The following is a 40,581-nucleotide window of genomic DNA, read 5'->3' on the forward strand; positions in this document are numbered from 1 at the left end:
TGAAATTCAGGGTCGATGACGTGGTCAGCTCGCTGCTGCTCAATTCGGTCATTTTCTACGCACTGATGGCGCTGATCGAGGGGCCATGGAAGGACAGTTTCAGCGGCTACCCGATCTCGCCGCCGATCGAGGATTCAGCGAATTTCCCGGTACTCATCGAAGGCACGCGGCTGCATCTCGGCGTCGTCGCGGCGCTGGTCGCGGCACCCCTGATCTGGTTCGTGGTCGCGCGTACAACGCTCGGCTTTCGCATCAGGGTCACCGGCGAGAACCCGGAAGCCGCGCGCTATGGCGGCATCAATGTCGAGCGGGTGCTGATTTCGACGGCGCTGCTGTCCGGCGCATTGGCCGGCCTTGCAGGCGTCGGCGAGGTCGGCGGCGTGCATTTCCAGGTGATGAGCGACATCTCGCCGGGCTATGGCTATTCCGGCATCGTCGTCGCCATGCTGGCGAGGCTCAATCCGCTCGGCGTGGTGCCGGCGGCGATCTTCCTTGCCGCCGTCATGACCGGCGCCGAGGCGATGTCGCGGGCGACCGGCGTTCCGGCCTTCCTCAGCGAAGTCATCCAGGGAACTGCGCTGCTCGCCATGCTGGTGGCGCTGCTGTTCACCGCCTATCGCATCCGCCGCGTCGGAGCCGCCAGATGAGCGTGGTGCTGGAACAGATCTTCCAGGTCGGTTTCCTGGCCGCGATCATCCGCATCGCCACGCCGCTTGCCTTCGCAACGCTGGGCGAAATGTTTTCCGAGCGCGCCGGTGTGCTCAATCTCGGCATCGAAGGCATCATGCTTTTGTCGGCAATGACCGGCTTCACCGCGGCGAGCCTCAGCGGCAGCCTGTGGCTCGGCGTGCTTGCGGCGGTGCTGACCGGGGCGCTGATGGGTGCCGTGCATGCGCTGTTCACGGTAGCGCTCGGCCTCAGCCAGCATGTCTGCGGCATCGGCGTGACGCTGTTCTCGTCGGGCCTTGCCTATTTCCTCTACCGGCTGATCTTCGGCCAGCAATCGGTGCCACCGAACATCAAGGGGTTCGAGACGCTGCCGATCCCAATCCTGTCCGACGTACCGGTGCTTGGGCCGGCGGTGTTCAACCAGTTTTCGCTGGTCTACATGGCGATGCTGTCTATTCCCCTGGCCGCCTTCGTGCTCTACCGCACGCCATGGGGCCTGTCTGTTCGCATGGTCGGTGAAAACCCGCGGGCCGCCGATTCGGCCGGCGTCAGCGTCATCGCAACGCGCTTCCAGGCGGTGATCCTCGGCGGTGCCTTGATGGGGCTCGCAGGCGCCTTCCTGTCGATGGCGCAGTTCAACGCGTTCACCTTCGGCGTCGTTTCGGGGCGTGGCTGGGTGGCGATCGCGCTCGTCGTCTTCGGCCGCTGGGACCCTTGGCGCACGGCAGGCGCGGCATTGCTGTTTGCCTTCGTCGACGCCTTGCAGTTGCGCATGCAGGCGAGCGGGCTTGGCCATATCCCCTACGAGGCGTTCCTGATGCTGCCGTTCATCTTCACCATCGTCGCTATGGCGGTGATGTCGCGCAATGCGGTGGCGCCCTCGGCGCTGCTCAAGCCGTTCCGGCGCGAAGAGCGGTAACGGCGCTTCGCCTTTCACATCGCGGTGAAGCCGTTGTCGACGAACAGATGCGCGCCGTTGACGAAGCTGGCCTCGTCGCTGGCCAGGAACAGGGCTGCCTTCGCCACCTCTTCCGGCTCGCCGATCCGCCCCTGCTGCGCCGCCATTGCCGCGTCGGAGACATCGATGCCGAGTTTGTCGAGATCGGCGACCTCGCGCAGGCCATGCGGTGTCCTGATGAAGCCTGGACAGACCGCATTGCAGCGGATGTTGCGGTCGCGGAACTCGATGGCGATGGCACGCGCGAACATATGGCAGGCGCCCTTGGTGGTATCGTAGAGCACCTCCATCGGCGTCGCCGCCACCGCCGAGATCGACGAGGTGCAGACGATGGAACCGCCGCCGGCGGCGATCATGCCGGGTAGCACGGCGCGCGTCATCAGGAACATCGAGCGCACATTTACGGCATGCAGCCATTCCCATTCCTGCAGCGTGGTCTCCAGGAAGGGTTTTATGACGATGGTGCCGGCGTGATTGAACAGAACCGTGACCCGGCCGAATTGTTCCATCACGCCCTTCACCGCCGCTTCGACCTGCGCCTCGTCCGATACGTCGGCGACCCAGTGCTCGGCGACATGGCCGCGTTGCCTGATTGCCGCTGCGGTAGCGGCGGCAGCTTCGCCGTTGCGGTCGATGATCGCCACCTTGGCGCCCTCGGCCGCGAAAAGCTCCGAGGCCGCACCGCCCATGCCCGTCGCGCCACCCGAAATGATGGCGACCTTGCCGGCCAGTCTTGTGCCCATGGTTTTGCTCCCTGCTGCCTTGCCGTGACGTCGCGGCTTTCCACTGAGGCAGCGATGCTATCCCTCATCCAATGGCTGGCCAAGGAGCCACAGACACGTGGACCTGCCATTTTCTACCGTCACCCCGCCTGCCTCAAAAGGCAGCGCGCTAAGCAGTAAAAGCACTAATTTGTCCGCCGTTTGGAGAAAATTGTTCTAAGGATCGCGCGAAAATAGCACTCGACAAAGTCTACTGATTTTATAGATTAAGCGTCGAGACGGAGGTCGATATGTCCTATAGCCAGAACACTCAGACTGCTCGCAGAGGTCAAAGGCTGGGTTCCGACCAGGTATGGCGGCCGGCCTACGCCGGCGCTTTCGCCTATCTCGTCTTTGCCCTTGCGTTTGTATTCACCGGGGCAGTGGTCCTCGGGCTGATTCCCTGACTATTGAGGCCTTGATCGTCGAGGCTTCCTCGGGATAGCGGCCTGCCGTTTGCAGAAATTCCGGAGTTGATGAACTGAATGCCGGTGCGCTTCTGCGCGCCCTGATTCCAACGTGATGGAGGAGATGGCAATGCCGATCGAGTTCACGCATGTTCCCGGTAAGATCCACGCTGCCGAAGCCAGATTTTTCTATGACTTTGTCGAGACCGCGACGAAACTGTCACTGATCGAGGATGCCGGATTCCAGAGGATCGTCATCGACGACCAGGCCGGCCTGCTGACCAATATGGACCTTGCCGCCCAGACGCTGGACCGTACCTCCTCCCTGGAGGTCGTGCTCACGCATTGGGCGGGCGTGATCGAACCAATCGTGGCGGCGCGGCAGCTCGCCGCCCTCGACGCGAGAAGCGGTGGCCGGCTGTCGCTCAGGATGCTCAGCGAGCCGTTCGGCGACGACGATGCCGAGGCACGTCCAGCCGGCCATACGGTGGTCTGGCAACGCATCGACGAATATCTAGTGCTGCTGAAGCGGTTGTGGTCGAACGACAGACCGTTCGACCATGAAGGCGCTTTCTACAGCATCAAAGGCGGCTATGTGCCGCGCAAGGGGCCGCATGGCGCCGACGTAAACATCCGCATGGGCGCACGGTCCGGCACGGCGCTCAGGGTCGCGGGCAGGCATGCGGACGTGTTCGAGCTGGCGCCGGGCCCGCTTGCAGAAATCCGTCAGTCTATGGAGCGTGTACGCAGCGCCGCCGCCGAACACGGCCGGGCCGGCAAGCTGCGTTTCGCGCTTCCCGTCCAAATCCGTTCGGAAGACAAACCGGCCACTTCCTGCCAGAAGGCGGTCGAACTGGCCGGGCCGCCGGCGCAGGTCGCGCTGTCGCTGCTTTCCTACGTCGCTTTGGGGATCAAGGAGTTCATGATCGTCGGCGTCGACAGGCCACGCGAGATTGCGACGGCCGGCCGCGAGGCGATCGCACTGCTGCGCAATTCGCTGGCACGGCGCGAGGCCGATATCCCTCAGCCGGGGGCGTTTGCGTCACGCGCGACACAGGGCGCGAGAGCCGGCTGCTGAAGAGCCGCCGTCGTCACGCACCTCGCTGACGGCGCTACTGCCATTCCGGGAAAGTCGCGTGAGCGGCCTTGGCCAAGGTCGGGATTTCCTCATCGGGAACGGAGCTGTAGGGCCAGAGCAATCGCGGCCCGAGCGGCGCCCAGCCGCCGGCCGCCGCCATCGCCTTGTCGAGTGCTGCATCGCCGACATCGTAACGGGTGCGAAACGGTAGAACATGTGCGGCGAGGAAGGCCCGTATGCGGGCCTCAACCTCGGCAGCTGCGACCCTGTCGGTGCGGATCATGTGCCACCACTGCACCGCGCCCTTCGGGTTGAGGCAGGCAATGTTGGAATAGCTGCCGTGAGCCCCTCCGGCATACCCTGTCGCCAGCGTGTGGCCGGGAACGAAGACCGAGAATCCGTGAAGTTTGTGGCGCATATCGGCATACCAGCCGGCGTCGCCGCCCGGCAGCTTGGCGCCGACCAGCGATGGCACGGCCGCACGCAGCCTGGCGATGCCGTCGAGCGTCAGGCGGCGCTTAGCGTGCGGCGGGTTGTAGAGCACCAGCGGCGTTTCGGGCGCGGCCTCGCAGAGGCCGCCGACAAAACGCATGATCTCGTCGTCACTGGGCGGCCACCAGTCGGGCAAGGTGAATTGAGCCGCCGTCGGGCGAAGTGCGGCGACCCGCGTCAGCCGCTCCAGCGCGACGCGCGGATTGGACTGGCTGATACCGATCTGGAAAGGAAGGCGCGCGCGGCCGGCTGTTTCGGCAACCAGCTCACAAAGCCGGTCGAATTCGGGCTCGGTCTGGCAATGGAATTCGCAGGCTGTGCCATTGGAATAGACGCCGTCGACACCCGATGCGCAGAGCCGGGCGATCGTCTCTTTCGTCGCCTGCCAGTCGATCGCTCCGCGATCATCAATGGCCAGCATCACGGCGCCCCAGACGCCGCGCGGCGCGTGTGCGGGCAAGCGGGCCAGGTGGTCGTTAAGATCAGCGTCCACCGGCGATCTCGTGTTCGCGGAGGGTTTCGTTCGAGGCAAAGGCGGCCTCGATGATGGCGATCATCTTGCGCCCATAGGCGCCGTCGACCGGCACCGGCGTGTCGTCGGCAATGGCATCGCGCATCGCGCGCCATTCGCGCACCAGCGCGTTATGCATCCAGTTCGGCTCAAAGGAACCGGGCAGCTCGGTCGAGACCGTATCGCGGCCAAGCATCGTGCCGCGGTCCATGTCGATGCGCAGCGTTCCCTGCTCGCAGATAAGGTCCATGGCGTAGGTCGTAGCGCCGGTGCGGTACCCGACGCTCTGCACCTGGCCGATGCCGCCGCCGGCGAAGCGCAGTCCGAGCAAGGCGGTGTCGTCTGCTTCCTGGTCATGGAACTTGGCGCCGAGCATGCCGCTTACCGACACGACATCGTCATCCATCAGCCAGACGAGGCGGTCGAGCGCGTGGATGCCGGCAGTCAATAGCATGCCGCCGCCGCTCGCCTTGCGCAGATGCCAGTCGCGGCGATTGTGCTCCATCCAGAGCTTGATGATCCAGCTCGATCCGATGAGCGGCCGGCCGAGCACTCCTTCCTCCAGCACCTGCTTGGCCGCCATGCAGGGCAGGGCGAAATGCATGAGGTGGGCGACCATCAGCTTGACGCCGCTCTCGGCCACGGCGGCATTGATCGCATCGCAGGCGGCCGCCGTCGGCGCCATCGGCTTTTCGAGCAGGATGTGCTTGCCGGCCTCTGCCGCGCCGATGGCCATTTCGGCGTGGAGGTGATGCGGGCTGGCAATGAGGACCGCGTCGACCTCCTTGTCGTCCAGCAGCCGACGCCAGTCGGTGTAGCCGCTGCCGCCATATTCGGCGGTGAATTGCTGCAGTGCATCGGCGTTTCCACGAGAGGCGGCGGCGAGGCGAATGCCTCCAACCTCGCGGATTGCCCGCGCATGGGCTGCGCCGAAATCGCCGGCGCCGATAATTCCTATTCCAATCATGGTCCTGCCTTTTCATAAGCGGCGTCGATCAGCGACATCGCCGCAACATAATCCTCGATGGACACCGACGGAGGCGCCTTTCTGGCCAGCCGGTCAAGCGTGTCGCGCATGCACAGACGGTAGCGGGTTGCCGGCAATTCGACCGGCAGATCGACGATTGCCGCATCGTCGAGCGTGGCGCAGTTGGCACGATCACCGTGGTCGACCAGGGTCGCATTGGCAGCGACGATGCGCCATTCGAAGTCGCCACCGGGGCGCATCGAGGCAAAGGTGTAGCCAGCCTCGACGATGAACAGCGCGCCGGCCTCGTCTTCCAGCACCAGCAGCGCATGATCCTCGACCGGGCCCGGATGGATGCGGTTCGCGATCGAAACGGTCTTCAGGCCAAGCCTGCCGGTTGCGAGGCTGAGTGCAGCATCCACGCCGTGTATGCCGAGATTCCGCAACGCACCTCCACCACCAACCGCCGGGTCGACGACCCAGGCGACACCGTCGGCGATGTAGCGCCCAGGCGGGCCATTGACCAGCCGGAACTGGCAATGCGCCACCACACCGGCACGGCCCTGCCGGTGCAGCCGCTCAAAGGCGGCAACGGCCGGCCCGAAACGATTGGGCAGGGGCACAGCGACAAAGGCCTGGTGCTGTCGGGCGAGGTCGCGCAGCGCCATCAGTTCCCTCGTATGGCTGGCCGCCGGCTTCTCCAGGATCAGCGGTATCCCTGCCCCGATGATCGCACGTACCCGCGCCGGCACCGTCGAAGGGTGCCCCATCAACAGGATCACGTCCGGCGGGCTGGAGAGTATCTCCGTGAAATCTTCAATAAACGGCAGGTCGTGGTGCGCGGCGAACGCATGCGCTTGGCCAGGATTCTCATCCCAGATACCGGCGATCTCCGCACCGTAAAAGCGTGCGGCGTCGAGGTGCATTTCGGCGTGCCAGTGGCTCGAGCCGGCGAGGATTATCTTCATTCGGGAGCAACATGTTTGCTATGGGCTTGCAGGATATCCTACAAGTAGCTATACGACAAGCAGCGGGCAGGGTAGTCCAGCGGATGATGAAAGCAGTGGGATGGCGGAACTGAAGTCGATCGAACCGTTGAGCAGGCCGCCGCTCCTTCACGTCACCGTGCAGGAAAGCCTCAGGGCCTATATCGAAAGCAACCAGCTCAAGGCCGGCGATCCCTTGCCGCCGGAGACGTTCCTGGCGCAGCGGCTCGGCGTCGGCCGCAACTCCGTGCGGGAGGCCATCAAGGCGCTGGAATCGATCGGCATCCTGGAGACGCGACGCGGCATCGGCGTGTTCGTCAAGGAGTTCTCGTTCAAGCCGCTGCTGGACAACCTGGCCTACGGTTTGCAGGATTCGCTCCGCGACGTCGAAGAGCTGCGCGAAATCCGTCGCGTGCTGGAAACCGGCCTCATCGCCAAGACAATCGAGATGATCAGCGCCGACGACATCGAGGCGCTGCGCCAGTTGACCGAGCGCATGCGGCAACGTGCCCAGCGCCATGAGAGCTTCGCCGAAGAGGACCAGCAATTCCATCAGCTGCTGTTCCGCTGCCAGAACAATCGCATGCTGAGCGCGCTGATCGACATCTTCTGGATGGCGTTCAACAAGGCCTCGAATTTCGCCAATCTCGATAATCCGACGCCGCTAGCGACATGGCGCGACCATCACGAGATCGTCGAGGCCGTCGCCGCCAAGGATGTCGACCAGGCGCGTCGGCGGCTCGACGACCATTACCGGGGAATCCAGCAGGTTATCGCCAAAAACCGAACACCCTGAACATGCCAAGGGAGGAAACCATGCGCATCAGGACCACCGCATTCTCGATCGCAGGGCTGCTGCTCGCCAGCATTGCCCCAGTGACCAGCGTCCAGGCACAAAACGCCAAAACCATCGCCGGCGGCTTCGACGTCGGTCCCGGCGGCTTTCCCAAGAACTTCAACCCGCTGGTCGCGACCGGCGGCTACACCTGGCTCAGCACCTATTTTGAACCGCTGGTCATCTACAATGCCGGGCTGACCGAGATCGAAGGCGACCTCGCCAAGGACTACAAGATCAGCGACGACCAGCTGAGCTATACGTTCAACCTGGTCAACGAGACTTGGCACGACGGCAAGCCGTTCACCTCGAAGGACGTCAAGTTCACGCTCGAGCTTGCCAAGAACAAGGCCTCCGGCAGCCTGTTTGCCGCCCGCCTCGCCGACATCGCCTCGGTCGATGCCCCGGATGACCACACCGCAGTGGTGAAGCTATCGAAACCGAACGGATCGTTTCTATCGATCCTCTCGCAGCTGATGATCCTGCCGGAGCATGCCCTGGCCACCCTGTCGCCGGAAGCGCTGGCTACCAGCACCTGGTGGTCGACCTCTCCGGTCGGCACCGGCCCGTTCAAGTTCAAACGCTACGTGAGCGACCAATATGTCGAGCTGGCAGCCGACGACGACTATCGCAGCGGCAAGCCGAAGGTAGACGTGCTCATCAACCGCTATTTCGAGTCACCGGCGGCGGCCGTCGCCGCGCTCCGTGCCGGCGAAATCCAGTTCACCTATGTCGAGCCCGACGATGCGGCCTCCTTCAAAAGCGACAGCAATTTCAAGGTGATCGAAGGTGCCTCCTACGTGGTCAACTATATCGGCCTGAATCAGAAGGTCGACCTGTTCAGGGATATCCGTGTCCGCCAGGCGATCATGTACGCGATCGACCGTAACGCCATCATAGACAGCCTCTATGGCGGTGCCGCCAAGCCGGCCAATTGCGGCTATGTCGCGCCGCATCTCGTTCCCCAGGGTCTCGAACCATATGCCTACGATCCGGCCAAGGCCAAGGCGCTGCTGACCGAGGCGGGCTGGGACAAGATCAACGGCGACAAACCGATCACCCTGCTGACCTATTACGGCTCGCCGCAGGCGGCCAACGTGATGGCCGCCATCCAGTCGATGCTGGCCGAAGTCGGCATTAACGTGGTGCCGCGCGTCGTCGATACGCCGACCTATAACGGCATCGTCTACAAACAAGGCACGCCGGACTGGAATGCCTTTCCGATGGTCTATGCCGGCCTGCAGAACGGCCCCAATCCGGCCAGCCTCAACCCCGGCCTTAACAAGTCGCAGATCCCGCCGGCAGGCTTCAACACCATGCGCATCGAATTCGACGATCTGAGCGCTGCATTGGACGCCGCCCTCGGCCAGACCGATCCGGCCAAGATCGACCAATCCTGGCAGGAGGTCTGCAAGGTGATGAACAAGGACCTGCCCTGGGCAACGCTGTGGGTGGCCAACCGCTATGGCGTGGCCTCCAACAAGCTGCGTGACTTCGTCTGGACGCCGGCGCCGGGCGGCGGCCCCTACGCAGCTCACCCGGAGCGCTGGGATATCCAGTAAGAACCCCGCAACGAAGCGAGCAGGCGGACCACTTTGGCGCCGCCTGCCACCGCCACGGATAGCCCATGTTGAGCTTCATTGCTCGCCGCAGCGCTACAGGATTGCTGATGCTGGTCGCGCTCAGCGTCCTCATCTTCATCCTGTTGCGGCTGGCGCCGGGCGATCCGATCGACGCCTATATCAACCCGTCGGTGCCGATGTCCGCCTCCGATCTCGAGGGGCTGCGCGAACGGCTTGGGCTCGACCGGCCGCTTCCCGTGCAATATCTGGCCTGGCTGCGCGCGGCGCTGGGCGGCGACTTCGGCTTTTCGATCCAGCGCAGCGGCGTCGCCGTGCTGCCGCTGGTCATGGAACGCATCGGCCCGACCGCGCTGCTGATGGGCACGGGCCTGGCGATCGCCATCGTGCTCGGCATTTCCGCAGGCATTTTCAGCGCGGTGCGCCGTAACGAACCGTCCGACATCGCGCTGTCGGTGCTGTCGTTTATCGGTATCTCCAGCCCGGCTTTTCTGACGGCGCTGCTTGGCCTCTATTTTTTCTCGGTGCTGCTGCGCTGGGCGCCGTCCGGCGGCATGCAGACCGCGGGTGCGTCGTTCTCGATGACCGACGTGCTTGCGCACCTCATCCTGCCCGCTTGCCTGCTGTCCATCGGCCATGCCGCGCTGATCATGCGCTACATGCGCGCTTCGCTGCTGGAAGTGCTCAACCAGGATTACGTGCGGACGGCGCGTGCCAAGGGCGTGCGCGAGTTCTGGATTATCATCAAGCACGCGACCCGCAACGCGCTCTTGCCGGTCATCACGCTGATCGGCTCGACGGTCGGCATCGCCATCGGCGGCGCCATCTTCCTGGAAAGCGTGTTCAATTGGCCGGGCATGGGACTGCTTCTGGTCAATGCCGTTGGCACCCGCGATTACCCGGTGATCATGGGCGCCACGCTGGTGATCGGCGTTTGCGTCATCCTGGTCAACCTGTTGACCGACGTCGTCTATGCCGTCGTCGACCCGCGCATTCAGGTGGCGTGATGGCAATCACTGCGCCGGACCCAACGGTCGACCCGACAGCCTTACCGCACACCAAGGGGCCGCTCCGCCGCGCGTTCGACCGCTTTTTCGAAAACCGCGCGGCGCGTGCCGGGCTTTTGATCGTCATCCCGATCCTGCTGGCGGTTTCGACCTATTCTTTGTGGTGGCCGTTCGGCCCGAACGCCATCGACCTCAGGGCGATGAACAAGGCGCCGTCGGCCATTCATTGGCTGGGTAGCGACGGCGTCGGGCGCGACGTCATGGCCCGGTTGCTGCAAGGTGGGCGGATCTCATTGCTGGTCGCCGTCTGCTCGGTCGCCATATCGACCGTCATCGGCTTCCTGGTCGGCGCCGTCGCCAGCTTTGGCGGGCGCCTCGTCGACGGCACGGTGATGCGCTTGGTCGATCTGGCGATGACGCTGCCGCCGGTGATCTTCCTGCTGGTGCTGGCTTCGATAGCCGGCACCGGCATCGCGCCCACCATACTGGTGATCTCGCTGCTCTCCTGGCCGGTGCTGTCGCGCATGGTGCGCGCCCGGCTGCTCGAACTGCGCGAGCGCGATTTCGTCGTTGCCGCCCGCGGCATGGGCGCGGGGCTGCCGCATCTGCTGTTCCGGCACGGCCTGCCCAATTGCATCGATATCCTGGTCGTCTATGCCACCTTGCAGATCGCCAACGCCATCCTGCTCGAGGCTGGCCTGTCCTTCCTCGGCCTCGGCATCGCGCCGCCCGAAGCCAGCTGGGGCAACATGCTCAATCTCGCCCGCTCCACCGTCGTGCTTGAAAATTATCCGTGGCAATGGATGTTCCCAGGCGCCGCGCTGGTGCTCACGGTGCTCGCCATCAACTTCATCGGCGACGGCCTGCGCGATGCATTCGATCCCCGCTCCGATCTCAACTGACCTCGAAGGTTCATCAAAATGCCCCTGTTTACCGGCGTCGTCCCACCTGTCGTCACCCCGCTCAATGCCGATTTCAGCGTCGATTTCCCGTCGTTCACGCGCACCATCGAGAATCTGCTCGACGGCGGCGTCCACGGGTTGTTCGTGCTGGGCTCGACCAGCGAGGTGGTCTTCCACGACGAGGCAGGCCGCAGGGCCATCCTCGAGCACGCGGTCAAGGTCAATAACGGCCGGGTTCCGATCTTCGCCGGTGTTATCGACCCGACGACCGACCGCGTCATCAACCACGCCCGCATCGCCAGATCGGCCGGTGCCGACGCCATCGTCGTTACCGCGCCGTTTTATACCCGCACCAGCCAGCCCGAGATCGGCGATCACTTCCGCTACATCAAAGATGCGCTCGACATTCCGGTCATCGCCTACGACATCCCGGTCTGCGTGCACGTCAAGCTGGAGCGCAAGACCACGGTCGGTCTCGCCAGGGAAGGAGCCATTGCGGGTATCAAGGATTCCAGCGGCGATGACGGCAATCTGCGTTACGTGCTCAAGGACATGGCCGACGATCCCAGTTTTTTCGGCATGACCGGTTCCGAGATCCTGGTCGACAGCGTGCTGGCGATGGGCGCGCATGGCGTCGTGCCGGGCCTCGCCAATGTCGACCCGCATGGTTATGTCAGGCTATGGAAGCTGACGCAGGCGGGCCAGCTTGCCGAAGCCCGCCTCGAGCAGGAGCGGTTGTTGAAACTGTTCGAGATCGTCTGGATCTCGCTCGGCAGGACCAGCGCCGGCTCGGCCGGCGTCGGCGCCTTCAAGGCGGCGATGAAGAGCCTCGGCATCATCGCCTCGAACACCATGGCGCGGCCGCAGCGCAGCCTGAACGAGCTGGAAACCGCAAAGATCGACATGATCCTTCGCGATGTGGGGCTGCTCCGCTGAGCGCCACGCCGATCCTCTCGATTTCCGGCCTGTGCGCGGTGTTCCGCATTGCGGGGCGCGACATCGCGGCGGTAAGGGATGTCGACCTGACGATCGGCTCCGGCGAGACCGTGGCGCTCGTTGGCGAATCCGGATCGGGCAAGTCCGTCACCAGCCTGTCGATCATCGGATTGCTGCCGAAAAGGGTCGGACATATCGCCGAGGGGTCGATCGCGCTGCGGCGCAAGAACGGCACGCTCACCGAACTGACCAACCTCGATGCCGAGTCGCTGCGCAAGATACGCGGCAACGAGATCGGCATGGTGTTCCAGGAGCCGATGACCAGCCTCAACCCGGTCTACACGATCGGCGAGCAGATCGCCGAACCGATCCGCATCCATCTCGGCAAATCGCACCGCGAGGCAGAAGCAGACGCGGTGCGGCTGCTGGAACAGGTCGGCATTCCCGATCCGAAGCGGCGGGCGCGGCAGTATCCGCACGAACTGTCGGGCGGGATGCGCCAGCGCGCCACCATCGCCATGGCCCTGTCCTGCGATCCGGGCTTGCTGATCGCCGACGAGCCGACGACCGCGCTGGACGTCACTATCCAGGCCCAGATTCTCGATCTTTTGGCCGAGCTGCAGGCGCAGCGCGGCATGGGCATCCTGTTCGTCACCCACAATCTCGGCGTCGTCGCCGAAATCGCCGATCGGGTAGCGGTGATGTATGCCGGGCGTATCGTCGAAACAGGTCCGGTGAGCGAAGTGTTCACCCGTCCGCGTCATCCCTACACCGCCGGGTTGATGCGCTCGGTGCCGCGGCTCGGCCAGGCCACGGCACTGAAGCTGGCGGGCACGCCGCTGCCGACCATTGCCGGAAATGTTCCGTCGCTCGCGCTGCTGCCCAAAGGCTGTTCCTTCGCGCCGCGCTGCCCGATGGCTATCGCTGCGTGCCGCGCCGCAGTCCCGCCCCTGTTTGCGGCGACGCCGACCCAGCAAAGCCGCTGCCTGCGTTGGGAGGATCTCTGATGGCCGACGTTCCCTTCCTCTCGGTCAAAAACCTGACCAAGCATTTTGCGCCGACAGCATTCTCGCGTGCCCCGGTGGTCAGGGCGCTGGAGGACATTTCCTTCGATGTCAGGCGTGGCGAGGTGGTCGGCCTGGTCGGCGAGTCCGGCTCCGGCAAGACCACGATCGGCCGCTCGGTGCTGCGTCTGATCGAGCCGACATCCGGCCAAATCACCTATGACGGCACCGATATCACCGGGCTGGGTGCCGCCCAGTTGCGCCGCCAGCGTCGCAAGATGCAATATATTTTCCAGGATCCCTTCGCCAGCCTGTCGCCGCGCATGACGATAGGGCAGATCCTCACCGAAGGCCTGGACATTCAAGCCATTGGCAACAGGTCCGAGCGGCGGGCGAAGGCCGCGAAGGCGCTTGCCGCGGTCGAGTTGCCGTTCGACGCCTATGACCGCTACGCCCATGAATTCTCGGGCGGCCAGCGCCAGCGCATCGGCATCGCCCGGGCGCTGACGCTCGAGCCGGAATTCATCGTCGCCGACGAGCCGGTCTCGGCACTCGACGTCTCGATCCAGGCGCAAATCATCAATTTGTTGCGCGACCTGCAGCTCCGGCTCGGCCTGACCATGCTGTTCATTTCGCACGATCTGGCCGTCGTCGAGTACATCTGCGACACGGTCATCGTGCTCTATCTCGGGCGCATCATGGAGGTTGCGCCGGCGGCCGAGCTTTATGCCCGGCCGCAGCATCCCTACACGCGTGCGCTGCTGTCAGCCATTCCATCGCTCGATCCGCTGGCAAGGCACGGCCGGCAGGTGCTCAAAGGCGATATTCCCAGTCCGGCGAACCCGCCGTCGGGCTGTGTTTTCCGAACCCGTTGCCCGTTCGCGCTGGAGGCTTGCGCCGCGGCCGTGCCGCCACTGAGGGCGACAGCCGACGGCCATCTGAAGGCCTGCATTCGCGACAACATCGCTTAGGAATAATTGCCCAGACAACGGTCAAACAGGTCCCCAATCCCAGGCGTTCATCGACATCCACCGCCCGGTTTCACGAAGCTGTTATTGTCGTTCCCGTCATTGAAACGTCAGCGATGCCGACCCATATGCACGCTGCGCCGGATGTTTCCTCCCATTCGTCCGGCGCGTTCCCCTCTGAAGGTTTTCGACCTTCACATCTGGCCGGGCTTTGCAGCCCGGCCTTTTTTCTACGGGGTTGGTGAGCGAGCCGAGATCATGGCGCAGGCGTGCCCAGCTTATCGATGCGTTTCGCCAGCGCCGCGGGATCGCCAAGCACACGGACCGTCTTCAGCCGAGCGGTGCCGCCGGCGACGATCGAGACGGCCGAAGCGGCCACGCCAAGCGCCTTGGCGACCAGCCTTTCCAGCGCTCGATTAGCGGCGCCGTTTTCCGGCACGGCGCGGACGCGAGCCTTCAGATGGCTTCGCCCATCCGCGGTCGTTTCGGGCCCCTCGAGCCCGTCCATCGCTGATTTCGGCGTCAGCCGGACGAACAGGTCGATGCCGTCGGCGCGCGTGCGGAACGCGCGCGCGGGGGACGCCTGCACTCAGACGACCAGCGAAAGCACAGTGGTGAGCAGGAACTGCCGGATGAAGAACAGGATCAGCAGCAGGATGATCGGCGAGATGTCGATGCCGCCGAGATCGGGCATGAAGCGGCGGATCGGCCGCAGCGCCGGTTCGGTCAGCCGATAGAGCATGTTGCTGATGGTATCGACGAACTGGTTGCGGGAGTTGACGACGTTGAAGGCGTAGAGCCAGGAAAATATCGCCGAGGCGATGATGATCCACCAGTAAAGGTCAAGCGCCATGACAATGGTCTGAATGAGGGCGATCATGCCGGTCTCCGATTGTTGCCGACATGTAGCCACTGTAGCTGAAAGCGGCAAGAGCCGCGTTCCGACGCGTAGGCGAGGCGCACGAACGGCCGACCGGCATTTCGGCAGCAAGCGCAGCTTGACAGGAAACCGCAGCGGCCGATAAAAGCCCCATCCGCTGGACGGGGCTGTAGCTCAGCTGGGAGAGCGCGTCGTTCGCAATGACGAGGTCAGGAGTTCGATCCTCCTCAGCTCCACCAGCGGATTTTTCGAACCCCCCCGTGAATGCTGAGGAAACCTTTCTCGGATTCCATGGGTTTTCAGATCAAGCAACCGAATGCATCGCGGGCCTCTGCCGGCTTGGCACTGTCGTCGCCGGGTGGATTCACATCGGCGACGTAAAGGCCCTCTACACCAATAGCATATGCGGCCTATTGCCACTGCGCCTCCTCCTTGCCAGACTTGGCCCGTCTTCAAAACCGAGGGGAAATTCACCATGACCGGCACGACAAGACGTGATTTTGTAGGTCTTACAGGAGTGGCAGCGACTGCCCTGGCCGGTGCTGTTGCAACACGAGCTACCGCTGCCGAAAGTGACGTATCGCCATCGTTCGATGAGGTTCTTCAAGAGTACAATCTAAACAACACAGAAAGGACTAGATCAAAGCTGGCGATCTATGTCGTCCTTTCTCATCTGCACGCCAGCCTCGAGAAGGAATTTAGTGACCTTGGGCTAGAGCTGCCTCTAGGAAAAAAGGCGGTGCCATCGAATCTGCCGGCCAATTTCGAAGACGCGCAGGTTGCACCCCTTCCGTGGCTCTTCAAGCCCTCGGAAGTTACCGACCACGAACGAAACGGCTATGCGACGATTGCAATGCGAATGAACGCAGTGATGGCAAGACACACCGCTGACGTGAGTGTCGGGGTTTCGCATATCATGTCGCACAAGGGATAACCGCGACCTTGCCGGCGAGCACGGCACGTCAGGCGAGCACAACGCCGGCCGGCGATTTGTTGTTGCGGGCGAACCGATTACCTGTTTTCGCGAGGCGACTGCGCTGCGAGAGTCCTCACAATGGATAAATCCTTCCGGGACGCGCCGCGCGAGATAGCAAAGCTCTCGGCACCCCGGCCAGTGGGAATTGTCAGCCGTCCGCGCGTAGTGGCGCTGCTTTCGCAGGCCCTCGACAGCGGTGCATGCTGGCTGGCTGCGCCTGGTGGATACGGCAAGACCACCGCGGTGATCGACTTTCTGGAACACGGCGGGCTGGAACAAGGCGGGCTGAAGCAAGGCGAATCGGCGTACAACTGGTATCGGGTCGACACCGAGGACCAGGACGTTGCGCGGCTTTTCCATTATCTGACGCTGTCGCTCGACGGCAGGCATGCCGGCATGCCGGTCTTTGGTCCGGAATATGCCGACAATTCCGACGATTTCGCGCGGCTGTTCTTCCGCACCTATTTCTCGCGGCTTGATCCGGGCACGATCCTGGTCCTCGACGATCTGCATCGTGCCGATGCACCAGGCTTTCGCCGGACGCTGGCGATCCTGTTGCGCGAACGCCCCAATACCGTCCGCTGCATCTGCACATCGCGGATGCTGCCCGAGGGCGATGTCGCCGACCTTGTGCTGTCCGGACAGTTGCCGGTCCTCAACCAAACGCTGCTGGAGTTTTCGCCTGCGGAGGCTCGCAACCTCGTCACCGCCCGCTCGCAATCGCCGTCCGAGGTCGGCGACATTTCGGAGGCGCGCGGCTGGGCGGTGGGGCTTCTCCTGCTGGCCAATGCTGGAATGTACTACCCGCTTTCGCAGACCGGCCTTGCCGGAGGCGCCGGCCTTCGGGAGATTGTCGGACGTTATTTCCTGCGCGACATCGCGCCGGAGGACCAGGATCTGCTGATCAGGCTCAACCTTCTGCCGGAGATCAGCACGGACCTTGCCGATGCGTTCCTGGGTTCGCCGCAGGCTGCCCGCCTGCTGGTGCGGCTGCAGCATCGCCAGCTGCTGATCACGCGCGACGGTCCGGGCGGCGCCGCCTTCCAGCTGCATGACTTGTTGCGCGAATACCTTGCCGGCCTACTGGACCGGCGCGTGACGGACGCGGACCGTTCCAGGCTGCGCGAGCAGGCAGCAAAGGTCTTGCACGAGGCCGGCAAAACCGACGCGGCAATCGTGCTGGCGTTGCAGGCGGGCGCTTGGCCGCTGGCACGCCAGCTCATTCTGGAGTGCGCTAACGGCGTTCTCTCGCAAGGGCGCAGGGCCAGCTTCGTCGAATGGTGCAACAGGCTGCCCGCCGACGAGATGGACGGGTGGGTCCATTATTGGCTGGGGGTCGCCTTCGCGTCGGACGATGCGAAGGCCGAGCCGCACTTCTCCAAGGCATGGCAAGCATTCGAGAACACCGACATGCGCGGCCAATGCCTGACGGTCGCGCGGGCGGTCGTAGTCAAGACGGCCAGCTGGCGTACCCATGAGGGGCTGGCGGATTGGACGCGCCGAGCCTCACAGGTTCTTGCCAAGGGGTTGCCGGAATTGGATCCGGAGGAACTCATGATGGTCAGGCTCGGCATCCTGCGGGCCGTCGATTTCGCCGAACCTGGCGAATTCGACGCCCATGACGCGAAGCGCCTCGTGAATGATATCCAGCAGCGCCTGACACATTTGCCGATCGAGGATTCGGTCGAGTTGCGCCTGCTGGCAAGCGAAGCGCTCATCGACTACGCGACCTCGTCGGGGCAGCGCGACATTTTTGCCAATGCCGTGGACAGCGTTGCCGCCGACCTCGAACATCCGGATATCCCACCGCTGGTGCTCGGCATGTGGCTGGTGTCCTTTGGCTCGGCCAGCGGCCGTTACTTCCCCTATTCGCGGCGCGGTTTTGTCTATGCCTCGGCCGAGGATGCGTTGCGACGCGCAACGGCGATAGGCGAGCAGCACGCCCTACGGGGCGTCGAGTTCAGCGCCCTCTACCAGCTCCAATTGCTGATGAAGCTTCACAACAGGTTCTCGGAGTTCAATGCGCTGGTCTCCCGACTGGGCGAGATCGCGGACAGCAGGTTCACCACCCAGGTCGCGGTCGTCGCCGACTGCCATGCGGCGATGCACACGCGCAACGGCGACTTCGCCAAGGCCTATCTCGACTGCGATGTCTTCATGGATGCGATCGAGCGGGCGAACGAGCCGATGATCGAGCGCTGGCCGCATTACGTCACCAAATACCAGGTCCTGCTGGCCGACCGGCGTCCGGCGGAGGCGATTGCGCTACTTCAGGGGATCGCCGAAAGGCTGAGCGGCGGCCCTCGCCAGCGTGTCGAACTCAGCATTCTAGCCGCCCGGGCCTTGGAGCAGAAGTGGAACGGCGGCGCGTCCTATGGCACTCGTCTGGCTGAATTCATGGCGGCATTGCGCGAGGTCAATCCCTCGGCGATCTTGCTCAACCTGCCGGACTTGCTAGCCGAGCTGATCGCCGATGCGCTGGAGCGAAAGATCGATGTCGATCTCTGCCGCCGCGTCGTTCGGGCGCGATATCTGGTCCCGCCCGCTGGCCGCCCCGCCCAGTGGCCTTGGCCGCTCAGGATACACTTGATGGGAGGCTTCCGCCTCGAGATCGATGGCGCCGAGGTCGCGCCCGGTGCCAAACCTACCCGCGCTCTCGACATATTGCGCATTATCTGCCTCTCGAGGGATCAGGTCTGTTCGGTGGAAACCCTGCAGGATTGGCTCTGGCCCGACCTCGACGGCGACCAGGCCAAAGCGGCCTTGGAGCAGGCGCTGCATCGTCTGCGCAAATTGCTCGGGCAAGGCGAACTCGTAACCCTGAGAGAAGGCCGTTTGCGGCTCGCTGCCGACAAGGTCTGGATCGATCTGCAGGATTGGGAAGACCGGCTGAAACCCGTTCTGTCGGGCCAAAGAGACAGCGCAATCGAGGAGCAGGAGATGCTGCTGGAAGGCTTTGTCGGCCCGCTTTTCTCGAATGGCCCGACGCCCGCCTGGTCGAACGCCGCGGCCGACCGGGTGCGGGACGGGTTGGTGGAGCTTGCCGTGCGGATCGCCAAACACTGGCAGAGCCGAGGCAACGCAGATCGGGCACGCCAGGCGTGCCGGCGTGCGCTCGATTTCTACCCGGAATCGGCCAAACTCCATCGCACGCTCATCCAGGAGAGCCTCTCCAGAAACGACCACGCCGGCGCCATCGAGGATTACCGGCGCTATGAACGCGCGCTCGCTTCGACCGGCGATGACGAGCCCTCGCCTTTGCTGCGTTCGCTCGTGCGCCCGTTTCTCTAGACCGGTTCATCGTCTCACGGAAACGCCGAACCGCTCTATCTCTTTATTTTTGCGCAGTTCCGGACGGAAAACCGTTCCACACGTTTCCTGGAATTGCTCTGGCGCAGCTCGGAACTCTGTAAGCCGTCCGTAAGTCGCGGTCTGGGAACCTCGGCTCGTCGATCAAAACCGATCGCCGGAGGCCTGAAGCCCCCGATACCAACACTCACAGGAAGGAAAAGGTCATGCCGTATACTGCCAGAGCAACTTCAAGAGTGCGTGCCGGCACCATCCGCGCTGGAGCCACAAGACTTTCCGACCAGCTCAGGATCGGGCCTTGGTCGCTCCTATCGCCCGAAGCTGTCATACAGCAAAAGTACAACTCCCTTGGAGGCGCCGGCTTCGCCGAGATCGACAGGAAGGAGACTGGAAAAGCCTGGTATCTCAAGAACGGCTCATGCATTTGTTACAACGATGCCATGCACGACGCCTTTGAGATCCACGGCGACATCTACAGGAAATGGATTGCGCTTGGCGGTCTCGCGTGGGGCATTCCCTGCACCGACGAAACCGGAACTCCCGACGGCGTCGGCCGATACAATCACTTCAACAACAATACCGCTTCGATCTACTGGACACCGAATACCGGTGCTCAAGCGATTTGGGGGGCAATTCGCGGCAAATGGGCAGCAATGGGCTGGGAGCGCTCGGTTCTCGGCTATCCGGTCACCGACGAGACCGGAACTCCCGACGGCGTCGGGCGCTACAACCATTTTGCCAATGCCGGCTCGATCTACTGGACACCGAACACAGGAGCCAACGTGGTGTACGGTGACATCCGCAAGAAGTGGGAAAGCCTGGGCTGGGAACAGTCATATCTGGGGTACCCAACCACCGACGAGACCGAATTCGCCGACGGTGGCCGTGCCAATCTGTTTGAAAACGGCGGCATATATTGGTGGCCCGACACCGGCGCGATCGACCTTCGAGATGTCGTCGTCCACTATACCGGGCTCCATTGCTTCGGCGAGACCGACTGGGATCAGGGGTCGAGTGCGGACGAGCCCTATGTCATCGTCAGCGTGACAACGCCGCAGATCGCCGACACCAAGCGCAGCCAGGTCTATGGCGACGTCGATGCGGGAGATACGAGACCCGACCTGATGGAGGTCTATCGAGGCAAGCCCTACGGCATCAATATCGGTACGGTGCTGATGGAAAACGATTTCGGCGATCCCAACAAGTACAAGGACGAAGTGCAGAAGGTCGTGATGGGCGTCCATACGGCGGGTACGCTGGCTTTGGGCCTCATTCCGGTGGCAGGACCTATCATTGCCGCGATAGCCGGCCCGGCCCTGGGATCGTTGATGCCATCGATCGGCGGCGCCATCAGCGATCTCTTCGATTGGGGCGATGACAGGATCGGGAGCGCGACAGTGACCATCTCCGCAAAGCAGATGGTGTTGCTCGCGGCACGTACGAACAATACCACCTTCAGCGGGATTGGGTTCAAAGTGGAAACGCCCCTGATTTCCGGCGAAGGGGCGTCCTACAAAGCCTATTTTGGCTTTGTGCCTGCCTAGTCTAGGCCAATCGCCCCGGCAAAAAAGCTTGCCGGGACAATCAACTTACCAGCCTCGCCTTCCGTTGGCGGGGCTGACGTTCGCGACTGAGAGATTTATTTCCGTAGCGGTCGTCGCAAGGCGGTCCGGATGCGCCAGCGGCCGATCAGCATAGCGGGCAGTCACCTCAACGACACTGCCGCAGCCAGCGAGGCCGAGCCGGGGCCGACAGAAACCGGATCAGCCGGCGCGCAACCCGACGCCATGACGGCCGACATCAATCAGGATGGAAGAGAACCGTGACAAGAGCGGGCACGCATCACACCAGTCCGCGCTTGGCCATCATTGCTTCCGGTGAAGGCATCTTGCCGCGGAAGGCGGTGTAGAGTTCTTCGGGGTCCTTCGAGCCGCCAGCGGCGTAGATGTTCTTGCGCAGCCGCTCGGCCAGCGCCGGATTGAACGGATCGCCCGTCTCCTCGAAGGCGGCGAAGGCGTCGGCATCGAGCACTTCGGACCACATGTAGGAATAATAGCCGGCCGAATAGCCGTCGCCGGCAAAGATGTGGCCGAAATGCGGGGTGCGGTGACGCATGGCAATGGTATCGGGCATGTTAAGCCGTTCCAGCGTTTCGGCTTCGAAACGAAGCGGCTGGTCCGGTGCATCCGGCCGCGCGTGGTAAGCCATGTCCACCAACGCCGAGGCAGTGAACTCGACCGTGGCGAAGCCCGCGCCGAAGGTGCGCGCCGCCAGCATCTTGTCGACCAGCGCCTTTGGCATCGGCTTGCCGGTCTTGACATGCAGCGCATGTTTTTCCAGCACCGCCGGTACCGTCAGCCAGTGTTCGTAAAGCTGCGAAGGCAGTTCGACGAAATCGCGGCTGACCGAGGTGCCAGCGACCGACGGCCAAGTGACGTCGGTCAGCATGCCGTGCAGAGCATGACCGAATTCATGGAACAGCGTCTTGGCTTCATCGACCGACAGCAAGGCGGCCTCGCCGGCCGGCGGCTTGGCGAAGTTCATGATGTTGTAGATGACCGGCTTCGAGCCAGGGCCAAGCCTATAACCGGATTTCAGCGCGCTCATCCAGGCGCCGGAGCGCTTCGAAGGCCGGGCGAAATAGTCGGCGAGGAACAGGCCGCGCTCGCTGCCGTCGGCATTCTTCACCACGAAGACACGCGCGTCCGGATGCCAGGTGGCAATGCCCTTCTTTTCTTCGAAAGAAATGCCGAACAATCGTGTTGCCACATCGAAACAGGCGTCGATGATGCGGTCTAGCTGCAGATACGGCTTCAGCTCGGCCTCGTCGAAGGCGAATTTCTCTGCCCGCAGCTTCTCCTGGTAGAAGCGCCAGTCCCAGGCAGCGAATTTCTCGTTGCTGCCGGCCTCGGCCGCCAGCCGCTGCAATTCGGCCTGGTCGCTTGCGGCCTTCTCCACCGCCTTTTCCCAGACCGGATCGAGCAGCGCGTGCACCGCCTCCGGCGTCTTGGCCATGGTATCGTCGAGCTTCAATGCGGCGTAGGAAGCATAGCCGAGCAGCTTCGCCTTCTCGGCGCGCAGGCGCAGCATGTCGCGCACCACTTCCGTATTGTCGGTGGCGCCGCCATTCTGACCACGCATGATGAAGGCGCGGAACGCCGTCTCGCGCAGGTCGCGGCGTTCTGAGAAGGTCGAGAACGGCTCGTAGATCGACCGCGACAGAGTGACGGCGTAGCGGCCCTTCTGGCCGCGCATCTCGGCGGCTTCCGCCATCGAGCTTTTCAGGAATTCCGGCAGGCCGGCAAGATCGGCCTCGTCGAGGAACAACGCCCAGTCGCGCTCGTCGGCAAGCACGTTCTGGCCGAAATTGGTGCCGAGCGACGACAATTCCTCGTTGATCGAGGCCAGCCGCTTCTTGCCTTCGGCGTCGAGCATGGCGCCGGAGCGAACGAAGTTTTTCCAGGTCTTTTCCAAGACCCGCAGCGTTTCGGCATCGAGCTTCAAAGCATCGCGGCGCTGATAGAGGTGGTCGATGCGGGCGAATAGGCGTTCGTTCATCGAGATTGCCGAGAAGTGCCGCGACATCTTCGGCGAGATGTCGCGCTCCAGCGCCTGGATCGCCTCGTTGGTGTGGGCGCCGGCGCGGCACCAGAAGATCGACGAGACATGGTCGAGAGCCTCGCCGGCAAGCTCGAGCGCGGCAAGCGTGTTTTCGATGGTCGGCGTCCCGGTGTTGCCGGCAATCGCCTCGATCTCGGCTTCATGCGCCTTCAGGGCCGCGTCGAAGACCGGAGAAAAATCGCCATCGCCGATGCGCGTGAAATCGGGCAGGCCGAGCGGCCCTTGCCATGCGGTCAGCGGATGGGCGGCGAGGTCGACGGCGGATGGCATGGGCAAACTTTCGCTGAGTGGCGGGAGGAGATGGATCGTCACCGATGTAAGGCGCCGGCCGGTTGCGCGCAACAGCGGCCCCAGTTCATGGTTCCGTCAGTAACCGTCGCAATTTTCGGCGATCGCGGCTTGCGAACTGGCGCTGATCTGGTCGTTGGCGACCGCGAAAGTCTCCTGCATCAGCATGTCGTTGCTGGGAAAATCATAGCAGGCGATCACAGTGGTGACGCCGCCCTCCGTCTTCTCGATCCGGTGGCGGATTTCGGCCCCGGCGACGGCGCCCTGCCACTCGGCGATCGAGGCGATGAACTCCTGCTTGCTTTGCACGACGCCGAGGTCGTCGAGCTTGATGCGGACGTTGTCGGCGAGCAGGTCCGACAATTCGGTGCGGTCGGCGACCAGCAGTGCCGAATACCAGCGGTCTATGATCGCGCTATCGTCGGCGCGGGCAACATTTGCTGAGCACAGCAGTGCGGCCGCCGCGAACGCGAACCGAGCTCGCATCATGCCTCGTCTCCTACTCCGTCTCCGGCCGCTCGAAATCGCCTGTGTCCTTGTTCATCACCCAAAGCTCGCCGGTCGAAATATCGAACCAGGCACCGTGCAGCGACAGCCGCCCCTTGCCTTCGAGGATCGAAACACAAGGGAAGGTGCGCAGATTGGCTATGGAATAGCGGATCGAGATGCGCTCCAGCGCCGTCTGGCGCTCGGTCGCGGTCATGAAGGTGCTGGACGATACGGTCTCGGCCGCAGGCGCGATTAGGCTCATCCACTTGCCGATGAAATCGCCCGGCGACAAGGGTGCGGCCGTGGTGTCGAGTGCCGCGCGGATGCCGCCGCAGCGGCCATGGCCCATCACCACGATGTTCTTGACCTTGAGGCTCTGCACGGCAAATTCGAGCGCCGCCGATGTCGAGTGGAACTGATCGTCGGGCGCATAGGGCGGCACCAGATTGCCGACATTGCGCAGCACGAACAGCTCGCCGGGCCCGGCGTCGAAGATCGCTTCGGGCGCGGCCCGCGAATCGCAGCAGGCGACGATCATCGTTTCCGGTGCCTGGCCCTCTCGCGCCAGCGAGCGATAACGGCCGCTTTCGGTGAGATAGCGGCCGCTCATAAAACTGCGGTAGCCGGTGAGAAGATGCTCGGGAAGATGGGGCATGGGCAGCGGTGGGAGCCTTTCCGGGTTGAAGGCAGCTCGGGTCAATCCCGAAAGGCTCTAGCGCATCGGCCCGAAAATCGGAACCGATTTTCGGAGAGCACCGAGACGCAGGTTCAAAGCGTGGAGTTCACTCTGCCCCAAGTGGACGGCACCTCGCTCCAGCCACATCCCGACAGTCGAGGCAACTGAACCCGGCCGGCGTATTCCTAGACTATTCCGCGATCTCCAGCAGGGTCGATATCAGCAGCCGGCGCTCGTCGGCGGAGAGAATGTCCGAACCGAACAGGTTCATGCTGCGAAGCCCTTCGATGGCGAGATAGCAGACCAGTAGCGCCTTGAGATTCGGCGTCTCCTCCTTCAGCTGCTCGAACACCTGCCGCCTGAACGATTTTATCGGCGTTAGAAAATCGGGATCCTCGGCGATTGCCGAAAATATCCAGGATGCCGATGGCTTCGACTCCTCGGCATGCTCGGCCGAAAGCCTGATATAGGCGGCGAGCGGGCTCTCGCCGCTGCCGCTGTTCTTGCGGGCGGCCTCCAGCGCCTGTTGGAATGCGCTGAGATAATCCTCCACCAGCGCCTGCATCAATTTCGCCTTGGTCGGGAAATTGTAGAGAAGACCACCCTTCGACACGCCGGCACGGCTGGCAACAGCGTCCAGCGACAGGCTGCCAGGACCCGTCTCGCGCGCCACCGCGGCGGCAGCAGCGAGAATTTTTTCGCGCGAATTTGCTCTGCGGACCTTCATCAATCGTTCCCCATTCATTAGCTTAGGCGGAATTGACAAGACCGTCCAGACGGTACAGTAAGATCGCCATCATTTGAAATTGGGACCAGTCACAGGTATGTGTTCCGGTCATCCGACCGTTATGCTGGGCCATGGCCGAGGGAACTGTTCGTGATCAAGCGCTTCATCATCGCCTTCATTCTGCTCGTGCTGGTGTGCGGCGGCATCGTCGGCTTCAACCTGTTTCGCGACAATGCGATCAAACAGTTCTTCGCCACCATGAAGCCGCCGGCCACGACCGTGTCGACAGTCATCGTCAAACCGATGTCCTGGACCCCCGGCATCGAGGCGATCGGCACTGTCAGTGCCGTACGCGGCGTCGACCTGACGGTCGAAACTGCTGGCATCGTCAAGGACATCCTGTTCCATGCCAATCAGAAGGTCGCCGCCAACGCCGTCCTGCTGCAGCTTGACGATGCCGTCGAGCGAGCCGACCTCGTCGCGTCGAAGGCGCAAGCCACCTCCGACCAGACGACGCTGATGCGCGCTCTCGAGCTGCAGAAGCGCGGGGTCGGCACCGATGCTACGCTCGACACGGCGCAGGCAGCAGCATCGGTCTCAGCCGCGCAGGTAAACAAGCTGCAGGCGGTGCTCGACCAAAAGCAGTTGACGGCCCCCTTCAAGGGTACTGTCGGTATTCCGAAAATCGACCTTGGCCAGTATCTCACACCCGGCACTGCCGTGGTGACCTTGCAGGACATGGATACGATGCGTGTCGATTTCACCGTGCCGGAGCAGCAGCTTCCACAGCTGAAGATCGGACAGAGGGTGCGGTTGGGCGTCGGCGGCGGCGACATGCCGTTCACCGGCAGCATCCGCGGCATCGATCCGAAGATCGACCCGACCAGCCGGCTGGTGATGGTAGAGCGGAGGTCGGCAATCCCGAAGGCAAGCTGACGCCCGGCCAGTTCGTCCAGGTGCGCGTCGAACTGCCCGAGGAGAAGGACGTGCTGGCGCTGCCGCAGACGGCGCTGACTTCCAGCCTGTACGGCGACTTCGTCTTCGTGGTGCGCGCGGCCAAATCCGCCGAAGCCAACGGCGCGGCTCCCGAGGCAAAGCCGAAAGAAAAGCCGGCTGCAGATGCTGCCGAGCCGGCGGCCGAAGCACCCGTGGCAAAACCCGACGAAAAGCCGGCTGCTACCCCAGCCAAACCGGCAGCGGAAGCCAAGCCGGCAGCGGAAGAACAGAAACCGCAGCTCGTGCTCGCCCAGGTGTTCGTCAAGCCAGGCCGCCACAACGCCGGCCTGGTCGAGATCCTGGAAGGCATACAGCCCGGCGACGAAGTCGTTACGGCCGGCCAGAACCGGCTCTCCAACGGCATGTCCGTTGCCGTCGACAACACGATCGATCCGAGCAAGCCGGGGAACCAGCAGGCAGCCCAGCAATGAGCTTTTCCGACCTCTTCATCCGCCGCCCGGTTCTCTCGACCGTGCTTGCCTGCATGATCCTGCTTCTGGGTTTTCAGGGCATCTTCAACCTTTCGATTCGGCAGTATCCAGAGGTTGAAGAAACGGCCATCACCATCACCACGGCCTATCCCGGTGCCAGCGCCGACCTGATCCAGGGGTTCATTTCCGCGCCGATCGCGCGTGCCGTCGCTTCGACCGAAAACATCGATTATGTCACGTCGTCGAGCCGGCCGTCCTCCAGCACCGTGACGGTGCAGATGAAGCTCGGCTCCGACCCCGACGTCGCGCTGAACGAAGTCTTGTCGAAGGTTCAGAGTGTTCGCGGCGATCTGCCGGACGAAACCAAAGACCCGGTGATCGTCAAGGGCACCGGCCAGCAGTTCGCGATGATGTACATCTCGATGCAGAATCCGAACATGACACCGGAACAGCTCACCGAATATATCGAGCGTGTCGTGCGGCCGCGTATCTCGACGGTCGAAGGTGTCGCCGACGTGCAGATTTTCGGCGCCGCCGAATATTCGATGCGTGTCTGGATCGACCCGATCAAACTGGCGGCGCGCGGCGTGACGGCGGCGGAAGTGCTGACCGCCATCAACGAATCGAATTTCCTCTCGGCGCCCGGCGATACCGAAAACGAATATGTGGCTTCCTCGATCACGGTTCGCTCGACCCTGCAGACGCCGGAGGCTTTCGCTGCCCTTCCGCTCCGCTCGAAAGACGGCAATGTGGTGAGGCTGCGCGATGTGGCCCGCGTCGAGCTCGCCGCGGCGAGCACCGACACCAGGGTCACGTTCAACGGCAAGCCCGGCATCTTTCTCGCCATCTTTCCAACGCCGGCCGCCAATCCGCTGACCACGGCGGCGGCGATCCACAAGATCGTGCCGACCATCCAGGAGACACTGCCGCTCGGCATGACGATCGAGATCGTCTACGACTCGACCGAGCAGATCAGCGCGTCGATCGAGGAGGTGTTCAAGACCATCGGCGAGGCGGTCGCCATCGTCATCGTCGTCATCCTGCTCTTCCTCGGCTCGTTCCGCTCGGTGCTGATGCCGATCGTGACCATTCCGCTGTCGCTGATCGGCGTCTGTTTCCTGCTGTTTTCTTTGGGTTATTCGATCAACCTTTTGTCGTTGCTGGCCATGGTGCTAGCGATCGGCCTCGTCGTCGACGACGCCATCGTGGTGGTGGAAAACATCCACCGCCACATGGAGGAAGACGGTTTGTCGCCGATGCAGGCTGCCTTCAACGGCATGCGCGAGATCTCTTCCGCCGTCGTCGCCATGACGATAACGCTGGCCGCCGTGTTCGCGCCGCTGGCCTTCACCGGCGGCCTGACCGGCGCGCTGTTTCGCGAATTCGCGGTGACGCTTGCCGGCTCGGTGGTGCTTTCGGGGGGCGTTGCCCTAACCGTCACACCGATGATGTCGGCACGTATCCTGAGGTCCGGCTCGCACAGCCGCTTCCAGCGCATTGTCGACAATACGTTCGGGCGCGTCGAACACATCTATGAGCGGCTGGTCACCGGCTCGCTGAAATATCGCCCGGTGACGCTGATGATCGTCGTCGCACTGGTCGCCACGACCGGCTTTATGTTCACCAAGACCTCAAGCGAACTGGCGCCGGAAGAAGACCAGGGCTTCTTGCTGTCTATTGTGAACGCGCCGCGGTACGCGACGTCGGACTACACCGAGACCTATGTGAACCAGATTCTCGGGCTGGTGAATGATATCCCCGAAACCAGGGCGCGGTTCTCCGCCGTCGCGTTCCAAGGCCCGACGAACAGCGCTTTCGTCGGCTTTGCGTTCAAGGACTGGGCCGAGCGCGCGCGCAGCTCGAAGGAACTTCAGCAAGACATCACTGCGCGCCTTGCCAAGGTGGCGGGCGTCAAGGCTTTCGTCTTCGCGCCGCCGACGCTGCCCGGCTCCGGCGGTGGCCTGCCGATCACGATGGTCGTGCGCTCGACCGGCGAGGCCTCCGAAGTCTACGAGGCGGCGGAAAATATCAAGAACAAGGCGCAGGCCTCCGGCCGCTTCCTCGCCGTGGAGAATTCGATGTCCTACGACGCGCCGCAAGTGACGGTGACGATCGACCGCGACCGCGCCGCCGCGCTCAACCTGCCGATCGCCGACATCGGCCGGACGCTGACGCTCCTGGTCGGTGGCGCCGAGGTGGCGCAGTTCGACCGCGAATCCAACAGCTACGACATCATCCCGCAGGTGCCGCAGAGCTTTCGCGACAACCCTGAAAAGCTGGCCGAGTATTTCGTGCGCAGCGCGTCGGGCGAGATGGTGCCGCTCTCGGCGGTGGTGAAGATCTCGACCAACGCGTCGCCGGCCGCCATCGAGCAGTTCAACCAGTTGAACTCCGCCACGATTTCCGCTCTGCCATTGCCCACCGTCACCACCGGTGACGGGCTGAAGACCATCGAGGACATCGCCAGGGAAAGCCTGCCCGACACGTTCTTCATCGACTATACCGGCCAGTCACGGCAGGAGAAGCAACAGGGCTACACGATCATCATCGCCTTCGCTGCGGCTGTGCTCGTCATCTATCTGGTGCTGGCGGCGCAGTTCGAAAGCTTCCGCGATCCGTTGATCATCATGATGGCGGTGCCGCTCTCGATCTTCGGCGCGATCGTGCCGCTTAACATCGGGCTAGGCACGCTCAATATCTACACCCAGGTTGGCCTCATCACGCTGATCGGCCTCATCACCAAGCACGGCATCCTCCTGGTCGAGTTCGCCAACCAGCAGCGTGAAATGCACGGCATGCGGCGGCGCGATGCGATCATCGCGTCGGCCAGGGTGCGGCTGCGGCCGATCCTGATGACGACGGCGGCGATGGCGCTCGGCGTGGTGCCGCTGATCATCTCCAGCGGCGCGGGTGCCGCGGCACGCTATTCGATGGGCTTGGTGATCTTCACCGGCATCCTGGTCGGAACCATGTTCACGCTGTTTGTGGTGCCGATGTTCTACACCTTTATCGCCAGCAAGGACCTGCCGCATCACGCTGAAAAGCCGGATCCGAAGCTGATGCCGGTGATGCCGGATTAGATTGTACTAACCCAGATTAGATTGTACTAACATTGTACAATAAAAAGGCCGGATTTCCGGCCTTTTTGAGCGACACAAGAGCAGCATCGCTCACTTGACGATGACGATGCTGGTGTTGGCCGGGCCGAAGACCTCGACGAGCTGGTAGAAATCGGCGGCGTTGTCCGGATGCAGACGCACGCAGCCATGCGAGGCCGGCTGGCCGAGGCGCTTGATGGCGCTTGTCGCATGTACGGCGTAGCCGCCGCTGAAGAACACCGAATGCGGCATCGGGGCGTTGTCGTATTTCTTCGAATACCAAATTTCATGCATGCGGGTCGGCTTGAACGAACCGGTCGGCGTGACGTGCGTCCTGTCGCCGGTCGAGACCTTCCAGGCGAATGTCGGCCGCCCGTCGACCAGAATTTCCATGGTCTGCTGCGATAGCGACACACGCGCGACGATCTTGTTGGCGGCGGCGTGGGCTGCGCCGTTGCCGGCACTGACAAGCAAGGCAGTACCGGTGATGACGGCGGCGGCGATGTTGATGAGCTTGGCGGAAATGGCAGTGTACATGATGTCTCCCCTATTCTGCCGGTCGGGGCCGGCCCAATTCATGACCGGCTTATCGGGGCGTCATGTTTCAAGCCGATTTCGCAAGATGCTCGTTTGTGTTTCGATTCTGTTTCCCCTGGTTAACAGAAAAGGTCCGTGCAAAGCAGCTTGCAGTTGCACGACGTCGTCATGACGGGTGGCGTGTTTGCCTAGGCGGATCGGCCAAACCGCGGCGCCAATACGCGATTGCCTTTCGTTTGATAGGAATTCACCTGACTCCGAAACCGAGCTGCAACAAAGCGCAGCGTCGGCGGCATGATCCGGATACAGCGAACAGGCAAAGTTGACCTAACGAAAACAGCGGGCAACGAACGATCGGAAGCCAACACTGTTTCGCTACGGCCTGGATTGATCTGGACACTTTCCAGCCTGCGCGTCGACCGGCTCAAGCCCCTCTGGCGGGGGCGGCTTAGGGCCGTTGAGGATGCGCGGCGCCTCCGGCAACTTGCAGCCGAGAGGACCGAAGGCCCGCGCCGCAACGGGGGGCTCCGCTGGCGGCGCGGGCGCTTCGGGGGTTCCCCTGAAGTGCCCGTAAATTCCAATTTTGAGGAACGAACAGGATGAAAACGAAATTCGCCGCTTCCGTGCTTTCCGCCCTGCTTTACGTCCAGGGGCTGCTCGGCATTGCCGGCCTCGCCACCGTGCTGCTGAAGGAACGTGCTCATGCCGGCGAGGTCAGTACGAACAGTGACATGCCGTCCGGCCCGTCGCTTCTCGTGGTGCGCTGAAGAGCATCGGAACCCCAAAGTGGAAACCGGTTTTGGGAAAACCCGATGCTCAAGACAAAAGGGTGGCCGTCCTGCCTTCAATCGGCGAATTGCGTCGGCGGATCGAACCGGTAACCGGCACCCCGTATGGTGGTGATGGTTTCGGTATCGAGCTTGCGGCGCAGCCGCACGATGCGCGAATCGATCGACCGATCGAAGGCTTCGGCATTTTCGGCGGGCGCGGCGGCGATGATGTCGTCCCGCGTCAGCACCTTGCGCGGGCTGGCCAGGAACAGCCTGAGCAGCGCCACCTGCCCGGGGGACAGCTGTTCTTCGGTTCCCGAGCGGTGCATGACAATGGCCGATCGGAGATCGACGGTCGCGTTCTCCAGCACGATCAGTTCCCCGGCGCTCCTGCCGCGCCGAGCCAGAAGGCCGCCGACGCGAGCGGCAAGCTCCCTGACATTGAGCGGGCTTTCGACGACGTCGGCGGCGCCGAGTTCGAGCGCCAGAACCTTGTCGACCAGATCGGCCGGGCGGCAGATCAGGATGAAATCCGGGCCACCTTCGCCGCCATGTCGCCTGAGCAGGTCTCGCCCCTCCGCCTGGCTGACGCTGTCGCCGACAACCACGACATCGATACCCTTTTCCGAAAGCAGCGATTCGGCTTCCCACGGCTGTCGCGCCGCACGGACGTCATGACCGCGCCGCTCGAGATGATCGGCGAGATCGGTGGCAATTACTTCAGCGACGGAAACAAGCGCGATAACGGATCGTGCAGCCATGTTTTTCTACCCCGCATACGGCAACCCAAGAAGAGTGCTGGACATCATGTTTATACCCAATCTACTTTCCACTGAAAGCGGGAGCGAAAGCATCGTGCGTGCACGAATTGTCATCGTCGAGGACGAGCCCGACCTCAGGGACGCGGTCGCCGAGTATCTCGGCGCCAGCGGCTATGATGTGGCCACGGCCGAAAGTGCGGCGGCGGCGCGCGACCTCTTGGAAGTGCAGTCCTTCCATCTGGCCATTCTCGACATCGCCATGCCGGGCGAGGACGGCTTGTCGCTCGGGCGCTGGATGCGGTCGAAAATGCCGATCGGCATCATCTATGCGACGGCCGCCGGTACCGCGCTCGACCGCATCGTCGGACTGGAGCTCGGCGCTGACGACTACATCGTCAAGCCTTACGAATTGCGCGAAGTGCTGGCCAGGGTGCGCAGCGTGCTGCGTCGCGTTCCGGAGCCGACCGAGCCACAAAAGGCCAAGGCTGAAACATCCGGCGGCCGCCGGTCCGTGAGCTTCGGACCCTTTCACGCCGATCTCGACGGCAGGCTCGTCACCGGCGCCAACGGCGCGGTCATTGACATGGCCAAGAGCGAGTTCGACGTGCTGGAGGTGTTCCTGACGCGCGCCAACCGGCTGTTGACGCGGGCGGCGATCTCCGAGGCGATCGGTTTCGTCGAGGATCCGGAATCGTCCCGCGCCGTCGACATCCGCATCATGCGGCTGAGAAAGAAGATCGAGGCGGATCCGGCCAATCCGAAATTCCTGCGCACGGTGCGCGGCGAAGGCTATATCTTCTCGCTGCCAGTCGGCGAAAATAACTAAGGCGACGGCTTGAGGAAGCCGCGGCCAGGAAATGACGGCTGATCATGACGGCTGAAACAACACGCGTGGACGTGCAGGGCGCCAGGCAGGGCGCGGCGATGGTGGCCGTGCATGTGGTTCGCCGGCTGCGCGAAGCCGGTGACTGGCAGCGCGAGATGGAGGGTATTCTCCAAACGCTTTGCGAAGCCATGGATTGTCACCGCGGCATCCTGTTTCGCCTGCGCGAACTGCCCGGCCAGGGCTTCGCCCAGTCGGTCGCCGCTTATTGGATCGCCCCCCGGTTTGGCGGCGAGCTGGCGTCACCAACCGTCATCATGCAGTCGGTCGTCGATTCAGACCCATTGCTGGAACGGCTGGCGGAGGACGAGCGTCAAGGCAAGATCTTCGCCGGGCACACACGCGATCTCGAAGGCTTTCTGCGGACGGATTTCGAAAAGCAGAACATCAAGTCGTTCCTGTCGGTGTCGGTCTTTTCGCACGGTAATTTGTGGGGCACGCTGGCGGTCAACGACTGCATCCACGAACGCGAATGGACCGACCAGGAAGAGGCGGCGTTGCACATGGTGGCACTCGCCATCGGCGATGCCATCGAACGGTCGCCCTCCGACGCGCATGCCAGCGACGTCATTCGCCGCACCATGCTGCAGGCCTCGCTCGATGCTATCATCGTCATCGACGAGACCGGCTCGATCATCGAATTCAATCCGGCCGCCGAGAAGATGTTCGGCTATCGGCGCAGCGACATCCTCGGCAAGGACCTGCTCGATACGGTCGTGCCGGAATATTACCGCAAGGGCTATGCGTCGGGCGCCGAATACATGTCGGGCCGCGGTGCGCCGATGGTCGGCCAGCGGCTTGAAACGGTCACCCAGAATGCCGCTGGCGAGGTTTTTCCGATCGAGCTGACGGCAACCGAGATGCGCGTCGCCGATCGCCAGCTGATCTTCGGCTCCATCCGCGACCTGCGCGACAAGTTGCGGGCTGAGGAGGAAATCAACCGCCAGCGCGAAAAACTGCACCAGAACGAGAAGATGGCGGCAATGGGGTCGCTGCTCGCCGGCGTTTCGCACGAGCTCAACAATCCGCTGGCCGTGGTTGTCGCCCAGTCGACGCTGCTGCACGAATTCGCCGCCGATCCGCAGACCAAGGTGCGCGCCGAAAAGGTGCGCGCCGCTGCCGAGCGCTGCGGCCGTATCGTCAAGAGCTTCCTGTCGATGGTCCGCCTGCACCCGGCTGCACAGGCAGAAACCGACCTCAACCAGGTGATCCGCGCCGCACTCGAAGTGACCGCCTATGGCGCACGGTCGAGCGGCATCATCATCGACACCGATTTCGCTAGCGGCCCGCTGCTGGCCATGGCAGATGCCGACCATGTGACGCAGGTAGCCGCCAACTTCCTCATCAACAGCCAGCATGCCTTGGCCGGCGTTGCCGGCGACCGCCGGATCAAGGTCCGGACGTTTCGCAGCGACCGCGGCAATCCCGGATTCTCGGTCGAGGACAACGGACCAGGCGTGCCGGAAGCGATACGTTCACGCATATTCGAATCCTATTTCACCACCAAGCCGGTCGGTGTCGGTACCGGCATCGGTCTGTCGATCTCGAAATCGATCATCGAGCGGCACAATGGCAATATCTGGTTCGAGGAGGTTTCGCCGAGAGGTGTGCGTTTTGTCGTGCAGCTGCCGGCGATCGCGGCCGGCGCGGCCGCCGCCGGCGAAGCTCCGTCGCGGTCGAGCGGCTTGCGTCACGCGCTGATCATAGACGATGAGCCGGATGTCGCCGCGTCGCTGTCCGACATTCTGGAGTTGATGGGCATCAAGTCGCGGATCGTGCCGGCCTGGGTCTCGGCCGCCGCTACGCTGAGTGGCCATGTCCCGCCGGACATCGTGTTTTCCGATTTGCGCATGCCCGGCACCAGCGGCATAGCCGCCTATCGCGAGCTACTCGGCGAATTGCCGGGTCTAGCGCGGCGCTTCGTGCTTGTCACCGGCGATCTGATCGGCGCGAAAGGCGAAATCGAGGCGCTGCCGGCGCCGCAGCGGCCGCCAATCCTCGAAAAACCGTTCAGCACGCTGGATGTGCGCGGCGTGCTCTCGGCCATTGCCGAGCAGGCCGCTCTGGGCGGCTAGACTCCGCCATCTCTCCCGGAAGAAAAAGGCTCCCGGCCGACATTGCGGCGGGAGCCTGACTGGAGTGCTGGAGGGCGCTCGCAAAAAATCAAAAAACGTTCGGCGTATCGGCCAGCGGGGCGGCGTTGGCGATCATGCGGACCGGCCGTGCCTTGCCCGACTGGGCGGCGATGACGCGCAGGCAGTCCAGGCTCTCGGCGCCCCAGGCCTGCCCCTTGCAGGCGAAATCGATCTCCGAAATCGGCAGGCGCGCCGTCTTGGTGCTGGTCGTCGCGCCATCGATGAGGTTGGCCGGCGGGTTCAGTGAGGCGAAGGCCGGACCGACGGTCGGCGTCAACGCCATGCCGGCAAATGCGGCGGACGCCAGCAGCATGAACATCGCCATTGGATGATCACTGGCGCGCTGGCGCAGCGCCAGCTTCGGGCGCCGGTCGTTACGTTGGGGACCCTGCTGGCGAAGGTCGGTATTGGTGACCTGGATTTTCGTACGCATCGTCGTTTCCTTCGGTCTTCTTCTTTTCTCTGTTGAAACGAACCTAATCGCACCTTGTAACCGGCCAACGATGATGGATTAACGATTGTGTAACCGGCATGAAACCAGGCCCGCGGCCATTCCTGGGCGAACCGATCAGGTGTAGCTGCAGCACAGGTGGCATTCTCGTTTTCCGCTACCCACGGCACCAGATCCACGTCGCCTTGCCAGGCCCACGGAGCGTCGGGCGCTCAACAAGCGTGAGGGGATTAACGTCCGGAATTCCCGGGATTTTCCCGGCTTCGATCGTTCGGACTCGGCTCTCAAATCCGGCTCGATTTCCCGCCAAGAATTCTCCCCATTTTTGCAAGCCATTGCATTTCAACGGAAAATATGCTTTTATTGAACGATCATTCAATAAATAAAGAGCCTTTATGAACCCGCATCTGCGTGACGTGGCAATTCCCAACGATTGGGATCGGCGGGGGCTGCCGGGCTGGAGCTATCATTCCGACGCCTTGCTCGAACTCGAGAAAGAGCACGTCTTCCGCAATCATTGGCAGATCGCCGGCCATGTCTGCGACGTGCCGAACGCCGGCGACTATCTGACGATGGATGTGGTCGGCGAGCGGGCGCTGATCGTGCGCGGCAAGGATGGCGTTGTATGCGCCTTCAACAATATGTGCCGCCACCGCGGCAGTCGCGTTGTCGCCGACAGCCAGGGCACTTGCAAGAACGCGCTGGTCTGCCCTTTCCATGGCTGGGTCTACAATCTCGACGGCACACTGCGCGGTGCTGCCCGCCCGCGTTCCTTCCCCGACCTCGACAAGACCGAATTCGGCTTGATGCCGCTCGAGCTCGAAATCTGGATGGGCTTCATCTTCATCCGCTTCCGCAAGGGTGGGCCGCAGCCATCCGTGGCCGAGCTGTTGAAGCCGATCGAAGCCGAGATTGCTCATTACGGCGTGGTCGAGATGGTGCCGTCCCGGGGCATCTGGACCCAAAATACGCCGGTCAACTGGAAGTCGGTGCGCGACGTCGACAATGAAGGCTACCACGTCGCCATGGCACATCCGGCGCTGCAGGATCTTTACGGTGCGACCTATTTCGACGAGCCGTTCGTCAACGGCGTATCGCGCTCGTTCGCCACTTACAATCCGCATGCCGGACGGCGCTGGAGCGTCGCGCAATATATCAAGCTCGCACCCGAGGCGAAGCACCTGCCGGAGCACCTGCGCAAGGCCTGGATCTACTACGGCATCTTCCCGAACAACGTGCTGTCGATCATGCCGGAATCGGTACAGTTCTATCAGGAATTCCCGCTGTCGACGGGTGAGACGCTGCTGCGCGGCGCCATCTACCGCTATCGCGACGAGACCAGGCAACAGGCGGCTGCTCGCTACCTGTCCTACCGCATCGATCGCGACACGCTGGCCGAGGACGTGCAGCTTTCGATATGGTCCAACGAATCCATGCTGTCCGAAGCCTTCGGAGGTTTTTACCTCTCCGATCTCGAATATGGCGTGCGCACCCACCACGACCATTTACGTAAGCAAATTCCCGTGCTCGGATTGGAGACTGCGCCCGAGGAGAAGGATATGTGGGCACTCAACGAGGCGCTCAGATCACGCTCCTGACGCCCTGGTCCTCAGGCCCAAATGGCGACCGGAATGCCTAAACGATCGGCGAGCGGCGGATCCGGAAACGGCATTGCCTCGCCTCTGACGATGCGTCCGGCAACCACCATCATTGCCGCGGCGTCGAGGAAATCGTCGGCGGCCGCGCCGCGCGGCGGCGTCTGGTCGAGAAAATCCTCGCTATAACCATGCTGGGCAAGCAGCGCCTTGCGTTCGGCCATGCCGGCCGGATTGATGTTGCCCCTGATCTTCTTGGGCAGGCGCATAGCGCGGTCGCCGTTCAGTTTGCAGAAGGCAACTTCCGGATGCGATTCGAAGACGCGGCTGCGCAGTTCGGGCCGCGCGATCAGCAGCGAATCGATCTCGCGGATCTTGGCGAAGATGCCGAAGGCCTGGATCGAGACGCCGCGCGGCGGATCTGATGTCGTCCTGGCCACCTCGCTTGCCTTGCGATGTGCGGCATACCAGGCGTCGACCGTGGTGAAAGCTTCGATCTCGGCGTAGAGCGCGGCGCGGGAGGGGATGGCAAAGACACTGGACTGCCGGGCCCCGAGCAGCGGCCGCACCAGCGCCTCCGGGCCGCGACCGCCTCTTTGCGAGAAATCGGGCAGGCCGATCGGCATGTCGACCGCCACGATCGCATTGACGGGCAGTCGGTCGAGCAACGCCGCGAAGCTTGGGAAAACGGCTGTAGACGGTGCCGCACCGGGATCGCGGCGGACGGCTATCCAGCCAGCCTTGCAGCCGTCGACGCCGACAAGCACAACATCCTCGGGCACAACGTCCTCGGGCACAACGCTCTCGGGCACAACATGGTCGGGCACAACATCATCGGGCGCAACATCCTGCGGCACGGCGTTTTCGGCCTGCGTCACGCCCGGCGGTCCCGTTCCGGATGCAGGAGATGGCGAAGCTGCACCATCGCCATTGGGTGCGACAGGCTCTGGGCATCGGTCTCGAGCTGCAACTCGTCGCCGCCGCGCTTGGCGGTGCGCGCCAGGATCTCGTAGACCGCCGCAGTGGTCGATTGCAGAGCCTTGGCGGCCGGCTGGCCGGACAGGATCCGCGCTAGGTAGACGGCAGCCGTCAGGTCGCCGAGCCCATTCGGCGGCTTGTCAATGAGCCGGTGTTCGGCAAGCAGCGCCTCCCTGCCTGTGAGCAGCAAATTGCCGGTGCCGCCGGCCATCATCGCCGGCGCCGATGTGACCAGCATGGCCGGTGGGCCGGCTTGCAGGGCCGCAGCCATTGCCGATTTCAGGTCTGGCAGCGGCGCTCCGGCCATCCATTCCAGCTCATAGCGGTTGGGCGTGGCGATATCGGCGATCGGCATCAGCCGGTCGCGCATGGCGATAGCGGTCGGCTCAGGTACGTAGAGGCCGCCCGAATCGCCCATCACCGGGTCGCAGATATAGAGGGCTTCCGGTGTCTTCGCCTTGACCGCGCCGACCAGCGAAGCAACGGCATCGGCCTGGCCAGCCTCGCCGAGATAGCCGGACAGCACGGCGCCGACCTCGCCCAGCCACGGCGCGCGCTCGAGGTCGGTCATCAGCGCCTTGAACTGGTCCAGCGGCGGCACGATGCGGGTGGCCCGGCCATGGCCCGGATGCCAGGGCAAAATGACGGTCGGCACCGCCCAAACCGGAAAGCCGAGCGTCTCCAGCGCAAAGACGGCGGCACGGTTGCCGACCGAGCCACGTGCGACATGGCTGGAGACGACGATGACCGCGCGCGGCGCGTCGGTTTTTTCGGCACTCATTGATTTTCCTAACTGCCCCTGGTGACGAAAAGCACGAGCCAGATCAACAGGCCGATGGCAATAAGCAAGCCCGCTGCCCGACCGATGCGGGTGCCCCAATATTCGATCGGATCCGACCGGTCGGCATCGGCCGCGGTGACGCGGTCGCGCGCGAGGAACGAGGTGCCGCCCGGGTCGGTCTCGCGCGCCACCCGCTCGATGATGCGGCGCGATTCCGCGTCGCTGTCGTGGCGTTTCGCCATGGTGATACCCCGTTTCATGCCGAGCTTAACCCGTTCGCCTTGTCTGTCACAGGGCCTGACGGTGAATGGCAGAAACCAGTAACACTTCTCGGCCGAAGTCATTTTCTTACGCAAGGATTGTGCTAATGCTTCGCCTGCCAATGCTATCGACGGGACCTTATCATGCTCGCCCAGCGCCTTTGTTCACCGCCAATCTTCCGTAATATAGCTGCGTTCCTGGTCATGGCCGTCGTGCTGCCGCTGCTTGCGGGCTGCGGCTACAACACCATCCCGACAGCTGAGGAAAACGCCAAGGCAGCATGGAGCGAGGTGTTGAATCAATACCAGCGCCGCGCCGATCTCATCCCCAATCTTGTCAACACGGTCAAGGGATACGCCGCGCACGAGAAGGATACGCTCGATGCCGTGGTCGAAGCGCGTGCCAAGGCGACGCAGGTGACCGTGACGCCGGAAACGCTGAACAATCCGGAAGCCTTCAAGAAATTCCAGGACAGCCAGGCCGGCTTGACCAGCGCGCTGTCGCGCCTGCTGGCAGTGGTGGAGAACTACCCCGATCTCAAGGCCAACCAGAACTTTCTGGCGCTGCAAGCACAACTCGAAGGCACCGAGAACCGCATCACGGTCGCCCGCCGCGACTATATCCAGGCAGTGAGAGAGTACAATCTGTCGCTGAGGACCTTTCCGTCGGTGATCTGGGCGACCTTGTGGTTTCGCGGCAACCAGCCGTTTGCGAATTTCACCATCGAGGAGGATAAGATGCAGCCGCCGAAGATCGATTTCGGCACCAACACCACGCAAGGCGGGTGAACGGCGCCTGTTGAGCCTGGGCCTGTTGGCCTTGTATTCCTTCGCGCCCCCCTCTGTCCTGCCGGACATCTCCCCACAGAGGGGGGTGGGAAGAAACGCCGCCCTGATTTTTCTTGGCTTCGTTCCAACCTTTCTCCTGCTCCCTCTCATCGTTCTCGCCGCCGAATTGCCGGCGCTGACCGGACGGGTCGTCGACAATGCCGGCATCATCGATGCCGCAACCGAGGCGGCGCTGACGCAGAAGCTTGCCGATTTCGAGACCAAGGGTTCGGACCAGATCGTGGTCGCGACCATCCCCAGCCTCGACGGTGAGGAAATCGAGCCTTACGCCAACCGGCTGTTCCGCGCCTGGAAACTGGGCCAGGCGAAGGAGAACAACGGCGTCCTGCTTCTGGTGGCGCCGAACGACCGCAAGATGCGCATCGAGGTCGGCTATGGGCTGGAAGGCACGCTGACCGACCTGCACACCAAGCTGATCATTGAAAATGACATGGTGCCGGCCTTCCGTGCCGGCGATTTCTCTGGCGGCATCAGCAAGGCCGTCGATGACATGATCATGGTGCTGGAAGGCAATCCCGAAGAGCTGGAAGCCCGCGGCGAACGCAACCAGCAGCCGCCGTTCAACAGCGACGATCTATTCTTCACGATCTTCATAGCCATCTGGGCAATCATCTTTTTCGGCGGCCTCGCAGCCTCCATCCTGCCGCCGATCTTCGGCCAGAAGATCGGTCCCGGCCGCTATCGCTGGCTGGGCATGACCTTCGAGCCAAACCGGCGGTCGTCCGGCGGCTGGTCGGGAGGTTCCGGCGGGGGATGGTCGTCGGGTTCAAGCGGTGGCGGGTTTTCCGGCGGCGGCGGTTCGTCCGGTGGCGGCGGCTCCTCGGGAAGTTGGTGACGAGATGACAAGACACGCCATCAGCCCGGTGGAATTCGGCCGTTTCGTCAAAACGATCGGCACCGCGCTTATGGCCATAGCGGTGCTGCTGGTCGGCTTCGCGGCCATTGCCGCCGAATTGCCGGCGCTGACCGGACGGGTCGTCGACAATGCCGGCATCATCGATGCCGCAACCGAGGCGGCGCTGACGCAGA

36 protein-coding genes, 1 tRNA gene and 2 pseudogenes (1 of these 39 running past the window's edge) are annotated in these 40,581 nt (G+C 63.1%); 23 read left to right on the top strand and 16 right to left on the bottom strand.

Annotated features, from left to right (window positions below):
• Together NKJ72_RS26060 and NKJ72_RS26065 are read left to right on the top strand one after the other, a co-directional pair.
• Window positions 1-647 carry the 3' portion of an ABC transporter permease gene (locus NKJ72_RS26060; RefSeq protein WP_352480008.1) on the top strand. Its footprint begins 409 nt before the window's first position, so the window shows 647 of its 1,056 coding nt (coding positions 410-1,056); its start codon lies off the left edge, out of view; its stop codon occupies window positions 645-647.
• Window positions 644-1,588, top strand: a complete 945-nt coding sequence (locus NKJ72_RS26065) for an ABC transporter permease (RefSeq protein ID WP_352480009.1) — start codon at window positions 644-646, stop codon at window positions 1,586-1,588. Before NKJ72_RS26060 ends, NKJ72_RS26065 begins: the two co-directional genes overlap by 4 nt.
• Window positions 1,589-1,602: 14 nt before the next feature.
• Here the strand turns inward: NKJ72_RS26065 and NKJ72_RS26070 are convergent, their stop codons facing one another.
• Window positions 1,603-2,370: an SDR family NAD(P)-dependent oxidoreductase gene (locus NKJ72_RS26070; RefSeq protein ID WP_352480010.1), complete on the bottom strand. Its 768-nt coding sequence runs from the start codon at window positions 2,368-2,370 to the stop codon at window positions 1,603-1,605.
• Between the two features lie 555 nt (window positions 2,371-2,925).
• On the opposite strand from NKJ72_RS26070, the gene NKJ72_RS26075 reads away from it, so the two are divergent.
• Window positions 2,926-3,873 carry an LLM class flavin-dependent oxidoreductase gene (locus NKJ72_RS26075; RefSeq protein ID WP_352480011.1) on the top strand — a complete coding sequence of 316 codons (948 nt, stop codon included), beginning with the start codon at window positions 2,926-2,928 and terminating at the stop codon, window positions 3,871-3,873.
• Between the two features lie 34 nt (window positions 3,874-3,907).
• Here NKJ72_RS26075 and NKJ72_RS26080 read toward each other — a convergent pair whose 3' ends face one another.
• The 3 genes from NKJ72_RS26080 to NKJ72_RS26090 are packed head-to-tail and all read right to left on the bottom strand — an operon-like array spanning window position 3,908 to window position 6,811.
• Complete coding sequence (locus NKJ72_RS26080) at window positions 3,908-4,858, bottom strand: dihydrodipicolinate synthase family protein (protein ID WP_352480012.1); 951 nt, start codon at window positions 4,856-4,858, stop codon at window positions 3,908-3,910.
• On the bottom strand, window positions 4,848-5,843 hold the full coding sequence (locus NKJ72_RS26085; RefSeq protein ID WP_352480013.1) for a Gfo/Idh/MocA family protein: 996 nt from the start codon (window positions 5,841-5,843) through the stop codon (window positions 4,848-4,850). Before NKJ72_RS26085 ends, NKJ72_RS26080 begins: the two co-directional genes overlap by 11 nt.
• Window positions 5,840-6,811, bottom strand: coding sequence for a Gfo/Idh/MocA family protein (locus NKJ72_RS26090; protein WP_352480014.1), 972 nt, complete (start codon window positions 6,809-6,811; stop codon window positions 5,840-5,842). The genes NKJ72_RS26085 and NKJ72_RS26090 overlap by 4 nt, the downstream gene beginning before the upstream one ends.
• A gap of 100 nt (window positions 6,812-6,911) precedes the next feature.
• Here NKJ72_RS26090 and NKJ72_RS26095 point away from each other — a divergent pair, with 100 nt between their 5' ends.
• From NKJ72_RS26095 to NKJ72_RS26125, 7 genes are all read left to right on the top strand, one after another.
• Window positions 6,912-7,625 carry a FadR/GntR family transcriptional regulator gene (locus NKJ72_RS26095; protein ID WP_352480015.1) on the top strand — a complete coding sequence of 238 codons (714 nt, stop codon included), beginning with the start codon at window positions 6,912-6,914 and terminating at the stop codon, window positions 7,623-7,625.
• Between the two features lie 20 nt (window positions 7,626-7,645).
• Window positions 7,646-9,226 (top strand): ABC transporter substrate-binding protein, encoded by a 1,581-nt coding sequence (locus tag NKJ72_RS26100; protein WP_352480016.1) that lies wholly within the window; start codon window positions 7,646-7,648, stop codon window positions 9,224-9,226.
• Between the two features lie 65 nt (window positions 9,227-9,291).
• Window positions 9,292-10,251, top strand: coding sequence for an ABC transporter permease (locus tag NKJ72_RS26105; protein ID WP_352480017.1), 960 nt, complete (start codon window positions 9,292-9,294; stop codon window positions 10,249-10,251).
• A complete protein-coding gene (locus NKJ72_RS26110) occupies window positions 10,251-11,153 on the top strand; it encodes an ABC transporter permease (protein ID WP_352480018.1) in 903 nt (300 codons plus the stop codon). The genes NKJ72_RS26105 and NKJ72_RS26110 overlap by 1 nt, the downstream gene beginning before the upstream one ends.
• Before the next feature lie 18 nt (window positions 11,154-11,171).
• Window positions 11,172-12,089, top strand: a complete 918-nt coding sequence (locus NKJ72_RS26115; RefSeq protein WP_352480019.1) for a dihydrodipicolinate synthase family protein — start codon at window positions 11,172-11,174, stop codon at window positions 12,087-12,089.
• Complete coding sequence (locus NKJ72_RS26120; RefSeq protein WP_352480037.1) at window positions 12,086-13,096, top strand: ABC transporter ATP-binding protein; 1,011 nt, start codon at window positions 12,086-12,088, stop codon at window positions 13,094-13,096. Before NKJ72_RS26115 ends, NKJ72_RS26120 begins: the two co-directional genes overlap by 4 nt.
• Window positions 13,096-14,064 (top strand): ABC transporter ATP-binding protein, encoded by a 969-nt coding sequence (locus NKJ72_RS26125; protein WP_352480020.1) that lies wholly within the window; start codon window positions 13,096-13,098, stop codon window positions 14,062-14,064. Before NKJ72_RS26120 ends, NKJ72_RS26125 begins: the two co-directional genes overlap by 1 nt.
• 253 nt (window positions 14,065-14,317) lie before the next feature.
• On the opposite strand, the gene NKJ72_RS26130 is transcribed toward NKJ72_RS26125, so the two are convergent.
• Both NKJ72_RS26130 and NKJ72_RS26135 read right to left on the bottom strand, forming a co-directional pair.
• Window positions 14,318-14,650: a DUF167 family protein gene (locus tag NKJ72_RS26130; RefSeq protein WP_352480021.1), complete on the bottom strand. Its 333-nt coding sequence runs from the start codon at window positions 14,648-14,650 to the stop codon at window positions 14,318-14,320.
• Window positions 14,651-14,941: a YggT family protein gene (locus NKJ72_RS26135; protein ID WP_023678162.1), complete on the bottom strand. Its 291-nt coding sequence runs from the start codon at window positions 14,939-14,941 to the stop codon at window positions 14,651-14,653.
• 163 nt (window positions 14,942-15,104) lie between these two features.
• Here NKJ72_RS26135 and NKJ72_RS26140 point away from each other — a divergent pair.
• The 4 genes from NKJ72_RS26140 to NKJ72_RS26155 all read left to right on the top strand — a co-directional run bounded on the left by NKJ72_RS26140 (window position 15,105) and on the right by NKJ72_RS26155 (window position 20,770).
• Window positions 15,105-15,180, top strand: a tRNA-Ala gene (locus tag NKJ72_RS26140).
• A gap of 236 nt (window positions 15,181-15,416) precedes the next feature.
• A complete protein-coding gene (locus NKJ72_RS26145) occupies window positions 15,417-15,875 on the top strand; it encodes a hypothetical protein (RefSeq protein WP_352480022.1) in 459 nt (152 codons plus the stop codon).
• 120 nt (window positions 15,876-15,995) lie between these two features.
• The gene (locus NKJ72_RS26150) at window positions 15,996-19,208 is read left to right on the top strand and encodes an AfsR/SARP family transcriptional regulator (RefSeq protein WP_352480023.1); all 3,213 of its coding nucleotides are present in this window, start codon (window positions 15,996-15,998) and stop codon (window positions 19,206-19,208) included.
• 224 nt (window positions 19,209-19,432) lie between these two features.
• A complete protein-coding gene (locus tag NKJ72_RS26155) occupies window positions 19,433-20,770 on the top strand; it encodes an LGFP repeat-containing protein (RefSeq protein WP_352480024.1) in 1,338 nt (445 codons plus the stop codon).
• 298 nt (window positions 20,771-21,068) lie between these two features.
• On the opposite strand, the gene NKJ72_RS26160 is transcribed toward NKJ72_RS26155, so the two are convergent.
• The 4 genes from NKJ72_RS26160 to NKJ72_RS26175 form a co-directional block, all read right to left on the bottom strand.
• Window positions 21,069-23,123, bottom strand: coding sequence for a M3 family metallopeptidase (locus NKJ72_RS26160; protein ID WP_352480038.1), 2,055 nt, complete (start codon window positions 23,121-23,123; stop codon window positions 21,069-21,071).
• Between the two features lie 90 nt (window positions 23,124-23,213).
• A complete protein-coding gene (locus tag NKJ72_RS26165) occupies window positions 23,214-23,621 on the bottom strand; it encodes a nuclear transport factor 2 family protein (RefSeq protein WP_352480039.1) in 408 nt (135 codons plus the stop codon).
• A 13-nt stretch (window positions 23,622-23,634) separates the two neighbouring features.
• Window positions 23,635-24,279: a carbonic anhydrase gene (locus NKJ72_RS26170; protein WP_352480025.1), complete on the bottom strand. Its 645-nt coding sequence runs from the start codon at window positions 24,277-24,279 to the stop codon at window positions 23,635-23,637.
• A gap of 211 nt (window positions 24,280-24,490) precedes the next feature.
• Window positions 24,491-25,027 carry a TetR/AcrR family transcriptional regulator gene (locus tag NKJ72_RS26175; RefSeq protein WP_352480026.1) on the bottom strand — a complete coding sequence of 179 codons (537 nt, stop codon included), beginning with the start codon at window positions 25,025-25,027 and terminating at the stop codon, window positions 24,491-24,493.
• 150 nt (window positions 25,028-25,177) lie between these two features.
• Between NKJ72_RS26175 and NKJ72_RS26180 the strand changes: the two are divergent.
• Window positions 25,178-26,454, top strand: a pseudogene (locus NKJ72_RS26180) (efflux RND transporter periplasmic adaptor subunit).
• On the top strand, window positions 26,451-29,534 hold the full coding sequence (locus NKJ72_RS26185) for an efflux RND transporter permease subunit (RefSeq protein WP_352480027.1): 3,084 nt from the start codon (window positions 26,451-26,453) through the stop codon (window positions 29,532-29,534). Before NKJ72_RS26180 ends, NKJ72_RS26185 begins: the two are co-directional and overlap by 4 nt.
• Window positions 29,535-29,624: 90 nt before the next feature.
• Here NKJ72_RS26185 and NKJ72_RS26190 read toward each other — a convergent pair whose 3' ends face one another.
• Complete coding sequence (locus tag NKJ72_RS26190) at window positions 29,625-30,089, bottom strand: L,D-transpeptidase (protein WP_352470721.1); 465 nt, start codon at window positions 30,087-30,089, stop codon at window positions 29,625-29,627.
• A 599-nt stretch (window positions 30,090-30,688) separates the two neighbouring features.
• Here NKJ72_RS26190 and NKJ72_RS26195 point away from each other — a divergent pair.
• Window positions 30,689-30,856, top strand: coding sequence for a hypothetical protein (locus NKJ72_RS26195; RefSeq protein WP_023721318.1), 168 nt, complete (start codon window positions 30,689-30,691; stop codon window positions 30,854-30,856).
• Between the two features lie 77 nt (window positions 30,857-30,933).
• Here the strand turns inward: NKJ72_RS26195 and NKJ72_RS26200 are convergent, their stop codons facing one another.
• Window positions 30,934-31,620, bottom strand: coding sequence for a response regulator transcription factor (locus NKJ72_RS26200; RefSeq protein WP_292663715.1), 687 nt, complete (start codon window positions 31,618-31,620; stop codon window positions 30,934-30,936).
• Between the two features lie 46 nt (window positions 31,621-31,666).
• Between NKJ72_RS26200 and NKJ72_RS26205 the strand changes: the two genes are divergently transcribed.
• Both NKJ72_RS26205 and NKJ72_RS26210 read left to right on the top strand, forming a co-directional pair.
• Window positions 31,667-32,446, top strand: coding sequence for a response regulator (locus NKJ72_RS26205; protein WP_254817757.1), 780 nt, complete (start codon window positions 31,667-31,669; stop codon window positions 32,444-32,446).
• A 44-nt stretch (window positions 32,447-32,490) separates the two neighbouring features.
• A complete protein-coding gene (locus tag NKJ72_RS26210; protein ID WP_254817756.1) occupies window positions 32,491-34,578 on the top strand; it encodes a PAS domain S-box protein in 2,088 nt (695 codons plus the stop codon).
• 88 nt (window positions 34,579-34,666) lie between these two features.
• Here NKJ72_RS26210 and NKJ72_RS26215 read toward each other — a convergent pair whose 3' ends face one another.
• On the bottom strand, window positions 34,667-35,071 hold the full coding sequence (locus NKJ72_RS26215; protein ID WP_352480028.1) for a hypothetical protein: 405 nt from the start codon (window positions 35,069-35,071) through the stop codon (window positions 34,667-34,669).
• A 413-nt stretch (window positions 35,072-35,484) separates the two neighbouring features.
• On the opposite strand from NKJ72_RS26215, the gene NKJ72_RS26220 reads away from it, so the two are divergent.
• Window positions 35,485-36,687: an aromatic ring-hydroxylating oxygenase subunit alpha gene (locus NKJ72_RS26220; RefSeq protein ID WP_352480029.1), complete on the top strand. Its 1,203-nt coding sequence runs from the start codon at window positions 35,485-35,487 to the stop codon at window positions 36,685-36,687.
• A gap of 11 nt (window positions 36,688-36,698) precedes the next feature.
• On the opposite strand, the gene NKJ72_RS26225 is transcribed toward NKJ72_RS26220, so the two are convergent.
• From NKJ72_RS26225 to NKJ72_RS26235, 3 genes are all read right to left on the bottom strand, one after another.
• Window positions 36,699-37,466, bottom strand: a complete 768-nt coding sequence (locus tag NKJ72_RS26225) for a DUF429 domain-containing protein (protein ID WP_352480040.1) — start codon at window positions 37,464-37,466, stop codon at window positions 36,699-36,701.
• Between the two features lie 92 nt (window positions 37,467-37,558).
• Window positions 37,559-38,443 (bottom strand): pyridoxal kinase PdxY, encoded by an 885-nt coding sequence (pdxY, locus tag NKJ72_RS26230; RefSeq protein WP_254817752.1) that lies wholly within the window; start codon window positions 38,441-38,443, stop codon window positions 37,559-37,561.
• A gap of 8 nt (window positions 38,444-38,451) precedes the next feature.
• Window positions 38,452-38,685 (bottom strand): hypothetical protein, encoded by a 234-nt coding sequence (locus NKJ72_RS26235; protein WP_352480041.1) that lies wholly within the window; start codon window positions 38,683-38,685, stop codon window positions 38,452-38,454.
• A 162-nt stretch (window positions 38,686-38,847) separates the two neighbouring features.
• Between NKJ72_RS26235 and NKJ72_RS26240 the strand changes: the two genes are divergently transcribed.
• The 3 genes and pseudogenes from NKJ72_RS26240 to NKJ72_RS26250 all read left to right on the top strand — a co-directional run.
• The gene (locus NKJ72_RS26240; protein ID WP_352480030.1) at window positions 38,848-39,492 is read left to right on the top strand and encodes a LemA family protein; all 645 of its coding nucleotides are present in this window, start codon (window positions 38,848-38,850) and stop codon (window positions 39,490-39,492) included.
• Between the two features lie 85 nt (window positions 39,493-39,577).
• Window positions 39,578-40,387: a TPM domain-containing protein gene (locus NKJ72_RS26245; protein ID WP_502901898.1), complete on the top strand. Its 810-nt coding sequence runs from the start codon at window positions 39,578-39,580 to the stop codon at window positions 40,385-40,387.
• A 4-nt stretch (window positions 40,388-40,391) separates the two neighbouring features.
• Window positions 40,392-40,581: pseudogene (locus NKJ72_RS26250) on the top strand (TPM domain-containing protein); the annotation flags it as partial.

The organism is Mesorhizobium sp. M0045 (assembly GCF_040323385.1).
Classification (GTDB): domain Bacteria; phylum Pseudomonadota; class Alphaproteobacteria; order Rhizobiales; family Rhizobiaceae; genus Mesorhizobium.

What these genes read in the sequence shown, in the direction of transcription:
- NKJ72_RS26065 (WP_352480009.1), top strand. Translation starts at nt 644, where the DNA reads ATGAGCGTGGTGCTGGAACAGATCTTCCAGGTCGGTTTCCTGGCCGCG.
- NKJ72_RS26070 (WP_352480010.1), bottom strand. Translation starts at nt 2,370, where the DNA reads ATGGGCACAAGACTGGCCGGCAAGGTCGCCATCATTTCGGGTGGCGCG.
- NKJ72_RS26075 (WP_352480011.1), top strand. Translation starts at nt 2,926, where the DNA reads ATGCCGATCGAGTTCACGCATGTTCCCGGTAAGATCCACGCTGCCGAA.
- NKJ72_RS26085 (WP_352480013.1), bottom strand. Translation starts at nt 5,843, where the DNA reads ATGATTGGAATAGGAATTATCGGCGCCGGCGATTTCGGCGCAGCCCAT.
- NKJ72_RS26090 (WP_352480014.1), bottom strand. Translation starts at nt 6,811, where the DNA reads ATGAAGATAATCCTCGCCGGCTCGAGCCACTGGCACGCCGAAATGCAC.
- NKJ72_RS26095 (WP_352480015.1), top strand. Translation starts at nt 6,912, where the DNA reads ATGGCGGAACTGAAGTCGATCGAACCGTTGAGCAGGCCGCCGCTCCTT.
- NKJ72_RS26100 (WP_352480016.1), top strand. Translation starts at nt 7,646, where the DNA reads ATGCGCATCAGGACCACCGCATTCTCGATCGCAGGGCTGCTGCTCGCC.
- NKJ72_RS26105 (WP_352480017.1), top strand. Translation starts at nt 9,292, where the DNA reads ATGTTGAGCTTCATTGCTCGCCGCAGCGCTACAGGATTGCTGATGCTG.
- NKJ72_RS26110 (WP_352480018.1), top strand. Translation starts at nt 10,251, where the DNA reads ATGGCAATCACTGCGCCGGACCCAACGGTCGACCCGACAGCCTTACCG.
- NKJ72_RS26115 (WP_352480019.1), top strand. Translation starts at nt 11,172, where the DNA reads ATGCCCCTGTTTACCGGCGTCGTCCCACCTGTCGTCACCCCGCTCAAT.
- NKJ72_RS26125 (WP_352480020.1), top strand. Translation starts at nt 13,096, where the DNA reads ATGGCCGACGTTCCCTTCCTCTCGGTCAAAAACCTGACCAAGCATTTT.
- NKJ72_RS26135 (WP_023678162.1), bottom strand. Translation starts at nt 14,941, where the DNA reads ATGATCGCCCTCATTCAGACCATTGTCATGGCGCTTGACCTTTACTGG.
- NKJ72_RS26145 (WP_352480022.1), top strand. Translation starts at nt 15,417, where the DNA reads ATGACCGGCACGACAAGACGTGATTTTGTAGGTCTTACAGGAGTGGCA.
- NKJ72_RS26150 (WP_352480023.1), top strand. Translation starts at nt 15,996, where the DNA reads ATGGATAAATCCTTCCGGGACGCGCCGCGCGAGATAGCAAAGCTCTCG.
- NKJ72_RS26155 (WP_352480024.1), top strand. Translation starts at nt 19,433, where the DNA reads ATGCCGTATACTGCCAGAGCAACTTCAAGAGTGCGTGCCGGCACCATC.
- NKJ72_RS26165 (WP_352480039.1), bottom strand. Translation starts at nt 23,621, where the DNA reads ATGCGAGCTCGGTTCGCGTTCGCGGCGGCCGCACTGCTGTGCTCAGCA.
- NKJ72_RS26170 (WP_352480025.1), bottom strand. Translation starts at nt 24,279, where the DNA reads ATGCCCCATCTTCCCGAGCATCTTCTCACCGGCTACCGCAGTTTTATG.
- NKJ72_RS26175 (WP_352480026.1), bottom strand. Translation starts at nt 25,027, where the DNA reads ATGAAGGTCCGCAGAGCAAATTCGCGCGAAAAAATTCTCGCTGCTGCC.
- NKJ72_RS26185 (WP_352480027.1), top strand. Translation starts at nt 26,451, where the DNA reads ATGAGCTTTTCCGACCTCTTCATCCGCCGCCCGGTTCTCTCGACCGTG.
- NKJ72_RS26190 (WP_352470721.1), bottom strand. Translation starts at nt 30,089, where the DNA reads ATGTACACTGCCATTTCCGCCAAGCTCATCAACATCGCCGCCGCCGTC.
- NKJ72_RS26195 (WP_023721318.1), top strand. Translation starts at nt 30,689, where the DNA reads ATGAAAACGAAATTCGCCGCTTCCGTGCTTTCCGCCCTGCTTTACGTC.
- NKJ72_RS26200 (WP_292663715.1), bottom strand. Translation starts at nt 31,620, where the DNA reads ATGGCTGCACGATCCGTTATCGCGCTTGTTTCCGTCGCTGAAGTAATT.
- NKJ72_RS26205 (WP_254817757.1), top strand. Translation starts at nt 31,667, where the DNA reads ATGTTTATACCCAATCTACTTTCCACTGAAAGCGGGAGCGAAAGCATC.
- NKJ72_RS26210 (WP_254817756.1), top strand. Translation starts at nt 32,491, where the DNA reads ATGACGGCTGAAACAACACGCGTGGACGTGCAGGGCGCCAGGCAGGGC.
- NKJ72_RS26215 (WP_352480028.1), bottom strand. Translation starts at nt 35,071, where the DNA reads ATGCGTACGAAAATCCAGGTCACCAATACCGACCTTCGCCAGCAGGGT.
- NKJ72_RS26220 (WP_352480029.1), top strand. Translation starts at nt 35,485, where the DNA reads ATGAACCCGCATCTGCGTGACGTGGCAATTCCCAACGATTGGGATCGG.
- pdxY (WP_254817752.1), bottom strand. Translation starts at nt 38,443, where the DNA reads ATGAGTGCCGAAAAAACCGACGCGCCGCGCGCGGTCATCGTCGTCTCC.
- NKJ72_RS26235 (WP_352480041.1), bottom strand. Translation starts at nt 38,685, where the DNA reads ATGGCGAAACGCCACGACAGCGACGCGGAATCGCGCCGCATCATCGAG.
- NKJ72_RS26240 (WP_352480030.1), top strand. Translation starts at nt 38,848, where the DNA reads ATGCTCGCCCAGCGCCTTTGTTCACCGCCAATCTTCCGTAATATAGCT.